The following is a 55,683-nucleotide window of genomic DNA, read 5'->3' on the forward strand; positions in this document are numbered from 1 at the left end:
GCTGCCGCACGATCGCGACCCCGGCGTCGGCCAGCTCCGTGTGCGCCAAGGCCACGTCCGGTACCTGCAGCCAGAGCTTCAGGGCCGGTGAGGGCGGGGTCTCGCTGCGGCCCGCCACCTCAAGGAAGCCACCGCCGAGGAAGTACACGACCCCGCGATCGGGCCCCGTACCGAACTCCCTGTAGACCGGGAGCCCGAGTTTCCCGCCGTAGAAGTCCCGGGACCGCTCCGGATCGGCCGGGCGCAGAAGGGTGCGGCTGCTCAGTACGTGGACCATGCATGCGGAGCCTAGTGGGCGGGTTACCCTCATCGGTGCCCGCGCCGCGCCACGGAACACGGAGAAGCATCCCAATGGACAGCCCCGCCACCGCTGACACCGCCACGACCGGTCTGACCTTCCGCGACGCCACGGAGGCCGATGTGGACGCGCTGGTCGCGCTGGTCGAGTCGGCGTACCGCGGCGACTCCAGCCGGGTGGGCTGGACCACCGAGGCCGACATCCTCGAGGGCCGGCGGACCGACCCGGAGGGCGTGCTGGAGGTGATCAAGTCGCCCGACAGCCGGCTGCTGACCGTGGAGCGCGAGGGGGCGATCATCGCCTGCTGCCAGCTCGAGCACCGCGGCGACCACGCCTACTTCGGCATGTTCGCGGTCAACCCCACGCTGCAGGGCGGCGGCCTCGGCAAGGTGGTCATCGCGGAGGCGGAGCGCACGGCCCGTCAGACCTGGGGCGTCAAGGAGATGCAGATGACCGTCATCTCCGTCCGGGACGACCTCATCGCCTGGTACGAGCGGCGCGGCTACCGCCGTACGGGACAGATGAGCGCCTTCCCGTACGGCGACGAGCGCTTCGGCATCCCCCAGCGCGACGACCTCCGGTTCGAGCTGCTGGTCAAGCCGCTGGTGTGACCGCGGGCGTGGAGGTCACGCCGTGAAGCGGCCGGTGCGCTTGATCTCCGGGTAGTCGGTGGTCGCGCCGTCCAGCTCCAGGGCGCGGACGAGGCGGAGGTGTTCCGGGGTGTTGACGACCCAGCCGATGATCCTCAGGCCCGCCTCGCGCGCGTGCTCGACGACCTCCAGGGTCAGCCGGCGGATGTTGAGGCACACGGTCGCCGCGCCGGCCTGCACGGCCCGCTCCACGACGTCGGTGCCGTAGCGGTCGGCGATCAGCGCCGTACGGACGCCCGGCACCAGCCGGGCGATCTCCCTGACCGCCTCGTCGTGGAACGAGGACACCTCCACCCGGCCGACCAGGTCCCGGCGGTGCATCACCTCGGCCAGTGCCTGTGCCGCCGCCACGTCCTTGATCTCCGCCTGGATCGGTGTCCTCACCGCGTCCAGGACCTCCTCGAACACGGGGACGCGCTCACCCCGGCCCGCGTCGAGCGCGCGCAGCTCGGCGAGGGGCTTCTCCGTGATGGGCCCCGTACCGTCGGTCGTACGGTCCACCTGGTCGTCGTGCATGACCGCGAGTGCACCGTCCTTGCTCAGACGCAGATCCAGCTGGATCAGATCGAGGCCCGCGCGTTCGGCGGCGACGAAGGACCGGAGGGTGTTCTCGGGTTCGACACCCATCACTCCGCGGTGACCGATGGTGAGGAAGTTCAAGGTTCGGCTCGCTTCCGTCGACGGCGGCTCGGGCAGCCGCGCGGCGCTCCCGGACCGGCGCGGCTCGGCCGCAGCCTAGTGGCCCGGCCGCGCCCCGAACCCGTCCGTGCCGGGGCCCCGGGCGCACGGAACGGTGCGAAACCGGACTTGGCGGCCGGTCCGGTGTCACCCCGGGGTGGGCGCGTCTCCTCCGTGTTGACCGTTCCGTGCTCCACGCCCGATGGCCGGAAGTCGCCTCTTCGTCCTGCGGGTGGGGACCGAACAAGCGTTCAGCGGAAGTCGTCGCCTGTTTCGTGTATCACAGGAAAATGAACGGTGAAGGCCTGGCCTGGCAGGATAATTTGTCGACCGCCCTCTTGCTGGGAGAAACTCCGTATGCATACGGTGTGCCTACGTGAGGTTCTCCCGTGAAGGATGGGTCATGACGGAAATTCTTGTGCAGGTGGGCTCGGAGGAGCGGGTTCCTCCGCAGGACAGGGTGGTGGACCACCCGGCTTGGCCCGTGCTCAAGGATGCCGTGGAGCAGATCCGGCCATGGCAGGCCAAGGACGGTTCGATCGACTTCGACGCCGAGGGCGCACCGGAGCGTGCGGAGGCGGAGGGCGCCGTGCGTCGTGCGGCGCAGGCCGTGGAGGAGCTCTCCCCGCTGCTGCCACACGACGCCGCCTACCACGAGGCGCTCGTGAAGGACCTGCGCCGGTGGGCCGACGAGGGCTTCCAGTTGCCCGACTTCCTGGACTCGCTGCTGGCCTTCCAGCCTGCCGCCAGGCGCGAGGACGGCCTCCAGCACCTGGTCGTCTTCCCGATGTACACGCAGAACGGCAACCCCGACCGCAACCTCGAAGCGGTCGTGCTGCGCATGGTCTGGCCGGACTGGCTGGCCGAGCTGGAGCGCACCCGCTACGACAACCCGCTGTTCTGCGGGATCAAGTTCGAGGACTTCACAGCGGGCTACGACACCAACTCCGCCGTCCTGTTCCCGGAGACCATCGCCGTACGCGAGGCGCCGCAGCGGTTCTCCTGGGGCGGTATCTTCTGCGACCGCGAGGCCGCCCGCTTCCGTCGCGTGACCGCGGCCGCCGTCGACATCCTGGGCCTTGAGCTGCCCGAGGACATCGCAGCGATGGTCCACGACCAGAAGCGCTGCGAAGAGGCCTTCGTGCTCTGGGACATGGTCCACGACCGCACCCACAGCCACGGCGACCTGCCGTTCGACCCGTTCATGATCAAGCAGCGCCAGCCGTTCTGGATGTACGGCCTCGAGGAGCTGCGCTGTGACCTCACCGCCTTCAAGGAGGCCGTGAAGCTCCAGGCCGACGGTGTGCCGCAGGCCCGGGACGTGCAGTACGCGGTGCTGTTCGACCGTATGTTCCGCTTCCCGGTCACCGGCGAGCGCGTGCGCAACTACGACGGCCTCGGCGGGCAGCTGCTCTTCGCCTACCTGCACAAGCACGACGTCGTCCGCTGGACCGACAACAAGCTGTCCATCGACTGGGAGCGCGCCCCGCAGGTCACCAACCAGCTGTGCGCCGAGATCGAGAAGCTGTACAAGGACGGCATCGACCGCCCCAAGCTCGTGCACTGGTTCGCCGGATACGAGCTGGTCTCCACCTACCTCGCCCCGCACCCGGGCTCCAAGTGGGCCAAGGGCCCCGACGCCCTCGATCTGACGCAGCCGCCGCGTAAGCTCGTGGACGACGTGCTTCCGGACGAGTTTCCGCTGAGCATGTTCTATGAGGCGTTGCAGAAGAAGCTCAAGAACGTGATCGCCTCGACCAAGGGCATCACGGCTCAGGCGGCCGAGCGGGTCGCCGCGTGAGCGCCCCGGCAACCGGTACGGCCGCTCGGCAGGAGGCGAAGATGCGGAACGGGAACGGGCCACTGACCGGCGCGGTGATCGCGGTGGCCGGCGCGGGCGGACCGGCCGGCCGGGCGGCGCTGCTCCGGCTCGCCGAGGCGGGGGCCACCGTCGTCGGCTCGGACAACGACCCGGAGCGGCTCGCGGAAGCCGTGGACGCGGCCCGCTACGCGTACGGCGGCGCCACCGTCACCGGGGACACCGTGGACCTGCTCGACCTGCAGTCCACCCGCGACTGGGCCGCCCACGTCGAGAAGGACTTCGGCCGGGTCGACGGTGTGGTGCACCTCGTCGGCGGCTGGCGCGGCAGCGAGACCTTCACCAGGACCAAGCTCGACGACTGGGACCTGCTCGAACTGCTGCTCATCCGCACGGTGCAGCACACCTCGCTCGCCTTCTTCGACGCCCTGCAGCGCAGCGACCGCGGCCGGTACGTCCTGATCAGCGCCGCGGGCGCGAGCAAGCCCACCGCGGGCAACGCCTCCTACGCCGCCGCGAAGGCCGCCGCCGAGGCCTGGACGCTCGCCATGGCCGACGCCTTCAACAAGGCGAAGGGCGAGGGCGAGCTGACGTCGGCGGCTGCCATCCTGGTGGTGAAGGCACTGGTGCACGACGCGATGCGCGCCGAACGCCCCAACGCGAAGTTCGCGGGCTTCACCGACGTCAAGGACCTGGCCGAGGCCGTCGCCGGCGTCTGGGAGAAGTCCGCCACCGAAGTGAACGGAACCCGTCTGTGGCTGACCGAGAAGCCGTGAACCCTCCCAGGACCGACGCGCGCCGTCATCACGACCCGGAGGTCCGCGGTTTCGCCAGCGACAACTACGCCGGGGCACACCCGGAGGTGCTCGCCGCCCTGGCCCTGGCCAACGGCGGGCACCAGGTCGCGTACGGCGAGGACGCGTACACCGAGAACCTCCAGCGAATCATCCGCAGCCACTTCGGTGCCACGGCCGAGGCCTTCCCGGTCTTCAACGGCACCGGCGCCAACGTCGTCGCGCTCCAGGCGGTCACCGACCGCTGGGGCGCGGTGATCTGCGCGGAGTCCGCCCACATCAACGTCGACGAGTGCGGGGCGCCGGAGCGTGTGGGCGGCCTCAAGCTGCTCACCGTGCCGACCCCGGACGGCAAGCTCACACCCGAGCTGATCGACCGGCAGGCGTACGGCTGGGAGGACGAGCACCGCGCGATGCCGCAGGTCGTCTCGATCACCCAGAGCACCGAACTGGGCACCCTCTACACGGCCGACGAGATCCGCGCGATCTGCGAGCACGCCCACGCGCACGGTATGAAGGTGCACCTGGACGGCTCCCGCATAGCCAACGCGGCCGCCTCCCTGGACGTGCCGATGCGCACGTTCACCAACGCGGTCGGGGTCGACATCCTCTCCCTGGGCGGGACGAAGAACGGCGCGCTGTTCGGCGAGGCCGTGGTCGTCATCAACCAGGACGCCGTCCGCCGCATGAAGCACCTGCGCAAGCTGTCCATGCAGCTCGCCTCCAAGATGCGCTTCGTGTCGGTGCAGTTGGAGGCCCTGCTCGCCAAGGACCTCTGGCTGCGCAACGCCCGCCACGCCAACGAGATGGCCCAGCGCCTCGCGGAGGGCGTGCGCGCGGTCCACGGAGTGGAGATCCTCCACCCGGTCCAGTCCAACGCCGTCTTCGCGCGGCTGCCGCACGACGTGAGCGAGCGCCTGCAGAAGCGCTTCCGCTTCTACTTCTGGGACGAGGCCGCGGGCGACGTGCGCTGGATGTGCTCGTTCGACACGACCGAGGACGACGTGGACCGGTTCGTGGCGGCCCTGAAGGAGGAGATGGCGCGCTAGTGCTGTGGCCGGAAGGGTTCACCGGCTCGCGACGCCCGGCACGGCACCTCGCCGCGTTGTCGCATCGCCCGAGTACATCCGGTACGCGGGCGACGCTCCGCCTTGCGATGCACCGCACCGGACGCCGCGAGCTTTCCGGCAAACCTTTGCGGCCACAGCACTAGCCGCCGCAGGCGCACGTCGGTCAAGCCGCATAGTTATGCGGCCATTCGAAAAATCATTGACTCTCGGGCGGCCGCATTCCTATGCTCTGCGGGCATGGAGCTGATCCAGGAAACGCCCGACCTGTCCGCGTATTTGGCTGCCGACGAGGTCATCGACCATGACCACCCCCAGGTGCGGGAAACCGCCGCGCGCCTTGCGAGGGCCGTTCGGGACTCGTATGCCTATGCGCGAGCGGCCTACGAATACGTCCGCGACGCCATTCCGCACTCCGCCGACAGCGGTGACCTGCGGGTCGCGTGGCGGGCCTCCGACGTGCTGGAGCAGCGCACCGGTATCTGCTACGCGAAGGCCCACGCCCTGGCCGCGCTGCTGCGGGTCGAGGACATTCCGACGGCCCTGTGCTACCAGCGGCTGGCGCACGACGATGGCGGCGGTCACGCCGTGCATGGCCTGGTCGCCGTGCGGTTCAACGGCGCCTGGCATCGCCAGGATCCCCGCGGCAACAAACCGGGCGTCGACGCCCAGTTCTCCCTGGACGGCGAGCGCCTCGCCTGGATGCCTGACGCAAAGTCCAGTGAGGTGGACTATCCAGTCCTGTATGCTGCACCTCACCCGGCGGTGGTGAGGGCCCTCAGGGCCGCACCCGATCGGCCGGCCCTCTGGAAGACGCTCCCCACCGCACTCTGAGGCAGGCGATGACTCCCACCCTGACCGTGTCCGACGAGGTGCGTACCCTCGCGCCCGGTTTCACACATGTCGCGATCGAGGCCCATGGTCTCGTGAGCGGGCCCAGCACCGAGGCCACGTCGGCCCTGCTCGACGACGCCGCCCGCCGGCTCGCCGCCCGCCTGGACGGACGGGCCCCGCACGAGGACCCGCACATGGCGGCCTGGCGCGCGGTGTACACGGCCTTCGGCGCCAAGCCGTCCCGCACCCGCAACTCCGCCGAGGCGCTCGCCAAGCGGGCACTGTCGGACGCCGGTCTGCCCAGGATCAACGTGCTCGTCGACCTCTACAACGCCATCAGCGTCGCGCATCTCATCCCGGTCGGCGGCGAGGACCTCGACCGCATCCAGGGCGCCATGCACCTCGTACGGGCTACGGGGGACGAGGAGTTCGTGACCGTCGCGGCGGGCGAGGAGACCGTGGAACAGCCGGACGCCGGCGAGGTGGTCTGGCGCGACGAGGTCGGCGTGACCTGCCGCCGCTGGAACTGGCGCCAGGGTCCGCGCACCCGGCTCACCGAGGAGTCCACCTCGGCGCTCTTCCTGCTGGAGAGCCTGGACCCGATGCCGGTGGCCGACGTCGAGCACGCTGGTGCCGAACTCGCGGAACTGCTGGAGAAGTTCAGCCCCGGAGCGCGGATCACCGTCCACGCCCCTGCCTGACGGGCCTCAGTGTGCCTCGGCGGCGCGCAGCGCCTCGGGGGTCGGCGCGGTGCCACCGAGATGGGCCGGCATCCACCAGGCGTCCTCCTCGCCCTTGGGCCGGCTCGGGTAGGCGCGCTGCGCGGCCTCCAGCAACTCCTGCACCCGCTCGCGCAGCTGACGGGTCAGGACGCCGGCGTACGTCTCACGGGAGGCCTCGATCGCTTCGCCGACCCGGATCGTGATCGGGGTGTGGCTGCGCTTGAAGTTGCGTGGGTGGCCCTTGGTCCACAGCCGCTGGGTGCCCCACAGGGCCATCGGGACCAGCGGGACGCCCGCCTCCTGGGCCAGGCGCACCGCACCGGACTTGAAGCTCTTCAGGGTGAAGGACTCGGAGATGGTCGCCTCGGGGAACACCCCGACCACCTCCCCGGACCTGAGCGAGTCCAGCGCGTGCGCGTACGCCGCCTCGCCCTGGTTGCGGTCCACCGGAATGTGCTTCATGGCGCGCATCAGCGGTCCGGAGATGCGGTGCCGGAAGACGGACTCCTTGGCCATGAAGCGCACCAGGCGCTTCTGCGGCAGCGCCGCCAGGCCGTTGAAGATGAAGTCCAGATAGCTGATGTGGTTGCTCACCAGCACCGCACCGCCGGAGCGTGGGATGTTCTCCGACCCTTCGCAGTCGATCTTCAGGTCCCATGCCTTGAACATCGTGCGGGCGAGACCGATGACGGGACGGTAGACGAGTTCAGCCATATACGGGGACGGACCCTTCTGTCTGCCTGGGAAGGGACTCCCGGCGGGAGGTTACGCGGCCGTAGGTTTACGGCTTCCGCAGATCGTGCCCGAAGAACGGACGCGGGGCCAGTCCTGGTGCCCGTGTACGGCGAGATCCTCGTCACGTCAGCCGTTCGCCGCACCCGCATCTGACGCCCGGTCAGTCCGCGCGGACCGCCACACGCCGCATGAGCAGATAGGCCTCACACCCCAGGCAGTACCCGAACGCGGCATTGAGGAAGGCGGCGGCGAGCGCGGCCCCGGTGGCCGCCAGCCCCAGCCACCATGGCCCCGCGGTGTAGCCGACCAGCCCGACGACGGCGAAGACGAGCCCGACCGCCTGGGCGAACTGCGGCGGCTGCGGCGCCTCGAACTCCGCCGGTGGCCCGAGCCGCGGGCGTACGACCCTTCGGAACAGCCATCCGTACGGTGAACGCGTCACGCCCCCGGCCGCGCCCAGCGCGAAGGCCAGCAACTGCCATGCCAGCAGCCAGGCGCTGCCGGTGACCAGGACCACGGCCAGCACAACGGTCGTCACGGCCGCCCCGAAGCGGGGGCCCCTCACATCAATGTCCATGAATCAAGCATTCCGCACGACAATCGGATCGGGGAGCCGGGAATCTTTGCGGTCTGGTGAACGCTGGAGCAGAAGATGACGGGACTTGTGGTGTGCGTGGCCGTGCTCGCGCTGGCGAGTGCGTACGGAGTGCTGCACCGGCGACGGAGCGGGAGAGTGAGAGTGCGCGGGCGGGACGAGGGAAAGCGGCTCGGCGCGGCCGAGTTGGGCCAGGGACTCGGCGAGCGGGCGACGCTCGTCCAGTTCTCCAGCGCCTTCTGCGCTCCCTGCCGGGCCACGCGGCGGATCCTCGGCGAGGTGGCCGACATGGTTCCGGGCGTGACCCACATCGAGATCGACGCCGAGGCGCACCTGAACCTCGTGCGCGAACTCGACATCCTCAAGACGCCGACCGTCCTGATCCTCGATGCCGGCGGACGGGTCGTGCGGCGAGCCACCGGCCAGCCTCGCAAGGCCGATGTCATCGCGGCGCTGGGGGAGGCGGTTTGACGGTTGTGTCCACGTCGGTGACGTGCCTCCCGGATGCCGGGACGCACTTGACTGTGCGTACCACCTATCGTCAGCCTGACCGTATGCCCCCGGAACTCCTTCTCTTCGAGCGTGTCCACGTGGATCTGGCCCGCACCGCGAGTGCCTGCTGTCCGGCGTGCTGAGCACCCACGGACCCCAGGTCACCTCTCCCAGAAGGACCATCGCATGAGGGCCACGCCCGACCTCGTCACCCATCGGCTCGCCTCCCCGGACCTGCTCCGCTCCGTCTTCCGGCGGCACGCCGCCGGAGTCGCCGTGATCACCGCCCTGGGCGGCGACGGGCCGGTCGGCTTCACCGCCACCTCTCTCACCTCCGTCTCCGCCGAGCCCCCACTCGTCTCCTTCGGCATCGGTGTGGGCTCCTCCAGCTGGCCCGTCGTCTCGGAGGCCGAGCACGTCGGCGTGCACATACTCGGCGAGCACCAGGAGGATTTGGCCGGCACCTTCGCCACGAGCGGCGCCGACCGGTTCGGGCCACCGACCAGCTGGCGCGAGGGCCCGGAGGGGGTGCCCCTTCTGGACGACGTCCTCGCCTGGCTGGTGTGCCGCGTGGTGGCCCGGGTGCCCGCCGGGGACCATCGCATCGTCCTCGCCGAGGTCGTCCTCGGTGATCCCTCGGGGACCGGACGCCCCCTCCTGTACCACCAGGGCCGGTTCAACGGCCTCCGTGACTGAGTCGTCCTCGGCGGACTCGGTGACCGAGTCGCCGCCCGGTCGGTTACGCAGCGTTGTCAAGGTCACAGTTCAAAGCGCTTGCTTAGCGGGCACTCACTCGATGTACTGGCGAGTAATATTTCGTTCGGAGCGCGGGGTCGCCCCGACCGGGATCGGCCGCTTCAGGCGCCTATGCTGCCTGCAAGAAGGCAGCCCAGAAATGACGATGCAGTAGGAGAGCCGGCGTGAGCTTGAGGATCGTTGTCACTGTGAAGTACGTGCCCGACGCCACTGGCGACCGGCACTTCGCCGATGACCTGACCGTCGACCGGGACGACGTGGACGGTCTGCTCTCCGAGCTCGACGAGTACGCGGTCGAGCAGGCGCTGCAGATCGCGGAGAACGCGGACGACGCCGAGGTCACCGTCCTGACGGTGGGCCCTGAGGACGCCAAGGACGCGCTGCGCAAGGCGCTGTCGATGGGCGCCGACAAGGCGATCCACGTGGAGGACGACGACCTGCACGGCACGGACGCCATCGGCACCTCTCTGGTGCTGGCCAAGGCGATCGAGAAGGCGGGCTACGACCTGGTGGTCTCCGGCATGGCCTCCACCGACGGCACCATGGGTGTCGTACCCGCGCTGCTGGCCGAGCGTCTGGGCGTGCCGCAGGTGACCCTGCTGTCCGAGGTCTCGGTCGAGGACGGCACGGTCAAGGGCCGCCGGGACGGCGACGCCGCCTCCGAGCAGCTTCAGGCGTCTCTTCCGGCCGTCGTGTCGGTGACCGACCAGTCGGGTGAGGCCCGCTACCCGTCCTTCAAGGGCATCATGGCGGCCAAGAAGAAGCCGGTGGAGTCCTGGGACTTGTCCGACCTGGAGATCGAGGCCGATGAGGTCGGTCTCGAGGGTGCCTACACCGCGGTCGAGACCGCGAACGAGCGCCCGGCGCGCACCGCGGGCACGATCGTCAAGGACGAGGGCGAGGGCGGCAAGCAGCTCGCTGAGTTCCTCGCGAGCCAGAAGTTCATCTAAGGCTCCTCAAGCCTTACCGCCCCTCAAGACTTCGCAATCCGCAAGGAGATCCGTTCCCATGGCTGAAGTTCTCGTCTACGTCGACCACGTGGACGGTGCCGTCCGCAAGCCCACGCTGGAGCTGCTGACCCTGGCCCGCCGCATCGGCGAGCCGGTCGCCGTCGCCCTCGGCCCCGGTGCCGAGAACACGGCCGCCACGCTCGCCGAGCACGGCGCGGTCAAGGTCCTCACCCACGACGCCTCCGAGTACGCCGACTACCTGGTCGTGCCGAAGGTGGACGCCCTGCAGGCCGCCTACGAGCAGGTGTCCCCGGCCGCCGTGCTGGTCCCGTCCTCCGCGGAGGGCAAGGAGATCGCCGCGCGTCTGGCGCTGCGCATCGGCTCGGGCATCATCACCGACGCCGTCGACCTCGAGGCCGGCGACGAGGGCCCGGTGGCCACCCAGTCGGTGTTCGCCGCCTCCTTCACCACCAAGTCCCGTGTCAGCAAGGGCACCCCGGTCATCACCGTGAAGCCGAACTCGGCCGCCGTGGAGGCCGCCCCGGCCGCGGGCACGGTCGAGGCCCTGTCGGTGACCTTCTCCGAGAAGGCGACCGGCACGAAGATCACCGGCCGTACGCCGCGTGAGTCCACGGGCCGTCCGGAGCTGACCGAAGCCGCGATCGTGGTCTCCGGCGGCCGTGGCGTGGGCGGTGCGGAGAACTTCGCGCTCATCGAGACCCTCGCCGACTCCCTGGGCGCGGCCGTCGGTGCCTCGCGTGCCGCGGTGGACGCGGGCTGGTACCCGCACACCAACCAGGTCGGCCAGACCGGCAAGAGCGTGTCCCCGCAGCTGTACATCGCCACCGGCATCTCCGGTGCGATCCAGCACCGCGCCGGTATGCAGACCTCGAAGACCATCGTGGCGATCAACAAGGACTCCGAGGCGCCGATCTTCGACCTGGTCGACTACGGCGTGGTCGGCGACCTGTTCGAGGTCGTCCCGCAGCTCACCGAGCAGATCAAGGCCCGCAAGGGCTGAGCGACTCCAGGGCTGGGAGGCCCCCTCGACCGCACCTGCGGTCGCGGGGGCCTTCGTTCGTCCCCGGGCCGCCGGTGGAGGGGCAGTTGGCGCACGAGACAGTGTTGACCGGCGGCAAGAGCCATGGATAGCTTCGCTCTACGGATTGTTGATTCCGTTGAGTGGAAAGCGGAAGGGGTGTGGAATGGGTCAGGGCCGACAGGAGCGGGTGTCCACGAGCCTCGCGGGTGCCGTCGGCGAGGAGATCAGTGCCTCCCTCGCCCCGGTGGACGCCGAGTTGGCCCGCCGCTACCCGGGCGACCCCGGCACCCGCCAACCCGTCCACACGGTCTACGTCCCCGGTGACGTCTTCGCCGCCGACACCGTGCGCTCCTGGGGCGAGAAGGCCCTCGCCGCCCTCGACGAACACGCCCCGGACGCAGCCGCGTTCGCCTCGGTCCTCGGTCTCGGCGACGAACTCGCCGAGCCGGTCCACGACCGCGTCCGCGCCAAACTCGAGCGCGAGCCGATCGAAGACCTGCGCGTCGACTTCGAGGACGGCTACGGGCCGCGCCCCGACGCCGAGGAGGACCAGGCGGCCGCCCGAGCGGCACGGCTGGTCGCTCAGGCGTACCGGGAGGGCACCGCCGCCCCGTACATGGGCATCCGCATGAAGTGCATGGAGGCGCCGGTACGCGACCGGGGCATCCGCACGCTCGACATCTTCCTCACCGGACTGATGGAGGCCGGCGGGCTGCCGGACGGGCTCGTGCTGACGCTGCCGAAGGTGACGTACCCGGAGCAGGTCACCGCCATGGTGCGGCTGCTGGAGGCGTTCGAGAAGGCGCACGGGCTCGATGCGGGGCGCCTCGGCTTCGAGATCCAGATCGAGACCAGTCAGGCCGTCCTCGCCGCCGACGGCACCGCCACCGTCGCCCGCATGATCCACGCCGCCGAGGGCCGCGCCAGCGGACTCCACTACGGCACCTTCGACTACAGCGCCTGCCTCGGCGTGTCCGCCGCCCACCAGGCGAGCGACCACCCGGCCGCCGACCACGCCAAGGCGGTCATGCAGGTCGCGGCGGCGGGCACCGGCGTCCGCGTGTCGGACGGCTCCACGAACGTCCTGCCCGTCGGTCCCACCGAGCAGGTCCACGAGGCCTGGCGGCTGCACTACAGGCTCACCCGACGGGCGCTGGCCCGCGCCTACTACCAGGGCTGGGACATGCATCCGGGCCACCTTCCCACCCGGTACGCGGCCGTCTTCGCCTTCTACCGGGAGGGCTTCCGGCAGGCCGCGGCACGTCTCGCCCGTTACGCCGACCGCACCGCCGGCGACGTCCTGGACGAACCGGCCACGGCGAAGGCGCTGAGCGGCTATCTGCTGCGGGGGCTGGACTGCGGCGCTCTGGGGGCGGGGGAGGTCACGCGGGCCACCGGCCTGACCCGGGCCGACCTGGAGGGCTTCGCGGCGCCGAGGCGAGGGGACCTCACGGCCTCGGCGCAGTGACGGGCGCTGGGGCTTCGGCAGTCGCGTGCGGTCGCCGTCTCGGGTGGAACCTCAGTCGGCGGGCGGCAGTTCGCCCGAACCCCTGGTGATCAGCCGGGTGGGAAGCTCGATGCGTTCCGGGGTGATGAGCGTGCCGTCGAGCTGGCGGAACAGGCGCTCGGCGGCCGTGCTGCCGAGGGCGGCGGAGTCCTGCGCGACGACCGTGACGCCGGGCTGGAGCAGATCGGCCAGCTCGATGTCGTCGAAGCCGACCAGGGCGACCGGACGGCTGTGTGCGGCCAGGACGCGGATGACGGTGACGGTCACGCGGTTGTTGCCCGCGAAGATCGCGGTGACGGGGGCGGGCCCTTCGAGCATCGCCTCGGTGGCCCGGCGCACCCGTTCGGGATCGGTGACGCCCAGGGACATCCAGGAGTCCTCCACGGGTATGCCCGCGTCTTCCATGGCGGCCCGGTAGCCGCGCAGCCGCTCGGCCGCGGTGTGGATGCGCGGCATGTCGCCGATGAAGCCGATCCGGCGATGGCCGTGCGCGATGAGGTGGGCGACTCCGTCCCGGGCGCCGCCGAAGCTGTCGGACAGCACCACGTCGGCGTCGATCCTCCCGGCGGGGCGGTCCACGAACACCGTGGCGACGCCGGCCCTGATCTCCGGCTCCAGATAGCGGTGGTCGTCACCCGCCGGGATGATGACCAGTCCGTCCACGCGGCGTGCGCACAGCGCCAGGACCAACTCCTGCTCGCGGTCCGGGTCCTCCGCGCTGGAGCCGTTGATCAGCAGGGCCCCGTGCGCCCGGGCGACCTCCTCGACGGCGCGGCTCAGCGGCCCGTAGAAGGGGTCCGCGAGATCCTCCAGGACCAGGCCTATGCTCGCGGTGCGGCCCTTGCGCAGCACCCGCGCGCTGTCGTTGCGCCTGAACCCCAGCGCCTCTATCGCCTCCTGGACCCGGCGCTCGGTGTCGGGGGTGACCCCCGGCTCGCCGTTGACCACACGCGACACCGTCTTCAGACCCACCCCAGCGCGTGCCGCGACGTCCTTCATGGTCGGACGGTTGCCGTAGCGGGTCCCGGCATGACGGTCTGCGGGGCGGCCGGTGCGACGGGCGGTCTCGGGCACGATGCGCTGTCCTGTCTGTCGTCCACGGAAGATGCGTCGGTCCCGGGCTCTACCGGGATTCCATGGGGTTGTATGAGGATGTGGCGTCGAGCATAGAACCTGGACAACGTTGTCAGATGCGGGAGAGACTGTCCACCGCACTCTCCGGCCCGCGCCTTCCCCAGGGCGCTCCCTGCCCACTCGTGCCCGGCGCCCGGACCCCGCGGCGGCGACCGCACGCCGTACGCCGGGGCCGATACCACTCACGTATTGGGAGATCTGACACTGATGCACACCGACCTCGTGGCCGCGCTCGACATCGGCGGCACCAAGATCGCCGGAGCGCTGGTGGACGGCCACGGCCGGATCCTGCTGCGCGCGCAGCGTGCGACGCCCGCGCAGGAGGACGGCGACACCGTGATGCGGGCCGTCGAGGACGTCATACGGGAGCTGACGGGCTCCCCGCTGTGGGGGCGGGCGCGTGCCGTCGGCATCGGCAGCGCGGGGCCGGTGGACGCCTCCGCGGGCACGGTGAGCCCGGTCAACGTACCGGGGTGGCGCGGCTATCCGCTGGTGGAGCGGGTCCGGGCGGCGACGGACGGCCTGCCCGTCGAGCTGATCGGCGACGGCGTGGCCATCACCGCCGCCGAGCACTGGCAGGGCGCGGCCCGCGGCCATGACAACGCACTGTGCATGGTGGTGTCGACGGGGGTGGGTGGCGGCCTGGTCCTGGGTGGGCGGCTGCACCCCGGCCCGACGGGGAACGCCGGCCACATCGGACACATCAGCGTGGACCTGGACGGCGATCCGTGCCCGTGCGGCTCGCGTGGCTGCGTGGAGCGCATCGCCAGCGGGCCGAACATCGCGCGCCGCGCCCTGGAGGACGGCTGGCGGCCGGGGCCCGACGGGGACACCTCGGCCGCCGCGGTGGCCGAGGCCGCCCGCGCGGGCGACCCGGTGGCCGTGGCGTCCTTCGAGCGGGCCGCCCAGGCGCTGGCCGCGGGGATCGCCGCGACCGCGACGCTGGTCGAGATCGACATCGCGGTCGTCGGCGGGGGAGTGGCCGGGGCCGGCGACCTCCTGTTCGCCCCCCTGCGCAAGGCCCTGACCGACTACGCCACGCTGTCCTTCGTCCAGCGCCTGACGGTGGCGCCGGCGCTGATGGGCACGGACGCGGGCCTGGTGGGCGCGGCTGCCGCGGCGCTGACGAAGGGCACGGACGCGAAGGGCACGGACGCGAAGGGCACGGACGCGACAGCCGCCGGGGTGTGACCCTAAGGATTCCTGACAGAATGGATCGAAGATGGGTGAGCCGGGCGGCGGTCACTCGACGCCGTTGTCACGGTGGACGGCTGCCGCCCTCCGATCCGGCCGAAGGGACGACTTGGCAGCCCGGGTCCGCCTGGCCCCGGGCCGGCTGTGTCTCGGAGTGCCTAGGCTGTCACCGCTACGGAAGGGCGGTGCCATGGATGCCGACTCCCGGACCAGGGCCGCGATCGAGGAGCATTGGCGGGCCTCGGAACGCGGGGACACCGAAGCCGAGCACGCCATCTACGCCACGGACGCGATCCTGGACTACCCGCAGTCAGGTGAGCGGTTCCGGGGCCGAGCGACGATCTCGGCGCAACGTGGCGGGCACCCGGCCGACCGACACTTCGCCGTCCAGCGGATCACCGGCCATGCGAATCTGTGGGTGAGCGAATGCCTCATCACCTACGACGGTGTGCCTTCGTACTCGGTGAGCATCATGGAATTCGCCGACCAACGCGTGGTGCACGAGACGCAGTACTTCGCCGACCCCTTCGGCGCGCCGGCCTGGCGGGCCGCGCTCGCGGAGCCGATGCCGGACCGGACCATCGCCGGAGCCTGATTCTTGGCCTCGCTCGGGTCAGCCGGGCGACCAGCCTGTCACTTTGTTGAAGTTCCAAGAACTCCTCTTGCGATGACTTCGAGCGCCTCCAGCAGATGAGCGCGCATGCGGGGGCGAGGCAGGCCGCACGGATGTCGTCGCGGATCTCCCAGCGGATCCGCAGGCGGCGGAAGCAGTGCAGGTTGGCGAACGCGCGCTCCACGACCCGGCGTTGGGCGTTGGGTGCCGAGTCCGGAACCGTGCTCGGTGCCGCGCGGCGCTATCAGCGGTTTCACGCCGAGGTCCCAAACCAGCCGGCGGTACTTGTCGTGGTCGTATGCCCTGCCGGGGTTCGTTGCGTGACTCCGGCGTCCTTCGGCAGTTGAACAGGGCATGAAGAAGCGCAGCATGCTCGCCATCGCCTCCCTCGCCACCGGATTCGTCGTGGCCGCCGTCAGCCCCTCCCATGCCGCCGACCACGACAGGCTCGGCGATCTGGGCGTCAAGGACACCCTCGGCGCCGTCGACCACACCATCGGCCAGGACAGCCTGGCAGTGGACGACGACGCCCCGGGACAGGACGGCTGAGGGGGAGTCGACGTCGCGGCGCCGGAGCCCCCGGACGGTGGGGGCCCGGCGCCGCGGTGTGCGGAGCGGCCGGTGGTGGTGGTGACCTCGGCCACGCCGAGGCGCCCTCATCAGCGCCGGGTTTCCGTGGCAGGGTGGAGCGGGCAAGCCCCAGGGGGCCAACAGAAGAGGGGGAACCGTGACCGTCGTCTGGATCAACGGTGCGTTCGGTGCGGGGAAGACGACCACCGCACGGGAACTGATCGAGCTGATCCCGAACAGCACGCTCTTCGACCCCGAGGCCATCGGCGCAGTGCTCACCCACCTGCTGCCGCCGAAACGCCTCGCCGAGGTCGGCGACTTCCAGGACCTGCCGATCTGGCGACGGCTCGTGATCGACATCGCGGCCGCGATGCTCGCCGAGCTCGACGGTGTCCTCGTGGTACCGATGACCCTGCTGCGCCAGGAGTACCGCGACGAGATCTTCGGCGGCCTCGCCGCGAGGCGCATCCCCGTACGCCATGTCCTCCTCGCTCCGGCCGAAACGATCCTGCGCCAGCGCATAGCCGACCGGGAGGTCCCGCCCGACCTCCCCGACGGGGAGATGCGCATCCGCCAGTGGTCGTACGACCACATCGAGCCCTATCGCGCAGCCCTCGCCGCCTGGCTCGCCGCCGACGCGCACCCCGTCGACACCAGCGCCCTCACCCCGCACGAGGCCGCCCTGCGGATCGCCGAGGCCGTCCGGACCGGCCGGGCACCCGCCTGCGAGATCGTGCAGACGCCCGAGCCGACCTCCGAGACCGTCGCCTCCGGAGTGCTCCTCTTCGACGAACGGGACCGCGTGCTGCTCGTCGACCCCACCTACAAGGCCGGGTGGGAGTTCCCCGGCGGAGTCGTCGAACCCGGCGAGGCGCCCGCCCGCGCCGGAATGCGCGAGGTCGAGGAGGAGACCGGGATCAGGCTGGAAGAGGTACCCCGGCTGCTCGTCCTCGACTGGGAACCCCCCGTGCCGCCCGGCTACGGCGGCCTGCGCCTCCTCTTCGACGGCGGCCGCCTCGACAGTGCCGAAGCCGGCCGACTGCTGTTGCCCGGCCCGGAGTTGCGCGACTGTCGGTTCGTCACGGAAGAGGAGGCGGCCGATCTGCTTCCGCCCGTGCGCTACGAACGGCTCCGCTGGGCACTGCGGGCGCGTGAACGCGGTGCCGCGCTGTACCTCGAAGCAGGAATTCCGCTCGGCTGAGAGCCGGCGACCCGCCTGCTCTTGGACGGCGGCGGGGAATCCTGATCATGAGCGCCGGCCGGCGGCGCATCCTCTTCCGCCAACTGCTGCCCAACCTGTGGGCGCCGATCCTGATCTCCTTCGCGCTCGCAGTCCCGCAGAACATCTCCACGGAGGCGGCCCAGTCCTGCGACGGGGCGGGCGTCTCCCACCGCACCGGGACCGCCCGCCGACCCCCTTCGCGCGCCACACCGTGGACGTCGCCGCCGGGCGGTTTCAGCGCGCCGCGTAGTTCCGCAGGAACAGCGCCTCCGCGACCGACAGCCGCTCCAACTCCTGCGGGGACACACTCTCGTTGACCGCGTGGATCTGGGCCTCCGGCTCGCTCAGACCAATCAGCAGGATCTCCGCCCCCGGGTAGAGCGACGCGAGGGTGTTGCAGAGTGGGATGGAGCCGCCCTGGCCCGCGTAACTCATCTCCTGACCGGGGTACGCGACCGCCATCGCCTCGGCCATCGCCGCGTAGGCCGGGCTTGAGGTGTCCGCGCGGAACGGCTGACCCTGCCCGATCTGCTCCGTCCGCACCCGGGCGCCCCACGGCGTGTGCGTCTCCAGGTGGGCCTGGAGCAGCTTCGTCGCCTCGGCCGCGTCCACGCCCGGCGGCACCCGGAGGCTGATCAGCGCCCGCGCGCTCGCCTGTACCGACGGGGTCGCACCGACGACCGGCGGGCAGTCGATGCCGAGGACGGTCACGGCCGGGCGCGCCCAGACGCGGTCCGCGACCGACCCGGAACCGATCAGCTCCACCCCGTCGAGGACCTTGGCATCCTTGCGGAACTGCTCCTCGTCGTAACTCAGGCCCTTCCACGCGGACTCGCCGTCGAGTCCCTCCACGGTCGTCGAACCGTCCTGCGCGCGCAGCGAGTCCAGCACACGGATCAGCGCGGCCAGCGCGTCGGGCGCCGCGCCGCCGAATTGACCGGAGTGCAGGTTGCCTTGAAGGGTGTCGATCTGGACGCGGACCAGAGTCATACCGCGCAGCGTGGTGGTCACGGTCGGCAGACCGGCGCGGAAGTTGCCCGCGTCGCCGATGACGATCGTGTCGGCCGCGAGAAGATCGGGATGCTCCTCGGCGTACCGTTCCAGGCCGCCCGTGCCCTGCTCCTCCGAACCCTCGGCGATGACCTTGACGTGCACGGGCACGCCGCCGTTCGCCTTGAGCGCGCGCAGCGCCAGCAGATGCATGATGACGCCGCCCTTGCAGTCGGCGGTGCCGCGCCCGTACCAGCGGCCGTCACGCTCGGTCAGTTCGAACGGCGGCGTGGTCCAGCCGGCCTCGTCCAGCGGCGGCTGCACGTCGTAGTGGGCGTAGAGCAGCACGGTCTTCGCACCCTCGGGGCCCGGCAGGTAGCCGTAGACCGACTGCGTGCCGTCCGGGGTGTCGAGCATCGCCACGTCCTGGAAGCCCTCGGCGGTGAGCGCGTCGGCGATCCACCGCGCGGCGCTCTCGCTCTCGCTCCTCGGGAACTGCTCGAAGTCCGCCACCGACTTGAAGGCCACCAGTTCGGTGAGCTCCTCCTTCGCCCTGGGCATCAGCGAGGCGACGGTCTCGGCGACCGGATTCGACGACATGGAAGCGCTCCTCGTAGGTTGCGACTCAGGTACCGATGAGTACCTCTGGTGTGTACGTGTGTGGGTGTACGGGCGGTCCTTCGGGCGTACGCGCATGCCGGCGCAGGGCGCATACGCTGCAGATCCTCCCACAGCGGCCTGTGAGGACGCGGCCGTAGGATGCGGGGGACAGATGCGGCAGGCGGCTTGATCGGGAGCAGTAGACCATCGTGAGCGGCGAGAACTCTTCGGCGGACGGCGTGCAGCGGGTGTGGGACGTCGTCGTGGTGGGCGCGGGACCCGCGGGGGCCTCGGCCGCCTACGCGGCGGCGGTCGCGGGACGCAGCGTGCTGCTGCTGGAGAAGGCCGAACTGCCCCGCTACAAGACGTGCGGCGGCGGGATCATCGGCCCCACGCGCGACGCCCTGCCGCCAGGCTTCGAGCTGCCGCTGCGTGACCGCGTGCACGCGGTCACCTTCTCGAACAACGGCCGCTTCACCCGCACCCGCCGCTCCAAGCAGATGCTGTTCGGGCTGATCAACCGGCCGGAGTTCGACCAGCAACTCGTCGAGTACGCGCAGAAGGCGGGCGCCGAGCTGCGCACCGGGGCCACGGTGTCGCGGGTCGAGCAGCACGGCTCGGCGGTGCCGGACCGGCGCACGGTCGCCGTCGTCCTGCAGGGCGGCGAGACGCTGCTGGCCCGGGCCGTGGTGGGCGCGGACGGCAGCGCCAGCCGGATAGGAGCCCACGTCGGGGTGAAGCTGGACCAGGTCGATCTCGGCCTGGAGGCGGAGATCCCGGTTCCGGAGACCGTCGCCGAGGACTGGAAGGGGCGAGTCCTCATCGACTGGGGGCCGATGCCGGGGAGCTACGGCTGGGTCTTCCCGAAGGGCGACACGCTGACCGTGGGTGTGATCTCAGCGCGCGGCCAAGGCGCCGCGACCAAGCGGTACTTGGAGGACCTCATCGCCCGGCTCGGACTCGCCGGCTTCCGGCCGAGCATCTCCTCCGGGCACCTGACCCGCTGCCGCGCCGACGACTCGCCGCTGTCCCGCGGGCGGGTGCTGGTGTGCGGGGACGCTGCGGGGCTGCTGGAGCCGTGGACCCGGGAGGGGATCTCGTTCGCGCTGCGGTCGGGGCGGCTGGCGGGGGAGTGGGCGGTACGGATCGCGGAGGCGCACGACGCGGTCGACACGCGCCGCCAGGCCCTGAACTACGCCTTCGCGATCAAGGCCGGCCTCGGCGTCGAGATGAGTGTCGGCAAGCGGCTGCTGAGCGTGTTCGAACGCCGCCCCGGTCTCTTCCACGCGGCGCTGACCGGTTTCCGGCCCGCCTGGAACGCGTTCAAGGACATCACGCAGGGCGCCACGTCCCTGGGAGAGATCGTCCGCAACCGCCCGATCGCCCAGCGCGCCCTGACCGCGCTGGACCGGGGGCCGACGGGCGGCGAGGTCAGCTCGTGACCGTGATCCGGAAGACGGGGTGGTCGGGGGCGATACGGCGCAGGTCGGCGTCGGGGGAGTCGGGGCCGACCCCGTTGAAGAAGACGCCGACCTCGGCCTTCCAGCGCTTGAGGTAGGCGCGCAACAGCGGGACCTTGTCGTCGTCGACGACCTCGGTGGCGGTGAAGACGTCCACGTGCTTGCCGAGCCGGAGCTCGCCGCCGCCGGCGGCGCGCATGTTGTGGGTCCACTGGACGTGGCCGCGGGGGGCGAGAAGATACTGCTGCCCGTCGACGGTCAGCAGGTTGACGGGCGTGGTCCGCCACTCGCCGGTCTTGCGGCCGCGGACCGCGAGGACGCGGGAGCCCCACACGCTGATGCCGCGGCGGGTCATCCAGGCCACGACGCGGTTGAAGACGTTGACGGTGAACCAGCCGGGCTTCTGGACGTGCGCGGACCGGGCGTCGGACATGAGGGATCTCCTGGGGCCTGGAAGTGTGAGCGGTGCTCTCGCTTGAGAGCAGTGTGCGCGAGATCGGTGATCCAGAGCAAGAGCGGCGCTCTCTTTTGCGGGCGGTGCTCTCGCCGCTCTCATGCTGGTGTGCGCCGCTCCTTGGCAAGCGGCCCCCGGTCTGTGTGCCTCTCTGCCCGTGCGACCACCGCTCGCCTACGAGCCCGCCACTCACCTCAGAGCTTGCCGCGCACCTTAGAGTGCACTGCTCTCGTTTGTGTGCACTGCTCCGGAACCGTGGCACACTGCCCAGCATGAACTTCTCCCAAGGAGCCCGCGCCCGAGCCCGCATGGAGGTAACCGCCGCCATCAAGGACGAGGCGCGCAGACAGCTCGCCGCAGGAGGCGCCGCCGCGCTCTCCCTGCGCGCCGTCGCCCGGGAGCTGGGCATGGTCTCCTCCGCGCTGTACCGCTACTTCCCCAGCCGAGACGACCTGCTCACCGCGCTCATCATCGACGCCTACGACTCCCTCGGTGAGGCCGCCGAGGCCGCGGACGCCGAGGCCGGTGACGCCGCCCCCGCCCAGCGCTGGGTTGCCGTGTGCGAGGCCGTGCGCGCCTGGGCGCTGGCGCATCCGCACGAGTACGCGCTCATCTACGGCTCGCCCGTGCCCGGATACTCCGCACCCCAGGCCACCATCCCGGCCGCCTCCCGCGTCGGGGTCCTGCTGATCGGCATCGTCCGCGACGCGTACCGGCAGCGCGGTGTGGCCCGCACCCGGGTCCCCGCCGAGCTCGAGCCCGAAGCCCGGCGCATGGCCGGCGAGCTGGCACCCGACCTGCCGCCCGAGGCGGTCGCCGCCCTGGTCGCCGCCTGGGCGCAGTTGTACGGGCTGGTGGGGTTCGAGCTGTTCGGGCAGTTCAACAACGTCGTGGAGGACCGCGCGGCGTTCTTCCGGCACGCGGCGGCCCAGCTCGCGCACGGCGTGGGCCTGGTGTTCCCGTAGTGGGTCCGCTGGTCCGCTGTTCCGCTGTTGCCGTAGGCGTACTCCCCGGGGAGTACCCGTGATCACCTCGCCCGGTCGACGCCGTCCCCCGTCCGGTGCGTCTAGCGTGAACGGCATGGAGGAGCAGAACGCAGACGCCCCGTGGCGGTGGCACGGACCGCCGTGGCGGAGGCATGAGCCGCGTGGCTCCGGCCTGCCCTGGCGCTCCACCCTGCTGTTCACCGCCTTGGTGGTCGTCGGCACGCACTTCTCCGCCCGCAACCAGCACGGCCACCGCGCGTCCCTCGACGTCCTCGCCTACGTGCTGGTCGTCGTCGCCTCGGGAGCGCTGCTGTGGCGGCAGCGGCATCCCGTTCCGGTCGTCTTCGTGACGGCGGCCGCGGCCATGGTGTACCTGGGCGCCGGATACCCGTACGGCCCGGTCTTCTTCACCGTCGCCGTCGGCTGCTTCAGCGCCCTGGCCGCGGGGCGCCGCGCCGCGGCGTGGACGGCTGTCGGGATGTTCTGGGCCGGGCACGTCCTGGTCGCGCACTGGCTGTACCGATGGCTGCCCCCGCCCGGGGACTCCGCGGCCTCCTGGGGGCAGGAACTGCTCATCTCCGCCTGGCTGGTGGCGATCGTGGCGATGGCGGAACTCGCGCGCATCCGGCGCGAGCAGTGGGCGCGTGAGCGGGCCGAACGGGCGCAGGCCGCGCGGCGGCGCGCCGACGAGGAGCGGCTGCGCATCGCCCGTGAGCTCCACGACGTCCTCGCCCACAGCATTTCGGTGATCAACGTCCAGGCCGGCGTCGGCCTGGCGCTGCTGGACTCCGACCCGGAGCAGGCGCGTACGGCGCTCACCACCATCAAGGCCGCCAGCAAGGAGGCGCTCGGGGAGGTGCGCCAGGTGCTCGAAGGCCTGCGCACGCCCGGGGACGCGCCGCGCGCGCCCGCGCCGGGGCTGGACCGGTTGCCGGAACTCGTCGAGCAGGCCGCGGGCGCCGGGCTGACGGTGACGGTCGACGGCAAGGCGCCGCGGCTCGCGCCGGGCACCGATCTCGCCGCGTTCCGAATCGTGCAGGAGGCGCTCACCAACGTCGTACGCCACTCGGGGTCGCGGCACGCGTGCGTGCACATCGACAGCGCTCAGGGCGTGCTGCGACTTCGCGTCGACGACGACGGGCCCGCGACCGGCGCCGAGGCGGGCGGGAGCGGGAACGGCCTGGCCGGGATGAGGGAGCGGGCGGCCGCGCTCGGTGGCACGATCGAGGCGGCCCCGCGCGCGGACGGCGGTTTCCGGGTGCTTGCCGTACTGCCGCTGAGGACATCGACCGAGGGGGCACTCGTGCACAGGGAGGACCGTTGATCCGGGTACTGCTCGCCGATGACCAGTCTTTGGTCAGGGCAGGGTTCAAGGCGCTGCTCGACGCCCAGCCGGACATCGAGGTGGCCGGGGAGGCGGCCGACGGGGGGGAGGCGTTGCGCACGGTGTGCGAGGCGCGGCCCGACGTCGTGCTGATGGACATCCGCATGCCGCTGCTCGACGGGCTCGCCGCGACCCGCCGGATCACCCAGGACCCGGACCTGGACGGCGTGAAGGTGGTCATGCTGACCACCTTCGAACTCGACGAGTACGTCTTCGAGGCGATCCGCTCCGGTGCCTCCGGCTTCCTCGTCAAGGACACCGAGCCGGAGGAACTCCTGCGCGCCGTACGGGCGGTGGTCGCCGGCGACGCCCTGCTCTCTCCGAGTGTGACCCGGCGGCTGATCTCCGAGTTCGCGGCCCGCTCCAAGGAGCCCGCGGCCACCGCGTCGCTCGCCGAACTCACCGAGCGGGAACGGGAGGTGATGGCCCTGGTCGGCATCGGTCTGTCCAACGAGGAGATCGCCCGCCGGCTCGTCGTGAGCCCGCTCACCGCGAAGACCCACGTCAGCCGCACCATGGTCAAACTGGGCGCGCGGGACAGGGCCCAACTGGTGGTGCTGGCCTATGAGTCGGGGCTGGTACGACCTGGCTGGCTGGGCTGAGAGCCCACACCGCGCCCGAAGCGGACGAGCACGCTGACGACGCGCACGGCGAACAGCACGGACGCCACCGCGATGCCCGAGACGACGAGCGTGTGCCGCGTGCCGCCCGACAGTCCGAAGGCGAAGGCGGGCCCCGCCACGGCGCCGAACACCAGAGCTCCCGCGAACACCGCACTGCACAGGGCGTATCCGATCTCGACGGTGATCGCATCGCGCTGCGCCTGTGTACGCCGGCCGCTCCCGGACGAACGCCCCCCGTGGTTCTCCATGTCCCGAGTCAAACAGGCGTGCACCCGGCGGGGCTAGTAACCCCGCCGGGTGCACACGAGGAGGCGTCCCCCTAGTCGCGGACCGCGACCGGCTCCGCGCTCACCTCCTCCTGGAGGGACTTCGCGACCACCAGGGACCGCTGTGTCCGACGCGTGCGCAGACCCGAGAGGGTGATCAGCAGACCTGCCAGGGCGATGCCCGTGACCACGACCAGGCCGGGCCGGTAGCTGTCGAGGACGGCCTGCGCCGAGGGATGCGCGGGGGCGTTGGCGGTCACCACCGCGGTCACGACGGCGAGGAAGATCGCGCCGCCCACCTGGACCGAGGTGTTGAGCAGTCCGGACACCATGCCCTGCTCGTGGTCGTCGACGCCGTTCGTGGCCTGGATGTTGAGCGAGGGGAAGACCAGGGCGCAGGCCGCGCCGATGAGCAGCATGCTCGGCAGGATGGCCGCCGCGTACCCCGGGTGCAGGTTCACGCGGAGGAACAGGGCGTATCCGACGACCATGAGGGCGAAGCCCACCGCGATCAGCCGCTGGGTGCCGAAGCGGTCCACGATCGCGCCGACCTTCGTCGAGGACACGGCCACCAGTGCGCCCGCCGGGAGGAACGCGAGTGCCGTGTGCAGTGCGGACCAGCCGAGCAGCGACTGCATGTACAGAGTGACCAGGAACTGGAAGCCGACGTACGAGCCGAAGAAGGCCATCGCCCCGAACTGGGCGCGGACCTGGTTGCCGGAGCGCAGCACGCCGAGCCGGATCAGCGGTCCCGCCGAGCGCCGCTCGACCAGGACGAAGACGGTGAGGAGCGCGGCGACGGCGAGGAAGGACAGCAGCGTGCGGGCGGAGGTCCAGCCGACGTGCGGCGCCTCGACGACGGTGAAGACGAGCAGCAGCATCGACGCGGTGCCGAGGACGGCGCCGGGGATGTCGTAGCCGTTGTGGTCCTTCTCGCGTGCGCTGCGCGGCAGCAGCTTCAGGCCCGCGAGCAGGGCGAGCAGCGCGATCGGCGCGGGCAGCAGCATGGTGAGGCGCCAACTGGCCTCGGTGAGCAGGCCGGACAGCACCAGGCCCATGGAGAAGCCGGTGGCGGCGCAGGTGGTGTAGATCGACAGGGCGCGGTTGCGCAGCGGGCCCTCGGGGAAGGTCGTGGTGATGATCGACAGGCCCGCCGGTGCGGTGAACGCGGCGCTCAGGCCCTTGATGAACCGGCTGGCGATCAGCAGCGGACCGGAGTCGACGAGCCCGCCGAGCAGCGAGGCGAGCGCGAAGACGCCCAGCGCCACCAGGAAGACCTGGCGCCGGCCGAGCAGGTCGGCGGTGCGTCCGCCGAGGAGGAGCAGTCCGCCGTAGCCGAGGATGTAGCCGCTGACGATCCACTGGAGGGTCGACGTCGTCAGATGGAGGTCGGTCCCGATGGACGGCAGGGCGACGCCGACCATGGACACGTCCAGTGCGTCGAGGAACATCGCGGCGCAGAGCACCAGCAGGGTGCCCCACAGCCGGGGGGTCCAGCGTCCCTCGAACGCGGGTGTGGTGAGCGGAGAGGTCATGCCCAAGAGGCTTTCATGCATCTGCATTCAATGCAACCGCATTTAATTCGGATGCAACAAAGTCGGCTCTCTGCTACGGTGCGGCCATGGCTGCCAAGGACGAGCCGGACACTCCCGACCGGGCGCTGGTGGACCGGTGGCGCGACATCCTGGCGCTGCACGCCCGCACCCAGTGCGAGCTCGACCGCGCCCTGCACCAGCACGGCCTGTGCGCCAGCGACTTCGAAGTGCTGGACGTGCTGTCGGACGGGCCGGGGCCGGGGGCGGACGGCTCCTACCGCGTCCAGGAGATCTCCGAGCGGGTCCACCTCAGCCAGAGCGCGCTGTCACGGTTGATCGCCCGCCCGGAGAAGGACGGCCTGGTCGAGCGCGCCCTGTGCACCGAGGACCGGCGGGGTGTGCGGGTGACGCTCACCGACAAGGGCCGCGCCCTGCACGGCGAGGTGCGGCCGGTGCAGCGCGCGGTACTGACGAGGATGCTCAGCCCCAGGTGACGGCGGACCTCTCGCGCCACAGCGTGGCGAGGGAGGCGTCACCGGTCACCTCCGGGAACGGCAGCCGGTTCCACAGCGACAGATACAACCCCGCGGCCGGCCCGGCCACTTCGCAGTCGGCGTCGCCGCTCCCGCCCCGCTCGGTCACAGGAGGCTCGTCCGACAGCCGTACGGTCCACACCGCGCCGTCGGTGTCCGTCACCCGCACCCGCAGTACCCGCGGCTCCTCGCTGCGGATCCTGCTCTTGGAGCGGGCGTGGAAGCCGCGCAGCAGCTCGTCGATGCCGTCCACCGCGAACTCCCGGCCGATCGCGGTGGACGTACCGCCGCGCGCCGACTCGGCGTCGATCCGGTGCACGGTCGTCTCGTGCGCCTGCCGTCGGGCCCAGAAGGCCAACGGCGAGGGCGCGGGCAGGAAGTACCAGCACCGGACGTCGGGCGCGGCGGTGGAGAGGGTGTCGACAAGGTAGCGGTGTCCCTCCCGAAACCAGGCCGTCAGCTCCGTCCCGTCGAGGTCCGGCAGCCCGCCGTCAGGGTGGTGCGAGGAGTGCCCCTCGGCGACGAAGGCCGCCGCCCAGCGGTGCACCATGCCGGTGTGCCGCAGCAGATCCCGCACCTGCCAGCCCGGGCAGGTCGGCACCTTCGCCTCGGTACCGGCCTCCTCGGCCGCCGCGGCCAGCAGCCGGCCCTCCCGGTCCAGGGCTCGCACGAACTCGGCGGTCTCCATGGGGCAAGTGTGGCGGATGAAGCGCGCTCCAGGGCAAGAGCGACCCAGGTACCAGGGCGACCCAGGTACCAGGGGCGACCTGGGCCGCCCGGCCGGTGTGACGTCCTCGACGGCCTCTTCCGGTCACAGGCGGCCGGCGATCGCGCGGCGCGCCCCGTATGCGATCGCGGCGGCGACGGCCGCGAGGACCGCCACGCTGGTGAGCGCGGTGGGCAGCGAGAGCCAGTCGGCCATGAACCCGATGGCGGGCGGGCCGAGGAGCATGCCGCCGTAACCGAGTGTCGAGGCCACCGCGACTCCGCCGGGGCCCGCGAGCGCACCGGCGCGCTCCACGGCGACCGGAAAGAGGTTGGCGAGGCCGAGCCCGGTGACGGCGAAGCCGAGCAGGGCCGCCCACACCGACGGCGCGAGTGAGCCGAGCAGCATGCCGACCGATGCGGTGGCGCCGCCGGCCACCACCGTACGGACCCGCCCGAGCCGTTCCAGAAGCGTGGTGCCGCTGATCCGGCCCAAAGTCATGGCGAGCGCGAAGCAGGAGTAACCGGCCGCCGCCACCCCGGGGTGGGCGCCGAGGTCCTGTTCCAGGTGCAGCGCGCCCCAGTCCGCCAGCGCGCCCTCACCGTAGGCGGTGCACAGCGCCATCAGACCGAACACGGTGACCAGGCCCCGCGTGCGGATGCCGAGACGATGGGGCGCGGTGTCCTCGGGCCGCGCCCTGTCCGGGGGTTCCGGAGGCCGCTGACGCAGCAGCATGGGCCCGGCGACGGCGGTCACGAGCAGGCCCGTCACGGTCAGCCCGAGCAGGTGCCGGGTGGGCGACAGCGATCCCGCGACCAGCCCGCCGAGCCCGGCGCCCACCATGCCGCCCAGGCTGAACGCGGCATGGAAGCTGGGCATGATGGGCCGTCGCAGCGCGGCCACCAGGTCGACGGCGGCGCTGTTGAACGCGACGTTGATACCTCCGTACGCCATCCCGAAGACCAGTAGGACGGCGCCGAGCGCCGGTGCGGAGTGGGTGAGCGGGGGCAGGGCCACGCTCAACGACAGCAGGACCGCACAGACGACGGTCACCGGGTGGCTGCCGAACCGGCGGCAGAGCCGGCCGGTGAGCGTCATCGTGATCACCGCGCCCGCCGACACTCCGAGCAGCGCGAGCCCCAGGGCGCTCGCCGACGCGCCCGTCTGCTCCTTGATGTCGGGGATACAGACGACCCAACCGGCGAAGACGAAGCCGTCGAGGGCGAAGAAGGCGGTGAGGGCGACACGGAGCCGGGTGGGGTCGCTGCCTGGCACGCCTTTGTGCAGGACTGATTTGTTTATGAGCGGCACAAAGTGAGGCTAGGAGAGTGCTCCTGGGCGGGGCAAGACGATGGTGGACACCGGCCGAGCCGGGCCTCGCACGCGGCGGAACGGGGAGCCCGGTAGGCGGGTGGCCCTGAGCCGGCCGAACAGAACGTCTCGCGCGCGAACTTTCGTTGCGGCAGGCACTCTTGACAGCGTGCGCACTGTTTCGCGACGTTTGATCCTTGCCGAACGTGTCCCGTCCCGGTCCTCGATCGGGGAACGAGCGCGTACACGGCGTGGGCCGACAGGGCCCGAAGCAGTGATAGGACGCGGACAGCGTCACAGGGGGGAGCGGTCGTCCAATGCGATCCACGAGCAGATCCATGAGTAGTCGTCACCACGCCTTGCCGGGCTGTGCCGTCACCGGCACGTTCCTAGCGGAGCCTGCGGAAGGGCGGTTGATGTGAGGTGGACATCACCATTCACCGGCCGCACGAGCTGAGCGAAGCGCTCCGCGGGGCCTGGCACCAGGCCATGGACGCGTCGCCCGAATATGCCAATCCCTTCCTGGCGCCCGAGTTCGCGACCGGGATCGGCAAGTACCGCGGCGGGGCACGGGTGGCAGTGCTGCACGAGAACGCGGAGCCCGTCGGATTCCTCCCCTACGAGCGCAACGCCCTGGGCGTGGGTCGGGCCATCGGTCTCGGCCTGTCCGACTGCCAGGCCCTCGTCCACCGACCCGGGATCTCCTGGGACGCGCGGGACCTCCTGCAGGCCTGCGGGCTGTCCATCTTCGAGTTCGACCATCTCGTCGAGGAGCAGAAACCCTTCGGCCCACACGTCACGGGGACGTTCGCCTCACCGGTGATCGATGTGAAGCCCGGCGACGGCGACTACCCGCACTGGCTGCGCGGCACGTATCCGGGGCTGGCCAAGACGGTCCTGAAGAAGGAGCGCCGCGTGGGGCGCGACGTCGGCGAGGTGCGGTTCGTCTTCGACGAGCGCGATCCGCGGGCGCTGCGCACGCTGATGCAGTGGAAGTCCGCCCAGTACCGCCGAACCGGACGGATGGACCGGTTCTCGCGGCCGTGGATAGTCGACCTGGTGGACCACCTCTCCCGCGTCCGCGAGGAGCACTTCACCGGCGTGCTGTCCGTGCTGTACGCGGGCGACCGGCCGATGGCCGCCCACTTCGGGCCGAGGTCCAGCACGGTGCTCGCCGCCTGGTTCACTGCCTACGATCCCGAACTGCGCTACTACTCGCCCGGGTTGATGATGCATCTCCGGCTGGCCGAGGCCGCGGCCCGGCACGGTGTGACGCTCGTGGATCTGGGGCGGGGTGACAAGGAGTACAAGGACTGGCTCAAAACGCGGGAGTTGCGGGTGGGCGAGGGGTTCGCCACCCGCCCCCACCCGGTGGCTGCGGCGTACGGGCTGTGGCGCAGGCCGGTGCGCGGCCTGCGCAACACGGTCCTGGCCCATCCCGAGCTGCGAAAACCGGCCGACCGGCTGCTGAAGACGGTCGGCACCCTGCGCACGTCGGCCGGGGTGGACTCCGGCAGAGGGCGACCCCGAGCGCGCTGAGGGGCGTCCCGCTCCCGGCACCGCGTGTTCGCCGTGCCGGGAGTCCGCCGGATCCGCCGGATCCGGTCGAGGCCGACCCGCGTCCGCTCAGACCGCCGGCGCCGGGTAGGTCGGGTACTCCACGCCGGAGACGTGCTGGACGACCCGGATGACCTGGCAGGAGTAGCCGAATTCGTTGTCGTACCACAGGTAGAGGATCGCGTTGTCGCCATCGACCTTGGTGGCGCCGGCGTCGACGATCGAGGCGTGGCGCGAGCCGATGAAGTCGCTGGAGACGGCGTCGGGGGCGCTGATGAAGTCGATCTGGCGCTTGAGCGGCGAGGTCAGCGACACGTCGCGGAGGTGGGTGAGGACCTCGTCGCGGGTGGTCTCGCGGGCGAGTCGCAGGTTGAGGATCGCGATGGAGACGTCCGGCACCGGGACGCGGATCGAACTGCCGGTGATCCTCGCCTTGAGGTCGGGCAGTGCCTTCGCGACGGCCGAGGCGGCACCGGTCTCGGTGATGACCATGTTGAGCGGCGCCGAGCGGCCGCGCCGGTCGGATTTGTGGTAATTGTCCAGCAGGTTCTGGTCGTTGGTGAACGAGTGGACCGTCTCCACGTGCCCGCGCAGCACGCCGAACTCGTCGTCCATCGCCTTCAGCGGCGGCACGATCGCGTTGGTGGTGCAGGACGCGCAGGACAGGATCTGCTCGTCCGGCTTGATCATGTCGTGGTTCACACCGTGGACGATGTTGGGGACGTCGCCCTTGCCCGGGGCGGTCAGGACGACCTTGTCGATGCCGGGACGCAGATGCTTGGACAGGCCCTCGCGGTCACGCCACTTGCCGGTGTTGTCGATGAGGATGGCGTTCTTGATGCCGTACGCCGTGTAGTCGACCTCGCTCGGATCCTCGGCGTGGATCACCTTGATCTCGTTGCCGTTGGCGACGATCGTGCCGTTCGCCTCGTCGACGGTGATCGTGCCGTGGAACTGGCCGTGGATGGAGTCGCGGCGCAGCAACGAGGCGCGCTTGACGAGGTCCTGGTCACCACCGCCGCGTATGACGACGGCACGCAGTCGCAGCCCGTTGCCGGAACCGGCCTTCTCGATGAGCAGGCGGGCGAGCAGGCGCCCGATGCGGCCGAACCCGTAGAGGACGACGTCACGCGGCTCACGGCGCTCGATCTTGTTCGCCCCCGTGGCACCGGCGACGGCCTCGGCGGTGAACTCCTCCACCGACAGACCCCGGTCGTCGGCCTTGTACGTGGCGGCGAGCATGCCGATGTCGATCTGGGAGGGGCCGAGATCGAGGACGGTGAGCGCCTGCAGGAACGGCAGTGTCTCGGTGACCGAGAGCTCCTCCCCGGCGATCTGCCGGGCGAACCGGTGGGTCTTGAGGATGCTGACCACCGACTTGTTCACCAGGGAGCGACTGTGAAGGAGGACTGTGACGTCCCGCTCCCGGTGCAGTCTCCCGATGATCGGGATCATCGACTCCGCGATCTCCTCGCGGTGCTTCCAGCTGGTGAACGAGTCGTCATTGACAGTCACAGTCTTATCTTTCGAGCTAGGCGGCGCTCATATGCTAACCCCTCTCGTTCGATTATCGGCGACGGGTCGGCACCCCGTCCTCACATGGTGTTTTACAGTGACTACCAACCGTTCCGGCGACTGAAGACCCGTGAGGTAATCGCGAACCATGCCGACCCAGACGTTTGAGTTCCAAGTAGAGGCCCGTCAGCTGCTGCAGCTGATGATCCACTCGGTCTACTCGAACAAGGATGTCTTTCTGCGCGAGCTCGTCTCCAACGCCTCCGACGCGCTGGACAAGCTGCGCCTTGCCGCGCTGCGGGACGACACGCTCGACGCCGATGTGTCCGACCTGCACATCGAGATCGAGATCGACAAAGACGCCCGCACCCTCACCGTGCGGGACAACGGCATCGGCATGTCGTACGACGAGGTGGGGCAGCTCATCGGCACCATCGCCAACTCGGGTACGGCCAAGTTCCTCAAGGAGCTCAAGGAGGCCGAGGACGGGGCCGGAACCGAGGGGCTCATCGGACAGTTCGGTGTCGGCTTCTACTCCGGTTTCATGGTGGCGGACGAGGTGACCCTGGTGACCCGCCGCGCCGGCGAGAGCCAGGGCACCCGCTGGACGTCCCGCGGCGAGGGCACGTACATGCTGGAGAAGATCGACGACGCGCCGCAGGGCACCGCGGTCACCCTGCACCTCAAGCCGGCGGACCCGGACAACCAGCTCCACGACTACGCCTCCGAGTGGAAGATCAGGGAGATCGTCAAGCGGTACTCCGACTTCATCACCTGGCCGATCCGGTTGACCCCCCGGGCGGCCACGGCGGAGGGCGAGGGGACCGCGCGTGAACCCGAGACGCTGAACTCGATGAAGGCCCTGTGGGCGCGCTCGCGCGAGGAGGTGTCCGACGACGAGTACCACGAGCTGTACAAGCACATCGGCCATGACTGGCGGGATCCGCTGGAGACGATCCGGCTGCAGGCGGAGGGCACCTTCGAGTACCAGGCCCTGCTGTTCCTCCCGTCGCACGCCCCGCACGACCTGTTCACGCAGGGCTTCAGGCGCGGGGTGCAGCTGTATGTGAAGCGCGTCTTCATCATGGACGACTGCGAGGCGCTGCTGCCGCCGTACCTGCGCTTCGTCAAGGGCGTCGTCGACGCGGCGGACCTCTCGCTCAACGTGTCCCGCGAGATCCTGCAGCAGGACCGCCACATCCGGATGATGCAGCGCCGGCTGACGAAGAAGGTCCTGTCCACGGTCAAGGACATGATGACCGGTGCCCCGGACCGGTACGCCACCTTCTGGCGGGAGTTCGGTGCCGTGCTGAAGGAGGGGCTGGTCACGGACCCCGACAACCGCGACACGATCCTCGCCGTCTCCTCGTTCGCGACCACGCACGGCGACGACGAGCCGACCACGCTGAAGAGCTATGTGGAGCGGATGCAGGACGGGCAGGAGGACATCTACTACATCACCGGTGAGTCCCGGCAGAGCATCGAGAACTCCCCGCACATGGAGGCGTTCCGGGACCGCGGTATCGAGGTGCTGCTGCTCACGGACCCCGTCGACGAGGTGTGGGTCGACGCCGTGGGCGAGTACGAGGGCAAGGCGCTGCGGTCCGTCACCAAGGGTGAGATCGACCTCGGCGCGCGGGGGGACGAGAAGGGCGACGACGAGCGGGAGAAGCAGACCGAGGAGTACGCGGGTCTGCTCGGCTGGATGAAGGAGCAGCTGGACGAGGACATCAAGGAGGTGCGGCTGTCGTCCCGCCTGACCGTGTCGGCGGCCTGCATCGTCTCGGACGCGCAGGACCTGACCCCGGCCCTGGAGAACATGTACCGGGCGATGGGCCAGGAGGTGCCGCGCACCAAGCGGATCCTGGAACTCAACCCCGACCACCGGCTCGTGAAGGGTCTGAACCAGGCGTACAAGGAACGCGAGGACCGCACCGTGCTCGCCGAGACCACCGAACTGCTGCACGGTCTGGCGGTGCTCGCCGAGGGCGGCCAGCCCAAGGAACCCGCGCGCTTCGTCAAGCTGGTGGCGGACCGCCTGGAGCGCACGCTGTAGCTCCGTCGGCCGGACGGCGGGTGTTCGGGGCGCCCCCTCGCGCGGGTCGCCCCGAACACCGCGGGGCCTCTGGCGGCCGGCGCGATCGGGCCGAGGGGACAGTGCGGCGCGACCACGATGTCGTAGGTCTCGGCCATGGCGGCGATCCGCCGGGTCTCCGAGATGCCTCCGGCGTGGCTGATGTCCGGCTGGGCCACGGCGATGCCGTCCGCCAGTACGGAGCGGAAGTGCCGGCGGGAGTAGAGCCGTTCACCGATGGCGACGGGATAGACGTGGAGCGCACCACGGCGCCGAGGTCCTGGGTGAACTCCGCAGCACCTGTTCCTCGACGAACATGGGCAGCAGGGGTTCCAGCAACGGCAGCATCCGCCGGGACATCGCCCCGCTGAACCGGCCGTGGAAGTCCAGCGCCAGGTCGCGCTCCGGGCAGGTTCCGGCCGGCGTTGAGATGCAGCACGTCGAGGTGCCGGGTGCGCGCGGTCATCTCGGCGACGACGGGGGCCCACTCGTCGGGCGAGGTGACGTCGAGACGGCGGCTGCGCGCCTGGCCCCGCTTGACGCGGACCGCCTCGGAGCCACCCGGTGAGCAGCCTCCGCGTCGACATCGGTGACGACGACGGACGCCCCCTCCACGGCCAGGCGGTGGGCGGTGGCCTCGCCGACGCCGGAGCCGGCCGCGGTGAGCAGGGCGGTGCGGCCCGCGAAGCGGGAGAGGGTGGCGGTCATGGAGTGTCTCCGGGGCGTGCGGTGGAACCGCGCAGCACCAGGTGCGGCTCGGTGGGTACGACCACGTCTCCTGTCGGCGTGCCCCGGATGGCGGCGACGAGGGCGTCGACGGCGGTGGTTCCCAGCTCGTACAGGGGCATGGCCACGGTGGTCAGCGGCGGGTGGAGGTGCCCGGCGACGGGCAGGTCGTCGTTGCCGACCACCGAGATGTCTTCGGGGATCCGAAGCCCCAGGCTCCGGATCGCGCCCATCGCGCCGATGGCCTGGGCGAGCGAGCTGGTGTAGAGCGCGGTGACCGGGGGGTGCGTGCCGCCGTCGGCGGGACGGAGCAGTTCCAGTGCCGCGGACACGCCGCCGTCCTCGGTGAAGTCGCCGGAGGCGACGGGAGCGGCGACCGAGAGCTCCTCGGCGTGTCGCAGGAACGCCTGCTTGCGGGTGTCGCTGGGGGTGATGCCGGGCGGACCGGCGATGTGGCCGACCGCGCGGTGGCCGAGCTCGTACAGGTGGTCCAGGGCGGTGACGCTGGAGCGGGCCACGTCCATGGTGACGTTCCGGCCGGATCCCTCGACCGACCGGTTGAGGAAGACGTGCGGGACCGGACTTCGGCGGAGTGCGTCGAGCAGGGGGTGACCGGGACGGGCCGAGGCGATCAGCAGTCCGTCCACGCGGCCCTCCTGGACCAGGTCGTTGAAGGACTCGTCCGCCTCCTGCCCGTCGAAGTCCTCGGCCAGCAGGGAGAGATAGTCGAGCTCACGGGCCCGCTGGTAGGCGCCGCGGGCGATGGTGACGTACGTGGGGTTGGTGAGGGCGGGGACCAGCAGAGCGAGGGCGTGGGTGCCGGCACCCGCCAGCGCCCGCGCCCCGGAGTGGGGACGGTAGCCGAGTGCTTCCGCGGCCTCGTGGACGCGCCGCCGGGTCTCCGGCCGGACGGACAGGTCCTGGCGGCCGTTGAGCACTTTGGACACGGTGGCTTTGGAGACCCCGGCCGCCTGTGCGACGTCCACCAGCCTGGCCCGGCCGGTCTTTTGCGCCAACAGGGCACCTCTCTCGCTGGATTGGGAGGTCTTGACATGTTCCGGCGATGGAACCTAACGTCCGCGGAAGTCGCGGTCAACCGGTTTCCTCAGACGGAAATAGGCGATGTATCTGGGCGAAAGCCCAACAAAAGTTCAGCGCGTGGCCAGCACGTCGGCCAACCGGGCATGACCCGAACCTTCTGCCAAAGGAACTTCGCATGACCGACATGCAAGGAATCGGCAAGGCGCCCAGGGCGGTGGTGTGATGGAGCGCCCGCGCATCACCCCGCAGCTCGGCCGGACCCGGGTCATGGCCATCCTCCGGTCGGCCGACGCCTCCGGACTGCCCGCCGTGGCCCGGGCGCTCGCGACCCCGCCCCCACGTCGCTCATGCTGAAGGAACGGCGCACCGCCGGCCACCACCGCACGCGCTACTACCGCACCCACACGGCCGGTGCCGGACTGTCCCCGCAGGACATCCCCGAAGACGTCGTCGCCGGCCCGGCCGTCCTGCACCTCACCGGGATCACCCCCGCGCTGGGCGACAGACCCGCGAAGGCCGTCACCCGGGCCGTGGACATCGCGGCCGACGCGGGAGTCACCATCTCACTCGACGTCAACTTCCGCTCGCTGCTGTGGAGCGAGGAGGAGGCCAGGAGCGCCCTGCTGCCGCTGCTGCGCCGCTGCGACCTGGTCTTCGCGGGAGTGCACGAGGCCCGGCTCGCGGTCCCCGGCACCGACGACCCGGAGGAACTCGCCCGGGGCATCCGCGACCTCGGCCCTTCCGGCGCCGTGATCAAACTGGGCGCCGAGGGAGCGTTCGCCCTCCTGGACGGACAGCCCCACCGGCAGCCCGCGATACCCGTGCGCGTGCACGACTCCGTGGGCGCGGGGGGCGCCTTCGCCGCCGGATACCTCGCCGAACTGCTCGCGGACGAACCGCCCGAGCGGCGGCTGAGGACGGCTGCCCTGCTCGGCGCCTTCGCGGTCAGCACCGCGGGCGACTGGGAGGGCCTGCCTCACCGCTTCGAACTGGCCCTGCTCGACCACCACGACGACAACGTCCGCTGAACAGCCCGCCACCGCCCCCCTTTCAGGAAAAGCCCGGGAAACCCCATGCCCACACCCGTCTCGTCCGGCCCCCTCCTCGTCCTCACCGGCTCCTACACGCCCGACACCGGGGGCGACGGCGCCGGACTCGCCGCCGTGCGCTTCGATCCGGCGAGCGGCCGTCCGGCCCCCGAAAGCGGACTGCCACCGCTGCCCGTCAGCGGCGCCTCCTTCCTGGCGGCGCACCCGACCCTGGACGTCGTCTACAGCACGAACGAGACCGACCCCGGAACCGTCACCGCGGTCACCCGGCAGCCCGACGGCGCTCTGACGCCCCTGGGCACCCCGGTCGCCAGCGGTGGGACGAATCCGTGCCATCTGACCGTCCACCCCGACGGCCGCTGGCTGCTGACCGCCAACTACGGCAGTGACACCGCACCCGGCACCGTGGCCGTGCACCGGCTCGACGAGGACGGGCGGGTGAGCGAGCCGACCGACGTCGTCGTGCACGAGGGCTCGGGCCCGGTCACCGGACGGCAGGAGGGCAGCCACGCCCACCAGGTCGTGGTCGACCCGGCGGGCCGCTTCGTGCTGGCCACCGACCTGGGCGCGGACGCGGTGTTCGCCTACGTGCTGGACACCCGCGCCGGAACACTCGCACAGACGGCGGTGAGCCGGCTGCGCGCGGGCTCCGGCCCACGCCATCTCGCGTTCGCCCCCGGCGGCGAGCTGGTGTTCAGCGCCGACGAGCTTTCCTCCACCGTCACCTGCCACCGCTACGACGCCGGGACGGGCACCCTGACGGCGGGCTCCGCCGTGCCCGCCACCACGGCCCAGGACGTCGACAACTATCCCGGCGACATCGTCGCCTCGCCGTGCGGGCGCTTCGTGTGGGTGACCAACCGCGGAGCGGACACGGTGGCCGCGTTCCGGATCACCGGCCCCGGCCTGACGCCGATCGGTGAGGTCCCCAGCGGGGGCACCTGGCCCCGGGGCCTCACCCTGACGGCCGGTCATCTGCTCGTCGCCAACCAGCACAGCGGCGCCCTCGCCGCGCTGCGGGTCCGGGACGACGGCACCCTCGAACAGCCCGCCCCGGCGGTCACCCTGCCGTCGGTGGTCTGCACGCTCCCCCTCTGAAAGCCCGCATCGACGTCCCGCGCACCTATGACCTGAGAGGCAGCCATGTCCGCCCCCGCCACCACCCCCGCACGCTTCACCCTCGACTCGGCCTTCGGGATCGGAACCGTCCACCCCCGTCTGTACGGGTCGTTCGTGGAACACCTGGGCCGCTGCGTCTACAGCGGTCTGTACGAACCGGGCCACCCCACCGCCGACGCCGCCGGCCTGCGTCAGGACGTGCTCGCACTGATCCGGGAGCTGGGCGTCACCACCGTGCGCTACCCGGGCGGCAACTTCGTCTCCGGCTACCGCTGGGAGGACACCGTCGGACCGCGCGAGGAGCGGCCGGTACGCCTCGACCTCGCCTGGAAGACCACCGAGACCAATGAGTTCGGCCTCGGCGAGTTCATGGACTTCTGCCGCAAGACAGGCACGGAGCCCATGATGGCCGTCAACCTCGGCACCCGCGGCGTGGAGGACGCCCTACGGCTGCTGGAGTACTGCAACCACCCGGGCGGCACCGAACTGTCGGACCTGCGCATCGCCCACGGCGGCACGGAGCCGTACGCCATCCGGATGTGGTGCCTCGGCAACGAGATGGACGGCCCCTGGCAGATCGGCCACAAGACCGCCGAGGAGTACGGGCGGCTCGCCGCCGAGACCGCCCGCGCCATGAGGATGATCGAGCCGGACCTGGAACTGGTGGCGTGCGGCAGCTCGGGCTCCGGGATGTCCACCTTCGCCGCCTGGGAGGCGACCGTCCTTGAGGCCGCGTACGACCTGGTCGACCACGTCTCACTGCACGCCTACTACGAGGAGACCGACGGCGACCGGGACTCCTTCCTCGCCTCCGCCGTCGACATGGAACACTTCATCGAGTCGGTCGTGGCCACCTGCGACCACGTCCGCGCCAGGCTGAAGGCGACCAAGCGCATCAACCTCTCCTTCGACGAGTGGAACGTCTGGTACCAGAGCCGGCCCAACCCGCACACCGTGGAGGACTGGCAGCAGGCGCCGCGCCTGCTGGAGGACGTCTACACCGTCACCGACGCCGTGGTCTTCGGCTCGCTGCTGATCGCCCTGCTGCGGCACGCCGACCGGGTCACCGCCGCCTCGCTCGCCCAGCTCGTCAACGTCATCGCGCCGATCATGACCGAGCCGGGCGGGCCCGCCTGGCGGCAGACCACGTTCTTCCCCTTCGCCCAGGCGTCACGGTACGGCCGCGGCCGGGTGCTGCGCGTCGAGGTGGACAGCCCCACGTACCGCACGGCCCGGTTCGGCGATGTGCATCTGCTGCACGCCACCGCCGTGACCGACGACGAGACCGGCACCGTCACCGTGTTCGCCGTCAACCGGAGCCAGAGCGAGGCGCTGCCGTTGGAGGTCGACCTGAGCGGCGTCGACGCGCACACCGTGGAGGAGCACCTGGTGCTGTCCGACGCCGACCCCGACGCCCGCAACACCCTGGACCACCCCGACCGGGTGACACCGCACCCGGCGACCGGCACCCTCGTCAAGGACGGGGTCCTGCGTGCCGAACTCGAGCCCCTGTCCTGGAACATGATCCGTCTGACGCGCAGGCAGGGTTGAAGGAGCGGCACACCGTGACCCTCCCCACCGCCCTGTCCGCCGTCCTGCTCCGCCTCACCCCAGCGCCCGGTCGAGATTGAACGCCGCGCTGATCAGGGCGAAGTGCGTGAACGCCTGCGGGAAGTTGCCCTGTTGCTCGCCGGTGTGGCTGATCTCCTCGGCGTACAGGCCCAGATGGTTGGCGTAGGTGAGCATCTTCTCGAACGCCAGCCGTGCCTCGTCCAGCCGTCCGGCGCGGACCAGTGCCTCGACGTACCAGAAGGAGCAGATGGAGAACGTGCCCTCGTCGCCCCGCAGGCCGTCCGGACTGGCCTGTGGGTCGTAGCGGTAGACCAGGGAGTCGGAGACCAGGTCCTGGGTGAGTGCGTCCAGTGTGGACAGCCACTTGGGGTCGGTGGGCGCGATGAACTTGGCCAGCGGCATCATCAGCATGGACGCGTCCAGCACGTCGCCGTCCTCGTACTGGACGAAGGCCTGGCGTTTGACGGACCAGCCGCGCTGCATGATCCGCCGGTAGATGGTGTCGCGGCACTGCAGCCAGCGCACCATGTCGGCGGGCAGGCCGCGGCGGCGGGCCATCCGGATGGCCCGTTCGATCGCCACCCAGCACATCAGCCGTGAGTACAGGAACTTCTTGCGGCCGCCCCGGGTCTCCCAGATGCCCTCGTCCGGCTGGTCCCAGTGGTCACAGACCCAGTCCACGAGCGCGCAGACCTGGTCCCACTGGTCGCTGGAGATGGGCTGCGCCCACTTGTCGTAGAGATAGATGGAGTCGATCAGGGCGCCGTAGATGTCGAGCTGGAGCTGGTCGGCGGCCGCGTTGCCGACCCGGACCGGTGCGGAGCCCTGATGGCCCTCGAGGTGGTCGAGTTCGTACTCCGGCAGGTCGGTGCGGCCGTCGATGCCGTACATGATCTGCAGGGGGCCGGACGGTCCGCCGTCGCCGGGTGTGATGTGCTGGTTCACGAACTTCATGAACGCCTCGGCCTCGTCGGTGAACCCCAGGCGCAACATGGCGTAGACGCAGAAGGCCGCGTCGCGCACCCATACGTAGCGGTAGTCCCAGTTGCGTTCGCCGCCGAGCCGCTCGGGGAGACTGGTCGTCGGCGCGGCCAGGATCGCGCCGGTCGGGGCGTAGGTGAGCAGCTTCAGGGTGAGGGCGGAGCGGTGCACCATCTCTCGCCAGCGACCGCGGTAGCGGGACTGGTGCAGCCAGCGCCGCCAGTACTCCACCGTGGCGGCGAACTGTTTCTCGGCCTCGACGCGTGCGCACATGCGCGGTGCCAGATGTTGACCGACCTGGTCCAGCGCGAACACCGTCGACTCGCCCTCGGCGAGTTTGAAGTCCGCCCACACGTCCCGGTCGTCGCCCTCCAGGGGAACGGTGGCGGTCAGGGCCAGTGACAGGTCGGCGGACTCGAAGACCGCCATGTCACCGAGCAGCCGCAGGGTGTGCGGCTGCCTGCCGTAGTCGAACCGTGGAGCCACCCGTACCCGGAACGGCAGGGAGCCCCGCACACAGAGGACCCGCCGGATGAGCCGATGTCGTTCGGTCTCGACCGATGCCGCTCCGACGGGCATGAAGTCCTGCACCTCCCCGACGCCGTCCTCGGTGAAGAACCGGGTGATCAGGACGTTGGTGTCGGGGAAGTAGAACTGCTTCGTGCGGCCCGGCACGGTCGCGGCGAGTTCGAAGCACCCGCCCCGCTCGACGTCCAGGATCGCGGCGAAGACGCTCGGGCAGTCGAAGGAGGGGCAGCAGTACCAGTCGATGGTGCCGTTGCTTCCCACCAGCGCGACGGTGCGCATGTCACCGATCAGACCATGGTCGGCGATCGGCAGGTACCGGGAGTGCCCGGGCCCGTACTGCTCGCTCGGCGTTTCGGCCATCGCAGCCTCCCTGACCACCGGGTACGCGCACCGCAGGTCCCACAGTAGGCGCAAGGCGAGGGAGCGGCACGGGGAGCGGATCCGCCCTCCGGCCGCCGGTCGTCAGACCGTGATCACCCGGAGTCCCGCCTCCTCGAACCGCCGCACCGTCTCCGCCCCGGCCGCCGTGTCCGTGACCAGGGTGTCCACCGCCTCCGCCGCGCAGATCCGGGCGAACGCGCGCTGCCCCAGCTTGCTGGAGTCCGCCGCCACGACCACGCGCGTGGCGCGCTCGCACAGCACACGGTTGATCGCGGCCTCCGCCTCGTCGTGCGCCGCCGCGCCGTGCGTGACGTCCAGGGCCACCACACCGAGCACGGCCACGTCCAGGGTGATCTGGCCGAGCACGCCGTCCGCGAGCGGACCGATCAGCTCGTACGACTGCGGTCGCGCGACCCCGCCGGTGACCACGATCTTGAACTGGGGGCGCACGGTCAGCTCGTTGGCGATGTTCAGCGCGTTGGTGACGATCGTCAGCGCGGGGGAGCCCGACGCCAGGTCGCCGCGCACCGCGAGCGCCCGCGCCACCTCGGTGGTGGTGGTGCCGCCGGTGAGACCCACCGCCTCGCCGGGCGTGATCAGACCGGCCACCGCCTGTGCGATGCGCTGCTTCTCCGAGGCGCGGCGGGCGGTCTTGTAGCGCAGCGGCAGTTCGTAGGAGACCCCGTGCACCACCGCGCCGCCTCGGGTGCGCACGAGCATCTGCTGCTCCGCGAGCTGGTCGAAGTCGCGGCGGATCGTCGCGGCCGACACCCCGAGTTCGGCCGCCGCCTCCTCGACCTCCAGCCGGCCCCGCTCGACGAGCAGCTCCAGCAGCGCCTTCCACCGGGCGTCGCGGGACATCCCCACTCTCCGTTTCCTTGACCTTGCGGGTGACCCTAGCGCACCGCACTTTCGTCGCAATGCTTGTTCATGCTCGAAATCTCCCTCTATCTTGCAAGAAAATGCATCGCTGGATCGCTGGGAGGGTGCGGCATGACGTATGTCGAGCAGGAACTGACCAGCCAGCCCGAGTGCTGGACGCGCGCCGCCGAGAGCGCGCAGGGCCACAAGGACGCGCTGCCGGCGGCGGGGGAGCGGGTGGCGATCGTGGGGTGTGGGACCTCGTTCTTCATGGCGCAGTCCGCCGCCGCGCTGCGCGAGCGGTCCGGGCAGGGTGAGACGGACGCGTTCGCCGCCTCGGAGTTCCCCCACGGCCGGGCCTACGACCGGGTCGTCGCCCTCACCCGGTCAGGCACCACCACGGAGGTGCTCGACCTCCTCGGCTGGCTCCGCGGTCAGGTGCGGACCACCGCGATCACCGCCGATCCGCGCACGCCCGCGACGGAGTGCGCCGACGAGGTGGTAGAGCTCGGCTTCGCCGACGAACGGTCCGTCGTGCAGACCCGGTTCGCCACCACCGCCCTCACCCTGCTCCGCGCCCACTTCGGCCTGCACTCGGACGCCGTGGTCACCGACGCCCGCACCGCCCTGAAGTCCCCGCTGCCCGAAGGGCTGGCCCGGCGCACGCAGTTCACCTTCCTGGGGCGCGGCTGGACCGTCGGGCTCGCCCACGAGGCCGCGCTGAAGCTGCGCGAGGCCGCGCAGGCGTGGACGGAGGCATACCCCGCGATGGAGTACCGGCACGGCCCCATCAGCATCACCACCCACACGACCGCGACCTGGATGCTCGGCGAGGCACCGGGCCGACTGGCCGCACAGGTCCGGGAGACGGGCGGGCTGTGGGTGGCCGGCGCCCTCGACCCGCTCGCCGAACTCCTCCGCGTCCAGCGGCTCGCCGTCGCCCTCGCCGCCGCCCGCCGACTCGATCCCGACCGCCCGCGCCATCTGACCCGCTCGGTGATCCTCGCACCCGATCCCCGCGACAGGTGAGAAGGAGGAACCGTGCCCCTCACCCCCACCGGTGAGCTGATCACCGCCGCTGCCGCGGCGCGCGCTGCCGTCGCCGCGTTCAACGTCATCACCCTCGAACACATCGAGGCCGTGATCGCGGGCGCCGAGGCCGCGGACGCCCCCGTCGTGCTCCAGGTCAGCGAGAACGCCGTCAAGTACCGCTACGGGCGGCTGCTCCCGCTCGCCCGTGCCGCCGCCGCGGCCGCCGCGCGAGCCGCGGTTCCGGTCGCCCTCCACCTCGACCACGTCCAGAGCGACAACCTGCTCCGTCAGGCACCCGGCGCCGGGTTCGGCTCCGTGATGTACGACGCGGCCCGGCTGCCGTACCAGGAGAACCTCGCCGCGACCCGCGCCGCCGCCGACTGGGCGCATGCCCAAGGGCTGTGGATCGAAGCTGAGTTGGGACAGGTGGGCGGCAAGAACGGCGAACCGCCGCCCGACCCGCACACACCCGGCGCCCGCACCGATCCGGCCGAGGCCGCCGCCTTCGTGGCGGACACCCGTGTCGATGCGCTGGCCGTCGCCGTCGGCAGCACGCACGCGATGACCACGCGCACGGCCGCACTCGACCACGGCCTGATCGAACGGCTCAGTGCCACCCTCGACGTACCGCTCGTGCTGCACGGCTCGTCCGGCCTGCCGGACCACGAACTGACGGCGGCCGTGGCGGGCGGCATCACGAAGGTCAACATCGGCACCGCCCTGAACGTCGCGATGACTGACGCGATCCGGGAGTTCCTCGCCGGGCGGCCCGAGGCGGTCGACTCGCGCGGCTACCTCGGCGTGGGACGGGAGGCGATGGCCCGGACCGTGACCCGTCTCGTGACCGTGCTGCGGGACGGCGGCACGCCCGCATCGCAGGCCCCGCCCCCGTAGGCGTGCCTCCCCGCGCGCTCCGCGCGGGGGACGGTCGCGGGCCTGGCTACTTCTTGACCGCCTTCAGCACGACGAACTTGGGGTCGCTCGCGACCAGTTCGCTGTTGCCGAAGAGGCGACGCAGCTTCACGTGGTAGCCCAGATGGCGGTTTCCGATCACCCACAGCTCGCCGCCCGGCCGCAGGGCGCGCCGCGCGCCGGTGAACATGCGCCAGGCGGTGGTGTCCGTCGTCGCCTGGTGGGAGTGGAACGGCGGGTTGTTGAGGACCAGGTCGGCGCTCGCGGCGGGCACCCCGGACAGACCGTCACCGACCCGGAACTCCGCCCGCCCCCGGGCGTTGTCCCGGTAGGTCGCCTCCGCCGAGGCCACCGCCTGGTACGACTCGTCGGTGAACAGCACCTCGGCCTCGGGGTCGGCCAACGCGGCCGCCAGTCCCACGACGCCGTTGCCACAGCCGAGGTCCACGATCCGTTCGGCGCCCCGGCCACGCGGAAGGTGCTGGAGGAAGAAACGGGTGCCGATGTCGAGGCGGTCGGCGCAGAAGACGCCTGCGTGGTTGGTGACGGTCCGGCCGGACAACGGGCCGATGCCGTCGGGGAGTCGGTAGCGGTACGGCCACGGGTTGCCGCCCCGGTCGAGGTCCGGGTCGGGGGTGCAGAAGATCAGCCGCGCCTTCTGCTCGGCGAGCGAGGTACGGGTCGGCCCGAGGACGCGCTCGAACACCTGCAGCGTCGAGGTGTGGATCTCCTTGACCATGCCGGTGCCGATCACCACCGTGCCCTCGTGCACGCCGGGCGCCAGCCGGTGCAGCTGGTCCTCCAGCAGCGCGAGGCTCTTCGGGACGCGGACCAGGAGCACGTCGATACGGGACGGCGGGTCGTCCCGGGTGCTGAGCAGCCGGGCGGCTCCCGCGTCGACACCGTTGCGCACGAGGTTGGCGCGGGTCGCCTCGTGCGCCAGGAACGAGTCGGTGATCTGTGTCGGGCGGTGCGCCGCGAGCGCCGCGGTGAGCGCGCCCCACCGGTCGCCGACGACCACGACCGCACCGTCGAGCGGGGTGTCGCTCGCCGCGAGGTGCCGCAGCAGATACGCGTCGGAGGCGTCCCAGGCGCGCAGCCGGTCGCGGGGGTCCTCAGGGAAGCGGGCCAGCGCGTACTCGCCCCACGGCGTGGTGAAACGGTCGTTCATCGTGTGTCCAGGCTAGCGGAGCCGCAGGCGGGGCCCCGTCCCCGGTGGGCGGGATACGTGATGATGGGGCCATGGACGCCGAGCTGTTCCAGCGGAGCCGCGCGCAGGTCACCCCAGGCGCGGTCCATGTGCCCGACTGGCTGGACGCGGACCGTCAGCTGCGGCTCCTGGACGCCTGCCGGGAGTGGGCGCGCCCGCCGGCCGGGCTACGGACCGTGCGCACGCCCGGCGGGGGCACGATGACCTCGCGGCAGGTCTGCCTCGGCCGGCACTGGTATCCCTACGGGTACGCCCGCACGGCCGTCGACGGCGCCCCCGTGAAGCCGCTCCCGGACTGGCTCGCCGCACTGGGCCGCGACGCGGTCGAGGCCGCGCTGGGTCCGCGGGCGGTGCCGTCGGAGCCGTACGACATCGCCCTGATCAACTTCTACGACGCGGACGCCCGGATGGGGATGCACCGCGACAGCGACGAGAGGTCCGACGCCCCCGTGGTGTCGCTCAGTCTCGGCGACTCCTGCGTCTTCCGTTTCGGCAACACCCGGACCCGGGCGCGCCCTTACACGGACGTGGAGCTGCGCAGCGGGGACCTGTTCGTCTTCGGCGGACCGGCGCGGCTCGCCTACCACGGGGTGCCGAAGGTGCGGCCGGGAACCGCACCGCCCGCGTTGGGACTGACGGGCCGGTTGAACATCACCCTCAGGGTCGGCGGCTTCGGCAAGGACCCGGAGCGGATCATGGGAGACTCCCCCTCATGAGCGGTAAGGCGGGCCCCCGGGCGGTGGGGGAAGGGAACACACGGACACGGCTGGAGCGGGGGCGCGGCGCCCTCGGACCCGCGCTGGAGCTGGTGCACACCGGCCGTGCGCCGACGCGTGCCGTGCTCACCACCGAGCTGGGCGTCACCCGGGCGACCGCCGGAGCGGTGGCCGCCGAACTGGAGGCGCTCGGCCTGATCCGCGTCGACGCCCACCCGGGGGCCGCCGCCGGGACGCAGGGCCGTCCCTCGCACCGGCTGGAGATCGCCGAGGACGGACCCGTCGCGCTCGCCGCCCAGGTGCACGCCGACGGCTTCCGGGCCGCGCTCGTCGGCCTCGGCGGCCGCATCGTCGCGACCGCCCCGGGCTGCGAGACCGTCGACGCCGACCCGGCCAAGGTGCTCGGCTCGGTCGTCGAAGCGGGCGCCGAACTGCTGCGCGAGACCGGGCGGCGCTGTGTGGGCGCCGGGCTCGCCGTGCCCTCCGCGGTCGCCGAACCCGAGGGCCTGGCGCTCAACCCGCTGCACCTCGCCTGGCCGGCGGGAGCACCGGTACGGGAGATCTTCGCCGAGCGGGTGCGCGCCGCCGGCATCACCGGGCCCGCCTTCGCCGCCAACGACATCAACCTGGCCGCGCTCGCGGAGCACCGGCACGGCGCGGGCCGCGGCTCCAGGGACCTGCTGTGCGTGGCCACCGGGCACCGGGGCGTGGGCGGCGCGCTGGTGCTCGACGGACGGCTGCACACGGGCAGTTCGGGTCTGGCGCTCGAGGTCGGCCACCTCACCGTGAACCCGGAGGGCCGCCCCTGCCACTGCGGCAGCCGTGGCTGCCTCGACGTGGAGGCGGATCCGCTGGCCTTCCTGGCGGCGGCCGGGCGCGAGGCCGGTCCCGAGGTCTCACAGCTTCAGCAGGCCAACGACCTCATCCGCACCGCGTACGCCACCGACCGGGCCGTCCGTGGCGCCGTCGACCTGCTGATCGACCGGCTCGGCCTCGGTCTCGCCGGCCTGGTCAACATCCTCAACCCGGACCGCATCATCCTCGGCGGGCTGCACCGCACCCTGCTCGACGCCGACCCCGAGCGGCTGCGCGCCGTCGTCGCCGACCGCAGCCTGTGGGGCCGCAGCGGCCAAGTCCCCGTCCTGGCCTGCACCCTCGACCACAACAGCCTGGTGGGAGCGGCGGAGCTGGCGTGGCAGCCGGTACTGGACGATCCACTGGGCGCCCTCGCCTGACGCGGCTTCAGGCACCGGACGAGGCGCCCCAACCTGACGCGGCTTCAGGCACCGGACGAGGCGGAAGGCGCGCTCGACTCACCACGGCCGTCCCCGCGGCAGTCCACCCGGTACGGGCGGCGACGTGAGCCGTCTCTTCAAGGAGCAGCACTCGGCCGCCCGCCTACTCCCCGGGAGGTATGCGCACTGCCGCTGGCCGTACGACGACCCGGACCCGCTCCGGGAGCCACTCTCGAGGCATCACCCGACAACCCACCGAGGGAGATGACCCCACGATGCAGACCCTGGCTCACTGGGACGGGGGCCCCGGCCCGTGGATCCTGTTCTTCCCGCTGATCTGGGCGGCCGTCGTCGTAGGCGCCGTCACCGTCCTTCGTCGTACCGCCCGGCGCGGCCGTGGCGGCCCCTGGCGCCCGATGGACGGCCGCCCCGCCGACGACTCGCCGATCGCGGTGCTCGGCCGTCGCTTCGCCTCCGGCGAGATCGACGAGGACGAGTACTGGCGCCGGCTCTCCGTGCTGGACGAGCACTTCGGCCGCACGGACAAGGGCGGTCCCGCATGACCGCGGTGACCGGCGCGCGGGCGGCCGTCAGGGTCGTCGACGCCGGCAAGGTGTCCGTCGCCGGCGATACCGCGGTGCGGGCCCTCGACAGGGTGGGTTCCGGCTTCCCGACCGGCCGTTCCACCGTGGTCGCGGGCCCCTCGGTGTCCGGCGAGTCCACGCTGCCGCACTGCTCGGCGGGCGGCCCGCCTTGACGGTCTGCGGGCCATCCCCACGGGATGACCCGCCCGGCGCGCACCGGAAGGAGGGTCACCGCCCGGTCAGCCGGCAACGGCGGACCGGGCGGGAGCATGTCGGGTCGTGTGCTCGTCGACCGCCGGCCCGAGGGCGGGCGCCTCGAGGGCCCGTTCGTACGGGGTGCGGCTGCGCACCGGCCCGGCCGGCGCCGCCGACGGCGCGGGAAGCGTGAACCAGACGACCTTCCCCGAATCGCCGTCGGGACGCGCCCCCCAGCTGGCGGCCACGGCGGCGACCATCGCCAGACCGCGTCCGCTGGTGGCGGAGGGATCCGGCGTGCGCAACTCCGGCAGGCGCGGATCGTGGTCGTGCACCGAGACGGTGAGCCGGTCGAGCAGCAACTCCATCTCCACGGTGCACGTCTTGTCGGGCTGGGCATGCAGGTGGACGTTGGTCAACAGCTCCGTCACACCGAGCGCGGCCCGGTCGATCAAGGAATCGAGATGCCAGTAGCGCAACTGCGCCGATACGATTCTGCGGACCTGGCCGATCCGCGACGGCAGGGCTTGGAGCTCCACCGTGCACTGCCTGCTTGGCTGGCTGATCACGGCTGCGACTCCCCGAATTGAGGTCCGGAAGAAGACACGGAGATCGGATCCAGCAGGGTGGCCGGGTGTGCACGCCGCCTGCTGTGCGGCTGAGTGCTCCGGCCGCCTGGTGCGGAACGGCTTCGTACGGGGGCCGCCCGCTGTCGTGACCGGCGGCTGGTTCTTCAGCGTAATCGCCGGTAAACCGAGAGTGATGTGAGACCAGCGTGACGCAGGGCACGCCGCGCCGCAACTCACGCCGCGCTCAGCCGCCGCGACCTGCCGCCTTGCGGACCGCCTCGATGAACCGCCGCGCCGACGGCGGCCCCGGCTGCCCCGGTGCCGGGTCCTGATCACCGAGGGTCAGTGAGTAGCGGGTGCCGTTCAGATCGGCCAGCGCCCGGTCCTCGGGCGCGAACCAGGGCTGGGACGCACGCACCGCCTGCACCGGCGCGCTGTCGATCTCGCTGCCGTAACTGGTGAGCAGTCGCAGCCTGCCGTCGCTGATCCGGACCTGCCCGGCCCGGGTGAGCGACCGCAGCCCCTTCCCGATCCGCACACCCGTGGCCGTGAACTCCGGCTCCGCCATGATGTCCGCCCCCTTGTGCGTTCGGCTGGGTCCGCTGCGGATCCCGCCCGGCGGCGCGATCCAGCGGCCTCGATCGAGAGTTCGGTCGTGATCCAGTGTGCACCCCGGCTCGGACGGGTCTCCCGGCGGAGCCCGCCGCACCGGCTCCCGTCCCGCGGTGCAGTCTGCCCCGGCCCGGCGCGCCGCACCAGTGCGCATACCGAGGTGGCGGCGGCCACCGGGCGCACTCGCACGGATGCGCCCCCACGGATTTCCGCCGGTTTCCCACTCCCTTCCCAGGTGCGCCTTTGAGTGGCTCAAAGATGCGTTTATGCAGGTGAGAAGGCATGTGAAAGGCGCCTATGATGCAGAGGTCCGACCGAGTGATCCGGACATCGGCACGCCCCGGTAAGGAGTCCCGCCGTGAGTACCTCCCAGATGACCCGACCCGGCGAGACCCTCGACGTGGACCGCAGTGACCCCGAGTACCGGGCCTGGCTGAAAGCGGCCGTCCGCAAGGTCCAGGCCGACGCCAACCGTTCCGCCGACACGCATCTGCTGCGCTTCCCGCTGCCCGAGCACTGGGGCATCGACCTGTATCTGAAGGACGAGTCGACCCACCCCACGGGCAGCCTCAAGCACCGTCTGGCGCGCTCGCTGTTCCTGTACGGGCTGTGCAACGGCTGGATCCGGCCGGGCCGCCCGGTGATCGAGGCGTCCAGTGGTTCCACGGCCGTCTCGGAGGCCTACTTCGCGAAGCTCATCGGCGTGCCCTTCGTCGCGGTCATGCCGCGCACGACGAGCGCCGAGAAGTGCCGCCTGATCGAGTTCCACGGCGGGCGGTGCCATTTCGTGGACGACCCGCGCACGATGTACGAGGCCTCGGCCGCCCTCGCGGAGGAGACCGGGGGCCACTACATGGACCAGTTCACCTACGCGGAACGGGCCACGGACTGGCGCGGCAACAACAACATCGCCGAATCCGTCTTCCGCCAGCTGGAGTTGGAGCGGTTTGCGGAACCCGCGTGGATCGTCGCCACGGCCGGCACCGGCGGCACCTCGGCGACCATCGCACGGTATGTGCACTACATGGGGTACGACACGCGCGTCTGTGTCGCCGACCCGGAGAACTCCTGCTTCTTCCAGGGGTGGACGACCGGCGATCCGGAGGTCACCTGTGACCGCGGCTCGCGGATCGAGGGCATCGGCCGGCCTCGGATGGAGCCCAGCTTCGTACCCGGCGCCATCGACCGGATGATGAAGGTCCCCGACGCGGCCGCCGTCGCCGCGGTACGGGCGCTGGAGCGGGCGATCGGCCGCAAGGCGGGCGGCTCGACCGGCACGGGCCTGTGGGGCGCGCTGAAGATCGTCGCGGAGATGGTGGCCGACGGGCGCACGGGCAGCGTGGTCACCCTGCTGTGCGATCCGGGGGACCGCTATCTGGACAAGTACTACTCGGACGTGTGGCTGGCCGAACAGGGACTGGACATCGCGCCGTACGCCGCGGCGATCGAGTCACTGCTGCGGACGGGGGTCTGGCCGGGCTGATCCCGGCCCGGCGTCTCGGCGACGCGGCCGGCGTCCCTGCTGCTCGAAGAGCTCGGGGGAGTGCGTCTCACGCGTCGCGAGCCGGGCGCCCGCCCTGTTCGGGCGTCTGACGGGCGAGCCTGCGGTCCAGGGCCGTCACCGCGCCGCGGAAGACCCGTGCCAGGGCACCGCGCGACAGCCTCATCAGCAGGCGGAAGAGTGCGTTGCCGTCGGCAGCCCACGTCCACTGCACACGGGTGCCCGTGCCGGCGGGGGCGAGCCGCCACTCCTCGAGCAGCGCGTGGATGCCGGGGACGGTCGCCTCGTCGACCCGGTACGCGTACAGCTCGTCGGGCTCGGCCGTGACGATCGTCTCGCGAAAGCGGGTGCCGCCGGTGAGACGCACCTTCCGTCCCGCGCCCTCGTCGATGAGACCTATGGACCTCACCGCGGGAAACCAGTCGCTCCAGCCGGGGACGTCGTCGGCGAGGGCCCGGAAGACCTTCTCAGGGGAGGCGGCCATCTCCCCGGTGAACACGAACCGAACGGGAGCGGTCCGTGTGAACGCGGGTCCCACCGGGCGCAGGCGGTGTGCCATGGACGAAACCTCCTCGCGGGACGTACGCGAACGGAAGCCGACTCTCGCTTCACCTTAGCTGACGTATTGTCAGCTGTCTGTGCCTTCCTCGGACTCTCCCGCGACCACCAGCCGCCGCAGATGCTCCGAGATCTCCATCCGAGCGTCCGTCGGCAGTCCGGCGTCGGTCACCAGTGTGTCGACCTCCTCCAGCGCGGCGAACGAACTCAGGCCCACCGTGCCCCACTTGGTGTGGTCGGCGACCACCACCACACGCCGTGCGGACTGCACGAGCTGCCGGTTGGTCTCGGCCTCCGCCAGGTTCGGCGTCGACAGGCCAGCCTCCAGCGATATGCCGTGCACTCCGAGGAACAGCACGTCGAAGTGGAGGGAGGCGATCGCCCGGTCGGCGACGGGGCCCACCAGCGAGTCGGACGGGGTGCGCACACCGCCCGTCAGGACGACCGTGGCCGCACCCTGCCGCTGGCCCGAGGTGCGCTGCGCGGCGTGGAAGACGTCGGCCACCCGCACCGAGTTGGTGACGACGGTCAGATCCGGCACGTCGAGGAGGTGATGGGCCAGTGCGTACGTCGTCGTGCCGCCGGACAGCGCGATCGCCGTGCCCGGTGTGACCAGCTCGGCCGCGGCCCGGGCGATGTCCTCCTTGGCCGTCAGCTCCAGGCCCGACTTCGCCTCGAACCCCGGTTCGTGCGTACTGGCCTCCACCACGGGCACCGCGCCGCCGTGCACCTTCTCCAGCACGCCCTGGCGGGCGAGCGCGTCGAGATCGCGGCGGACCGTCATGTCGGAGACGCCGAGCTTGCGCGTCAGCTCGTTCACGCGGACGCCCCCGCGCCGTCGCACCTCGTCCAGGATCAGGGCACGGCGCTGCTCCGCGAGGAGGTTCTGATTCTCGCTCACGTCCGCTCCGTCCCCTTTCATCCCATCACTTCCCACATGTCGCCCGTATCGGCTCCGACGAGGTCATTCTCCCGCCACCAGCACCGCGGGACGCCCCATCCTCGCACGCCTCGCCGCAGGTGGCGCCATCGCCCGTCACCTGGGATCCGTCCGCCCTCCCGGCCGCTGTCACACATATCGGGGAGATTCCGCGTCGGCAGGTGTGCGCCACCGGCACAGCGGAGATCCTGTCGCTGCCCGGGACACACCGTACGCAGCACGGGGGAAGAGCGGAACAGTGGAGCGTGCAGGGGAACACGAGGGGGAGCGCGGCGACTTCGCCGAGCCGTCCGCGCCGGCCGGGGCGGCCCTGGAACTCCGGGTCCACGGAGTCGGCGGGACCACGCCCGAGGAGATGCTCGGCGATCCGCGCACGGTGAGGATCACCGGTGACGGGACGGCCGCGGTGTACCGGCGCGCCGACGACGCCGACGCGGAACGGCGGCCCGGCGACCACCGCGACGAGCCGGTGCCCGAGGCGTACGTCTGGTGCAACCTGACCTCCGGGAACGCCGCACGCGCCCTGTGGCTGTTGCTGCTGCCGTTCATGGTCGCCAATCTCGCCCACTGGATGCGCCCCACGACCATCGGCCGGCGGCGGACCGTCCGCCTGTACGGAGTGATCGTCCGGCTCGTCGGACTCTCCCTGACCGTGCTGCTGGTCGCCGCCGCCTGCGAGGTCGCCCTGGACCTGGTGGCCTGGCAGTGCGCGGGCACGCGCGCGTGCGCGGGGCGCCACACCTGGCTCGGCTTCCTCTCGCCCGCCGTCTCCGGCCACGGCTGGTGGAACCCGCCCGGCAGGCGCCTCGCCCTGGCGTCGCTGATGCCGACGGCGCTCACCTGCCTGCTGTGGTACCTGTCGCACCGCACCTGGTGCGCCTACGAGTCCCAGCAGCCGATCTCACGCGATCCGGGGCCCGACGACGACGCCCACCGAGCCCCGCTCGGCCGCCCCGGGTTCTGGTACGGGCGCCGGCTGGTGGCCCGGCTGCGCGCCGCGCACACCGCCGCTGGCTTCCTCACGGTCACCGCTGCGCTCGGCGGCAGCGCCGCCCGCTACGACCGCCGCCATGGCTCGGTCCAGCTGGAAGTGCTCGGCTGGCTGCTGCACCTGATGTTCCTCGCGGGCGCCGTGATCGTGCTGTGGGTGGTGTGCCGCCGGGGCCGCTCGGAGAACCGGCTCGACAAGGATCTCGACCGGGCCCTGGTGCGATGGCTGCCGGCGGGTGCCCTCGTCCTGCTCGTCCTGACCATGGTGTACGCCGCCTGGTCCCGACCCGGCTGGCACTCCTCGGGCCGGCTGCCCGGTGACGCGGCGTTCGGCGCGCTCACCCTGGCGCAGGGCGTCCTGGTGATCGCACTCGGTGTCGTCGCCCACGTCCTGTACCGAACCCACCCCGACACGCGCACCGCGATGCGCGGACTGGCCGGACCCGCCGTCGCGCTGCTGGCCTGCGCGCTCGGCGGCGTGATGTCCGGCGGCGTGGCCCAGCGGGTCGCCGACTGGCTGGACGGCACCGGGCACGCCCTGGCCGGCCCGCCCGCCCTGCTGACCTGGCAGGCGTCCACGATCCCGCCGCTGCTGCTCGTCCTGCTCCTCCTCGCCGGCCGGCTGGCCCGGCGCACCTGGCTGCTACGACGCGCCGAGACCGTCGCGGTCGAAGCGGAGTACCCGGGGGAGTCCAGGGACACGGCCCGCACCCTGCGGATCGCGCACACGCGCGCGATGGCCGCGCTCACCGACCGGGCACCGCTCGTCGTCGCCGTCACCTCCGCCATGACCCTGCTCCTGGGCGCCGCCGCCCTGACCGGGGCCTTGGTCACCGGCGACACACCCGAAGGAGCCGCACGCGGCAGCCCACCGTTCGTCAGGGCCGCTGCCGACACCTGCCAGGGCCTCGGCTCCTGGCTGATCGGCATCGGATTCCTGCTCTTCGTCACGTGGGGTCGCCGCGCCTACAAGGACGCCTCCGCGCGCCGCACCATCGGCATCCTGTGGGACGTCGGCACGTTCTGGCCGCGCGCCGCCCATCCCTTCGCCCCGCCGTGCTACGCCGAGCGCGCCGTGCCCGACCTGACCTGGCGCATGGCCACCTGGACGAGCTCCTCCGGAGGGCGCCTGGTGCTGTCCGGGCATTCCCAGGGCAGCGTGCTGGCGGCGGCCGCGGCCCGGCAGCTGGGGCCCTCCGTACGCAGGCGGGTGGCCCTCCTGACGTACGGCTCGCCCCTGGAACGGCTCTACGGGCGCTGGTTCCCGGCGTACTTCGGCCCGGCCGCGCTCAGCTCCCTGCATCGCGAGGTGGACTGCTGGCGCAATCTCCACCGCCTCACCGACCCGATCGGCGGCCCGATCCGGCTGCCCGGCGACTGCGGCCCGCAGGTCGACCACCCACCGCTGAAGGACCCGCTCGCCTACGGCCGGACCCCCGAGCACCCGCTGCCCGCACCGATCCTCGGGCACGGCGACTACCAGGCGGACCCGGCGTTCGCCGAGGAGCGCTACCGACTGCTGGCGCGCCTCAGACCCGGGCTGCCGGCGCCGCGGGAGGCGAACACCTCCTCGGCGCCGGGCGCGGCGCCCGGCGGGCACGCTCAGGGCAGCTCCGGCAGGTCCTCGGGGTAGAGCAGGGACAGGTCGTCGGTGCTGGCGTCCGCGAGCTGGGCGACCCGGCCGGCGTGCCGCTCCACCATCGCCTCGAACGTCTGGCGCGCGGTGCGGCCGTTGCCGAACGTCGGCCCCTTCGGGATCGCCGTGAAGTACTTCAGCAGCGCCTCGGCGGTCCCGGGTCCGAGCCGGTACTCGTGTTCCTCGGCCTGCTGCTCGACGATCCGCAGCAGTTCCTCCGCACCGTAGTCGCCGAAGGTGATCGTCCGCGAGAAGCGCGAGGCGACACCGGGGTTGACGGACAGAAAGCGTTCCATCTCCGCCGTGTAGCCCGCGACGATCACCACCACGGCGTCGCGGTGATCCTCCATCAGCTTCACCAGTGTGTCGATCGCCTCACGCCCGAAGTCCCGCCCCGAGTCCTCCGGCGACAGCGCGTACGCCTCGTCGATGAACAGCACTCCGCCGCGCGCCCGGTCGAACGCCTCCTGGGTGCGGATGGCCGTGGAACCGATGTGCTCGCCGACCAGGTCGACCCGGGACACCTCCACGAGGTGGCCCTTCTCCAGGACGCCGAGCGAGGCCAGGATCTCGCCGTAGAGACGGGCGACCGTGGTCTTGCCCGTGCCGGGGGAGCCCGTGAACACCAGGTGCCGCCGCACGGAGGCCGCCTTCAGGCCCGCCTGCCGCCGGCGGCGCCCCACCTCGATCATGTCCGTGAGGGCCCGCACCTCGCGCTTGACGCTCTCCAGGCCCACCAGCGCGTCCAGTTCGCCGAGCACGGCCTGCGAGGTGCGCGCGGGCCTCGGCTGCTCGGGGGCCGGCGCGACGAGCGGCTCCTGCTCGGTGGCGCGCTGGCTCGGAATGCCCAGCAGCCCTGGCGACGGGCTCGTCGTCTGCACCGCCGTCTCCTGGGTCACCGCGGGCCGCAGTCCGGCGCTCTCGTCGCTGGTGCAGTCCTCGACGACCGCACCGCCCCCGCCGGGCGCGCCCGGGCCGCCGTCCGCGAACTCGTAGCCCCCGCGCGCACACCGCTCCGTACGGCACTTCCGCAGCGTGGCGCGGCAGCCGTCGATCACATGGAAGCCGT

At 71.4% G+C, this 55,683-nt stretch carries 54 protein-coding genes and 2 pseudogenes (2 of these 56 running past the window's edge); 33 read left to right on the forward strand and 23 right to left on the reverse strand.

Features of this window, described 5'->3' with window-relative positions; all coding sequences use genetic code 11:
* Positions 1-277: the 5' portion of a VOC family protein gene (locus ACZ7L1_RS17355; protein WP_471438010.1), read on the reverse strand. The gene continues 116 nt to the left of window position 1, outside the view; only the first 277 of its 393 coding nucleotides appear in the window; its start codon is at positions 275-277; the stop codon falls past the left edge of the window.
* Between the two features lie 74 nt (positions 278-351).
* On the opposite strand from ACZ7L1_RS17355, the gene ACZ7L1_RS17360 reads away from it, so the two are divergent.
* Positions 352-909: a GNAT family N-acetyltransferase gene (locus ACZ7L1_RS17360; RefSeq protein WP_471438012.1), complete on the forward strand. Its 558-nt coding sequence runs from the start codon at positions 352-354 to the stop codon at positions 907-909.
* Between the two features lie 15 nt (positions 910-924).
* Here ACZ7L1_RS17360 and ACZ7L1_RS17365 read toward each other — a convergent pair whose 3' ends face one another.
* Complete coding sequence (locus tag ACZ7L1_RS17365) at positions 925-1,608, reverse strand: glycerophosphodiester phosphodiesterase (RefSeq protein WP_471438013.1); 684 nt, start codon at positions 1,606-1,608, stop codon at positions 925-927.
* Positions 1,609-2,029: 421 nt separating this feature from the next.
* Between ACZ7L1_RS17365 and ACZ7L1_RS17370 the strand changes: the two genes are divergently transcribed.
* The 5 genes from ACZ7L1_RS17370 to ACZ7L1_RS17390 all read left to right on the forward strand — a co-directional run bounded on the left by ACZ7L1_RS17370 (position 2,030) and on the right by ACZ7L1_RS17390 (position 6,841).
* Positions 2,030-3,427 carry a DUF6421 family protein gene (locus ACZ7L1_RS17370; RefSeq protein ID WP_471438015.1) on the forward strand — a complete coding sequence of 466 codons (1,398 nt, stop codon included), beginning with the start codon at positions 2,030-2,032 and terminating at the stop codon, positions 3,425-3,427.
* Between the two features lie 41 nt (positions 3,428-3,468).
* Positions 3,469-4,221, forward strand: coding sequence for an SDR family NAD(P)-dependent oxidoreductase (locus ACZ7L1_RS17375; RefSeq protein WP_471438017.1), 753 nt, complete (start codon positions 3,469-3,471; stop codon positions 4,219-4,221).
* Entirely contained in the window at positions 4,218-5,288 is a 1,071-nt protein-coding gene (locus ACZ7L1_RS17380) for a threonine aldolase family protein (protein WP_471438018.1), read from the forward strand. Before ACZ7L1_RS17375 ends, ACZ7L1_RS17380 begins: the two co-directional genes overlap by 4 nt.
* Before the next feature lie 258 nt (positions 5,289-5,546).
* Entirely contained in the window at positions 5,547-6,140 is a 594-nt protein-coding gene (locus tag ACZ7L1_RS17385) for a transglutaminase domain-containing protein (protein ID WP_471438020.1), read from the forward strand.
* Between the two features lie 8 nt (positions 6,141-6,148).
* Positions 6,149-6,841 (forward strand): B3/B4 domain-containing protein, encoded by a 693-nt coding sequence (locus tag ACZ7L1_RS17390; protein ID WP_471438022.1) that lies wholly within the window; start codon positions 6,149-6,151, stop codon positions 6,839-6,841.
* Between the two features lie 6 nt (positions 6,842-6,847).
* On the opposite strand, the gene ACZ7L1_RS17395 is transcribed toward ACZ7L1_RS17390, so the two are convergent.
* Both ACZ7L1_RS17395 and ACZ7L1_RS17400 read right to left on the reverse strand, forming a co-directional pair.
* Complete coding sequence (locus ACZ7L1_RS17395) at positions 6,848-7,576, reverse strand: lysophospholipid acyltransferase family protein (RefSeq protein WP_471438024.1); 729 nt, start codon at positions 7,574-7,576, stop codon at positions 6,848-6,850.
* Positions 7,577-7,757: 181 nt separating this feature from the next.
* Entirely contained in the window at positions 7,758-8,174 is a 417-nt protein-coding gene (locus tag ACZ7L1_RS17400) for a DUF4395 domain-containing protein (RefSeq protein ID WP_471438026.1), read from the reverse strand.
* Positions 8,175-8,249: 75 nt separating this feature from the next.
* Between ACZ7L1_RS17400 and ACZ7L1_RS17405 the strand changes: the two genes are divergently transcribed.
* The 5 genes from ACZ7L1_RS17405 to ACZ7L1_RS17425 all read left to right on the forward strand — a co-directional run bounded on the left by ACZ7L1_RS17405 (position 8,250) and on the right by ACZ7L1_RS17425 (position 12,900).
* Entirely contained in the window at positions 8,250-8,663 is a 414-nt protein-coding gene (locus ACZ7L1_RS17405) for a thioredoxin family protein (protein WP_471438028.1), read from the forward strand.
* A gap of 207 nt (positions 8,664-8,870) precedes the next feature.
* Entirely contained in the window at positions 8,871-9,380 is a 510-nt protein-coding gene (locus ACZ7L1_RS17410; RefSeq protein WP_471438029.1) for a flavin reductase family protein, read from the forward strand.
* Between the two features lie 224 nt (positions 9,381-9,604).
* Entirely contained in the window at positions 9,605-10,390 is a 786-nt protein-coding gene (locus ACZ7L1_RS17415; RefSeq protein WP_471438031.1) for an electron transfer flavoprotein subunit beta/FixA family protein, read from the forward strand.
* A gap of 58 nt (positions 10,391-10,448) precedes the next feature.
* A complete protein-coding gene (locus ACZ7L1_RS17420; protein WP_471438033.1) occupies positions 10,449-11,411 on the forward strand; it encodes an electron transfer flavoprotein subunit alpha/FixB family protein in 963 nt (320 codons plus the stop codon).
* 184 nt (positions 11,412-11,595) lie between these two features.
* Positions 11,596-12,900, forward strand: a complete 1,305-nt coding sequence (locus ACZ7L1_RS17425) for a DUF6986 family protein (RefSeq protein WP_471438035.1) — start codon at positions 11,596-11,598, stop codon at positions 12,898-12,900.
* Positions 12,901-12,951: 51 nt separating this feature from the next.
* Here ACZ7L1_RS17425 and ACZ7L1_RS17430 read toward each other — a convergent pair whose 3' ends face one another.
* Positions 12,952-14,013, reverse strand: a complete 1,062-nt coding sequence (locus ACZ7L1_RS17430) for a LacI family DNA-binding transcriptional regulator (RefSeq protein ID WP_471438037.1) — start codon at positions 14,011-14,013, stop codon at positions 12,952-12,954.
* A gap of 267 nt (positions 14,014-14,280) precedes the next feature.
* Between ACZ7L1_RS17430 and ACZ7L1_RS17435 the strand changes: the two genes are divergently transcribed.
* From ACZ7L1_RS17435 to ACZ7L1_RS17450, 4 genes are all read left to right on the forward strand, one after another.
* Positions 14,281-15,264 carry an ROK family protein gene (locus ACZ7L1_RS17435; RefSeq protein ID WP_471438039.1) on the forward strand — a complete coding sequence of 328 codons (984 nt, stop codon included), beginning with the start codon at positions 14,281-14,283 and terminating at the stop codon, positions 15,262-15,264.
* 193 nt (positions 15,265-15,457) lie between these two features.
* Positions 15,458-15,862: a nuclear transport factor 2 family protein gene (locus ACZ7L1_RS17440; RefSeq protein ID WP_471438041.1), complete on the forward strand. Its 405-nt coding sequence runs from the start codon at positions 15,458-15,460 to the stop codon at positions 15,860-15,862.
* 372 nt (positions 15,863-16,234) lie between these two features.
* Positions 16,235-16,429, forward strand: a complete 195-nt coding sequence (locus ACZ7L1_RS17445; protein WP_471438042.1) for a hypothetical protein — start codon at positions 16,235-16,237, stop codon at positions 16,427-16,429.
* Positions 16,430-16,607: 178 nt separating this feature from the next.
* Positions 16,608-17,651, forward strand: coding sequence for an NUDIX hydrolase (locus ACZ7L1_RS17450; protein WP_471438044.1), 1,044 nt, complete (start codon positions 16,608-16,610; stop codon positions 17,649-17,651).
* Positions 17,652-17,906: 255 nt separating this feature from the next.
* Here the strand turns inward: ACZ7L1_RS17450 and ACZ7L1_RS17455 are convergent, their stop codons facing one another.
* Positions 17,907-19,262, reverse strand: a complete 1,356-nt coding sequence (locus ACZ7L1_RS17455) for a M20/M25/M40 family metallo-hydrolase (RefSeq protein ID WP_471438045.1) — start codon at positions 19,260-19,262, stop codon at positions 17,907-17,909.
* 209 nt (positions 19,263-19,471) lie between these two features.
* Between ACZ7L1_RS17455 and ACZ7L1_RS17460 the strand changes: the two genes are divergently transcribed.
* Positions 19,472-20,704, forward strand: a complete 1,233-nt coding sequence (locus tag ACZ7L1_RS17460) for a geranylgeranyl reductase family protein (protein ID WP_471438046.1) — start codon at positions 19,472-19,474, stop codon at positions 20,702-20,704.
* On the opposite strand, the gene ACZ7L1_RS17465 is transcribed toward ACZ7L1_RS17460, so the two are convergent.
* Positions 20,694-21,155, reverse strand: a complete 462-nt coding sequence (locus tag ACZ7L1_RS17465) for a nitroreductase family deazaflavin-dependent oxidoreductase (RefSeq protein WP_471438047.1) — start codon at positions 21,153-21,155, stop codon at positions 20,694-20,696. The genes ACZ7L1_RS17460 and ACZ7L1_RS17465 overlap by 11 nt on opposite strands.
* Before the next feature lie 293 nt (positions 21,156-21,448).
* Here ACZ7L1_RS17465 and ACZ7L1_RS17470 point away from each other — a divergent pair, with 293 nt between their 5' ends.
* The 3 genes from ACZ7L1_RS17470 to ACZ7L1_RS17480 all read left to right on the forward strand — a co-directional run bounded on the left by ACZ7L1_RS17470 (position 21,449) and on the right by ACZ7L1_RS17480 (position 24,148).
* Entirely contained in the window at positions 21,449-22,141 is a 693-nt protein-coding gene (locus ACZ7L1_RS17470) for a TetR/AcrR family transcriptional regulator (protein WP_471438048.1), read from the forward strand.
* A gap of 115 nt (positions 22,142-22,256) precedes the next feature.
* The gene (locus ACZ7L1_RS17475; RefSeq protein WP_471438049.1) at positions 22,257-23,486 is read left to right on the forward strand and encodes a sensor histidine kinase; all 1,230 of its coding nucleotides are present in this window, start codon (positions 22,257-22,259) and stop codon (positions 23,484-23,486) included.
* The gene (locus ACZ7L1_RS17480; RefSeq protein ID WP_471438050.1) at positions 23,483-24,148 is read left to right on the forward strand and encodes a response regulator; all 666 of its coding nucleotides are present in this window, start codon (positions 23,483-23,485) and stop codon (positions 24,146-24,148) included. Before ACZ7L1_RS17475 ends, ACZ7L1_RS17480 begins: the two co-directional genes overlap by 4 nt.
* On the opposite strand, the gene ACZ7L1_RS17485 is transcribed toward ACZ7L1_RS17480, so the two are convergent.
* Entirely contained in the window at positions 24,109-24,417 is a 309-nt protein-coding gene (locus ACZ7L1_RS17485) for a DUF6332 family protein (protein WP_471438052.1), read from the reverse strand. The genes ACZ7L1_RS17480 and ACZ7L1_RS17485 overlap by 40 nt on opposite strands.
* A 71-nt stretch (positions 24,418-24,488) precedes the next feature.
* The gene (locus ACZ7L1_RS17490) at positions 24,489-25,970 is read right to left on the reverse strand and encodes an MFS transporter (RefSeq protein ID WP_471438054.1); all 1,482 of its coding nucleotides are present in this window, start codon (positions 25,968-25,970) and stop codon (positions 24,489-24,491) included.
* An 86-nt stretch (positions 25,971-26,056) separates the two neighbouring features.
* On the opposite strand from ACZ7L1_RS17490, the gene ACZ7L1_RS17495 reads away from it, so the two are divergent.
* A complete protein-coding gene (locus ACZ7L1_RS17495; protein WP_471438055.1) occupies positions 26,057-26,464 on the forward strand; it encodes a MarR family winged helix-turn-helix transcriptional regulator in 408 nt (135 codons plus the stop codon).
* Here the strand turns inward: ACZ7L1_RS17495 and ACZ7L1_RS17500 are convergent.
* Entirely contained in the window at positions 26,451-27,191 is a 741-nt protein-coding gene (locus tag ACZ7L1_RS17500) for a maleylpyruvate isomerase family mycothiol-dependent enzyme (RefSeq protein WP_471438058.1), read from the reverse strand. The genes ACZ7L1_RS17495 and ACZ7L1_RS17500 overlap by 14 nt on opposite strands.
* Before the next feature lie 123 nt (positions 27,192-27,314).
* On the reverse strand, positions 27,315-28,484 hold the full coding sequence (locus ACZ7L1_RS17505) for an MFS transporter (protein WP_471438060.1): 1,170 nt from the start codon (positions 28,482-28,484) through the stop codon (positions 27,315-27,317).
* Between the two features lie 459 nt (positions 28,485-28,943).
* Here ACZ7L1_RS17505 and ACZ7L1_RS17510 point away from each other — a divergent pair, with 459 nt between their 5' ends.
* Positions 28,944-30,059, forward strand: coding sequence for a GNAT family N-acetyltransferase (locus ACZ7L1_RS17510; protein ID WP_471438061.1), 1,116 nt, complete (start codon positions 28,944-28,946; stop codon positions 30,057-30,059).
* An 87-nt stretch (positions 30,060-30,146) separates the two neighbouring features.
* Here the strand turns inward: ACZ7L1_RS17510 and ACZ7L1_RS17515 are convergent, their stop codons facing one another.
* Positions 30,147-31,592, reverse strand: coding sequence for a glyceraldehyde-3-phosphate dehydrogenase (locus ACZ7L1_RS17515; protein ID WP_471438063.1), 1,446 nt, complete (start codon positions 31,590-31,592; stop codon positions 30,147-30,149).
* A gap of 148 nt (positions 31,593-31,740) precedes the next feature.
* Between ACZ7L1_RS17515 and htpG the strand changes: the two genes are divergently transcribed.
* Positions 31,741-33,648: a molecular chaperone HtpG gene (gene htpG, locus ACZ7L1_RS17520; protein WP_471438064.1), complete on the forward strand. Its 1,908-nt coding sequence runs from the start codon at positions 31,741-31,743 to the stop codon at positions 33,646-33,648.
* A 71-nt stretch (positions 33,649-33,719) separates the two neighbouring features.
* Here the strand turns inward: htpG and ACZ7L1_RS17525 are convergent.
* The 3 genes and pseudogenes from ACZ7L1_RS17525 to ACZ7L1_RS17535 all read right to left on the reverse strand — a co-directional run.
* A pseudogene (locus ACZ7L1_RS17525) lies at positions 33,720-34,071 on the reverse strand (enolase C-terminal domain-like protein); the annotation flags it as partial.
* 57 nt (positions 34,072-34,128) lie between these two features.
* The gene (locus ACZ7L1_RS17530; RefSeq protein WP_471438066.1) at positions 34,129-34,374 is read right to left on the reverse strand and encodes an SDR family NAD(P)-dependent oxidoreductase; all 246 of its coding nucleotides are present in this window, start codon (positions 34,372-34,374) and stop codon (positions 34,129-34,131) included.
* A complete protein-coding gene (locus tag ACZ7L1_RS17535; RefSeq protein WP_471438068.1) occupies positions 34,371-35,408 on the reverse strand; it encodes a LacI family DNA-binding transcriptional regulator in 1,038 nt (345 codons plus the stop codon). Before ACZ7L1_RS17535 ends, ACZ7L1_RS17530 begins: the two co-directional genes overlap by 4 nt.
* A gap of 369 nt (positions 35,409-35,777) precedes the next feature.
* Here ACZ7L1_RS17535 and ACZ7L1_RS17540 point away from each other — a divergent pair.
* From ACZ7L1_RS17540 to arfA, 3 genes and pseudogenes are all read left to right on the forward strand, one after another.
* Positions 35,778-36,461, forward strand: a pseudogene (locus ACZ7L1_RS17540) (PfkB family carbohydrate kinase); the annotation flags it as partial.
* Between the two features lie 45 nt (positions 36,462-36,506).
* Positions 36,507-37,580, forward strand: coding sequence for a lactonase family protein (locus tag ACZ7L1_RS17545; RefSeq protein ID WP_471438070.1), 1,074 nt, complete (start codon positions 36,507-36,509; stop codon positions 37,578-37,580).
* A gap of 45 nt (positions 37,581-37,625) precedes the next feature.
* Positions 37,626-39,152: an arabinosylfuranosidase ArfA gene (gene arfA / locus ACZ7L1_RS17550; protein ID WP_471438072.1), complete on the forward strand. Its 1,527-nt coding sequence runs from the start codon at positions 37,626-37,628 to the stop codon at positions 39,150-39,152.
* 54 nt (positions 39,153-39,206) lie between these two features.
* Here the strand turns inward: arfA and ACZ7L1_RS17555 are convergent, their stop codons facing one another.
* The gene (locus ACZ7L1_RS17555; RefSeq protein WP_471438073.1) at positions 39,207-41,042 is read right to left on the reverse strand and encodes a glycoside hydrolase family 15 protein; all 1,836 of its coding nucleotides are present in this window, start codon (positions 41,040-41,042) and stop codon (positions 39,207-39,209) included.
* 102 nt (positions 41,043-41,144) lie between these two features.
* Entirely contained in the window at positions 41,145-41,924 is a 780-nt protein-coding gene (locus tag ACZ7L1_RS17560) for a DeoR/GlpR family DNA-binding transcription regulator (protein ID WP_471438075.1), read from the reverse strand.
* Between the two features lie 132 nt (positions 41,925-42,056).
* On the opposite strand from ACZ7L1_RS17560, the gene ACZ7L1_RS17565 reads away from it, so the two are divergent.
* Both ACZ7L1_RS17565 and ACZ7L1_RS17570 read left to right on the forward strand, forming a co-directional pair.
* Positions 42,057-42,953 carry an SIS domain-containing protein gene (locus ACZ7L1_RS17565; RefSeq protein WP_471438077.1) on the forward strand — a complete coding sequence of 299 codons (897 nt, stop codon included), beginning with the start codon at positions 42,057-42,059 and terminating at the stop codon, positions 42,951-42,953.
* Between the two features lie 12 nt (positions 42,954-42,965).
* Complete coding sequence (locus ACZ7L1_RS17570; RefSeq protein ID WP_471438079.1) at positions 42,966-43,850, forward strand: ketose-bisphosphate aldolase; 885 nt, start codon at positions 42,966-42,968, stop codon at positions 43,848-43,850.
* Between the two features lie 46 nt (positions 43,851-43,896).
* On the opposite strand, the gene ACZ7L1_RS17575 is transcribed toward ACZ7L1_RS17570, so the two are convergent.
* On the reverse strand, positions 43,897-45,039 hold the full coding sequence (locus ACZ7L1_RS17575; protein ID WP_471438080.1) for a methyltransferase: 1,143 nt from the start codon (positions 45,037-45,039) through the stop codon (positions 43,897-43,899).
* A gap of 71 nt (positions 45,040-45,110) precedes the next feature.
* Here ACZ7L1_RS17575 and ACZ7L1_RS17580 point away from each other — a divergent pair, with 71 nt between their 5' ends.
* From ACZ7L1_RS17580 to ACZ7L1_RS17595, 4 genes are all read left to right on the forward strand, one after another.
* Positions 45,111-45,794 (forward strand): alpha-ketoglutarate-dependent dioxygenase AlkB family protein, encoded by a 684-nt coding sequence (locus ACZ7L1_RS17580; protein WP_471438081.1) that lies wholly within the window; start codon positions 45,111-45,113, stop codon positions 45,792-45,794.
* Entirely contained in the window at positions 45,791-47,029 is a 1,239-nt protein-coding gene (locus tag ACZ7L1_RS17585) for an ROK family protein (RefSeq protein ID WP_471438083.1), read from the forward strand. Before ACZ7L1_RS17580 ends, ACZ7L1_RS17585 begins: the two co-directional genes overlap by 4 nt.
* 275 nt (positions 47,030-47,304) lie before the next feature.
* The gene (locus ACZ7L1_RS17590) at positions 47,305-47,592 is read left to right on the forward strand and encodes an SHOCT domain-containing protein (protein WP_471438084.1); all 288 of its coding nucleotides are present in this window, start codon (positions 47,305-47,307) and stop codon (positions 47,590-47,592) included.
* Positions 47,589-47,786 (forward strand): hypothetical protein, encoded by a 198-nt coding sequence (locus ACZ7L1_RS17595; RefSeq protein WP_471438086.1) that lies wholly within the window; start codon positions 47,589-47,591, stop codon positions 47,784-47,786. The genes ACZ7L1_RS17590 and ACZ7L1_RS17595 overlap by 4 nt, the downstream gene beginning before the upstream one ends.
* Before the next feature lie 66 nt (positions 47,787-47,852).
* Here the strand turns inward: ACZ7L1_RS17595 and ACZ7L1_RS17600 are convergent, their stop codons facing one another.
* Both ACZ7L1_RS17600 and ACZ7L1_RS17605 read right to left on the reverse strand, forming a co-directional pair.
* Positions 47,853-48,377, reverse strand: a complete 525-nt coding sequence (locus ACZ7L1_RS17600; protein ID WP_471438087.1) for an ATP-binding protein — start codon at positions 48,375-48,377, stop codon at positions 47,853-47,855.
* 244 nt (positions 48,378-48,621) lie between these two features.
* Positions 48,622-48,945 carry a hypothetical protein gene (locus tag ACZ7L1_RS17605; RefSeq protein ID WP_471438088.1) on the reverse strand — a complete coding sequence of 108 codons (324 nt, stop codon included), beginning with the start codon at positions 48,943-48,945 and terminating at the stop codon, positions 48,622-48,624.
* A 417-nt stretch (positions 48,946-49,362) separates the two neighbouring features.
* Between ACZ7L1_RS17605 and ACZ7L1_RS17610 the strand changes: the two genes are divergently transcribed.
* The gene (locus ACZ7L1_RS17610; protein WP_471438186.1) at positions 49,363-50,472 is read left to right on the forward strand and encodes a PLP-dependent cysteine synthase family protein; all 1,110 of its coding nucleotides are present in this window, start codon (positions 49,363-49,365) and stop codon (positions 50,470-50,472) included.
* Positions 50,473-50,539: 67 nt separating this feature from the next.
* Here the strand turns inward: ACZ7L1_RS17610 and ACZ7L1_RS17615 are convergent, their stop codons facing one another.
* The gene (locus ACZ7L1_RS17615) at positions 50,540-51,049 is read right to left on the reverse strand and encodes an SRPBCC family protein (RefSeq protein ID WP_471438090.1); all 510 of its coding nucleotides are present in this window, start codon (positions 51,047-51,049) and stop codon (positions 50,540-50,542) included.
* A 69-nt stretch (positions 51,050-51,118) separates the two neighbouring features.
* Positions 51,119-51,949, reverse strand: coding sequence for a DeoR/GlpR family DNA-binding transcription regulator (locus tag ACZ7L1_RS17620; protein ID WP_471438092.1), 831 nt, complete (start codon positions 51,947-51,949; stop codon positions 51,119-51,121).
* A 277-nt stretch (positions 51,950-52,226) separates the two neighbouring features.
* Here ACZ7L1_RS17620 and ACZ7L1_RS17625 point away from each other — a divergent pair, with 277 nt between their 5' ends.
* A complete protein-coding gene (locus ACZ7L1_RS17625) occupies positions 52,227-54,611 on the forward strand; it encodes a hypothetical protein (RefSeq protein WP_471438093.1) in 2,385 nt (794 codons plus the stop codon).
* Here the strand turns inward: ACZ7L1_RS17625 and ACZ7L1_RS17630 are convergent.
* Positions 54,581-55,683 carry the 3' end of a right-handed parallel beta-helix repeat-containing protein gene (locus ACZ7L1_RS17630; protein WP_471438095.1) on the reverse strand. Its footprint extends 1,336 nt past the window's final position, so 1,103 of the gene's 2,439 nt are visible here — the last part of the coding sequence; its start codon lies beyond the right edge, outside the window; its stop codon occupies positions 54,581-54,583. The two genes, ACZ7L1_RS17625 and ACZ7L1_RS17630, sit on opposite strands and share 31 nt — an antisense overlap.

This window comes from Streptomyces sp. NPDC107546, from assembly GCF_055639175.1.

Coding starts and splice junctions, on each gene's coding strand:
- ACZ7L1_RS17545 (WP_471438070.1), top strand. CDS start 36,507: ATGCCCACACCCGTCTCGTCCGGCCCCCTCCTCGTCCTCACCGGCTCC.
- ACZ7L1_RS17390 (WP_471438022.1), top strand. CDS start 6,149: ATGACTCCCACCCTGACCGTGTCCGACGAGGTGCGTACCCTCGCGCCC.
- ACZ7L1_RS17410 (WP_471438029.1), top strand. CDS start 8,871: ATGAGGGCCACGCCCGACCTCGTCACCCATCGGCTCGCCTCCCCGGAC.
- ACZ7L1_RS17605 (WP_471438088.1), bottom strand. CDS start 48,945: ATGGCGGAGCCGGAGTTCACGGCCACGGGTGTGCGGATCGGGAAGGGG.
- ACZ7L1_RS17615 (WP_471438090.1), bottom strand. CDS start 51,049: ATGGCACACCGCCTGCGCCCGGTGGGACCCGCGTTCACACGGACCGCT.
- ACZ7L1_RS17465 (WP_471438047.1), bottom strand. CDS start 21,155: ATGTCCGACGCCCGGTCCGCGCACGTCCAGAAGCCCGGCTGGTTCACC.
- ACZ7L1_RS17610 (WP_471438186.1), top strand. CDS start 49,363: ATGACCCGACCCGGCGAGACCCTCGACGTGGACCGCAGTGACCCCGAG.
- ACZ7L1_RS17370 (WP_471438015.1), top strand. CDS start 2,030: ATGACGGAAATTCTTGTGCAGGTGGGCTCGGAGGAGCGGGTTCCTCCG.
- ACZ7L1_RS17580 (WP_471438081.1), top strand. CDS start 45,111: ATGGACGCCGAGCTGTTCCAGCGGAGCCGCGCGCAGGTCACCCCAGGC.
- ACZ7L1_RS17440 (WP_471438041.1), top strand. CDS start 15,458: ATGGATGCCGACTCCCGGACCAGGGCCGCGATCGAGGAGCATTGGCGG.
- htpG (WP_471438064.1), top strand. CDS start 31,741: ATGCCGACCCAGACGTTTGAGTTCCAAGTAGAGGCCCGTCAGCTGCTG.
- ACZ7L1_RS17470 (WP_471438048.1), top strand. CDS start 21,449: ATGAACTTCTCCCAAGGAGCCCGCGCCCGAGCCCGCATGGAGGTAACC.
- ACZ7L1_RS17445 (WP_471438042.1), top strand. CDS start 16,235: ATGAAGAAGCGCAGCATGCTCGCCATCGCCTCCCTCGCCACCGGATTC.
- ACZ7L1_RS17395 (WP_471438024.1), bottom strand. CDS start 7,576: ATGGCTGAACTCGTCTACCGTCCCGTCATCGGTCTCGCCCGCACGATG.
- ACZ7L1_RS17575 (WP_471438080.1), bottom strand. CDS start 45,039: ATGAACGACCGTTTCACCACGCCGTGGGGCGAGTACGCGCTGGCCCGC.
- ACZ7L1_RS17565 (WP_471438077.1), top strand. CDS start 42,057: ATGACGTATGTCGAGCAGGAACTGACCAGCCAGCCCGAGTGCTGGACG.
- ACZ7L1_RS17490 (WP_471438054.1), bottom strand. CDS start 25,970: ATGACCTCTCCGCTCACCACACCCGCGTTCGAGGGACGCTGGACCCCC.
- ACZ7L1_RS17435 (WP_471438039.1), top strand. CDS start 14,281: ATGCACACCGACCTCGTGGCCGCGCTCGACATCGGCGGCACCAAGATC.
- ACZ7L1_RS17375 (WP_471438017.1), top strand. CDS start 3,469: ATGCGGAACGGGAACGGGCCACTGACCGGCGCGGTGATCGCGGTGGCC.
- ACZ7L1_RS17405 (WP_471438028.1), top strand. CDS start 8,250: ATGACGGGACTTGTGGTGTGCGTGGCCGTGCTCGCGCTGGCGAGTGCG.
- ACZ7L1_RS17485 (WP_471438052.1), bottom strand. CDS start 24,417: ATGGAGAACCACGGGGGGCGTTCGTCCGGGAGCGGCCGGCGTACACAG.
- ACZ7L1_RS17400 (WP_471438026.1), bottom strand. CDS start 8,174: ATGGACATTGATGTGAGGGGCCCCCGCTTCGGGGCGGCCGTGACGACC.
- ACZ7L1_RS17455 (WP_471438045.1), bottom strand. CDS start 19,262: ATGTCGTCGAATCCGGTCGCCGAGACCGTCGCCTCGCTGATGCCCAGG.
- ACZ7L1_RS17530 (WP_471438066.1), bottom strand. CDS start 34,374: ATGACCGCCACCCTCTCCCGCTTCGCGGGCCGCACCGCCCTGCTCACC.
- ACZ7L1_RS17560 (WP_471438075.1), bottom strand. CDS start 41,924: ATGTCCCGCGACGCCCGGTGGAAGGCGCTGCTGGAGCTGCTCGTCGAG.
- ACZ7L1_RS17385 (WP_471438020.1), top strand. CDS start 5,547: ATGGAGCTGATCCAGGAAACGCCCGACCTGTCCGCGTATTTGGCTGCC.
- ACZ7L1_RS17360 (WP_471438012.1), top strand. CDS start 352: ATGGACAGCCCCGCCACCGCTGACACCGCCACGACCGGTCTGACCTTC.
- ACZ7L1_RS17475 (WP_471438049.1), top strand. CDS start 22,257: ATGGAGGAGCAGAACGCAGACGCCCCGTGGCGGTGGCACGGACCGCCG.
- ACZ7L1_RS17585 (WP_471438083.1), top strand. CDS start 45,791: ATGAGCGGTAAGGCGGGCCCCCGGGCGGTGGGGGAAGGGAACACACGG.
- ACZ7L1_RS17500 (WP_471438058.1), bottom strand. CDS start 27,191: ATGGAGACCGCCGAGTTCGTGCGAGCCCTGGACCGGGAGGGCCGGCTG.
- arfA (WP_471438072.1), top strand. CDS start 37,626: ATGTCCGCCCCCGCCACCACCCCCGCACGCTTCACCCTCGACTCGGCC.
- ACZ7L1_RS17420 (WP_471438033.1), top strand. CDS start 10,449: ATGGCTGAAGTTCTCGTCTACGTCGACCACGTGGACGGTGCCGTCCGC.
- ACZ7L1_RS17555 (WP_471438073.1), bottom strand. CDS start 41,042: ATGGCCGAAACGCCGAGCGAGCAGTACGGGCCCGGGCACTCCCGGTAC.
- ACZ7L1_RS17425 (WP_471438035.1), top strand. CDS start 11,596: ATGGGTCAGGGCCGACAGGAGCGGGTGTCCACGAGCCTCGCGGGTGCC.
- ACZ7L1_RS17495 (WP_471438055.1), top strand. CDS start 26,057: ATGGCTGCCAAGGACGAGCCGGACACTCCCGACCGGGCGCTGGTGGAC.
- ACZ7L1_RS17590 (WP_471438084.1), top strand. CDS start 47,305: ATGCAGACCCTGGCTCACTGGGACGGGGGCCCCGGCCCGTGGATCCTG.
- ACZ7L1_RS17595 (WP_471438086.1), top strand. CDS start 47,589: ATGACCGCGGTGACCGGCGCGCGGGCGGCCGTCAGGGTCGTCGACGCC.